Here is a 57,671-nt window from a genome sequence, read left to right on the forward strand (position 1 = left end):
CCGGAGGCTATGAAAAAATCGTTTATCGGTTACTTATAACTGCAATCCCATGTGTACGTTAAACTCTATGATAGATGCAGGGCCGGTAGCAAACATCAGCCTGTAAATGTTCTTCTCTTCTTTAGAAGCATCACTTATTATCGCGCATCCCTTTACACCCAGGTTCCAACGTATGAACAATACACCGTAGTTATACCTGCGGCCAAACCCTAAACCACCACCACCGTAGGCATTACCGCTCAGGTATTTCAGGTCTTTATCATAATTACCTATCAATATGCCACTCTGATCACCATAAATAGACAATTTACGGCTATCAAAACCAGCATCACCCAGCACACCTTTCAAGTACATGTAGTATTGGTGTTTACTTCTGGTTCTCATATAAAACTGCATCTCAGCACCTATCTGGTAACCAGGGTACGCACCGGTATATTTTGTATAAGAAAACACGTAAGATACGTTGCGGTTGCGCTCCTCAAACTGTCCGCCATACTTGGTGTACGCACTCAGCGGATTGGTAACGCCCAATGCTATCTTATAATGCCTGCGGCCGTACTCATCAACGCGCGCGCTGGCCACCTGGAACGAACATAAAACTATTAAACACAGTATATAGAGCTTTCTCATGAGATTTCCCGATTGAAACGTAAAACTGAATTAGATAAATGCGAAAATAAATTGGTTTAAAACTGGAAACCTAAACGCATGTTCAGATCTATGATCGCACCAGGGCCTGTAGAATAGAAGTACCTGAAACGCTCGTGATACTCATCCGGAAAATCGGGAGGAAGGAACACATACTTTGCACCAAGATTGAACATAAGGAAGAAATGTTTGTAGTTAAGCCTGCGGCCAATACCGGCACCACCGCCTACATAGTTCACCGGGCCTATTATCACCTTGGTCTTATCGTCAAGCAAGCTCAGTTTGCTGCCATCATAAGTAGCATCACCACCACATAACTTTACATAGAAAAAATTCTCGTGTTTCTTATATGTCTTAAAATACTTCTGATACTCAAACCTGAATTGCTTGCCTGCATAGATACCATTGTACTTAACGCTGCTTATCATCCAGGCACTCTGCCGTATACGTAACTCGGCACCACCACCATATTTGGTGTAGGCACCCAGCGGATTGGTAATATGCACAGCAAGTGTGTACTTACCGTCCTTAGCCATAACACCATTAAAGGTCATAAGGGCAATAAGTGTGACCAAAATAAATTTAGACATAATTGATATATTTACAGTAACTTAGTTACAATAATAATAGAACAAATATCTAAAAATTGTGTGAAATTTCAATGGTTTATAAAAATGAATTCTCATAGCTGAAATAATTCCGCTTTATATCCCTTAAATTCTGTGCAACACCACAAGGTTGCTTGCACAATTTGTTAGTAATTTTGTGCTGAGACGCTATCACAACTAAAATAAACTATTATGACAAAATTTACCCATTCCGCTTTAAAACTGTTTACAATCACATCATTGCTGTTTTCCTCACATGTTTATGCCCAGGAAAGTAACTGCAATACATTTATGATAGGCAACCATGTTGAAATGGGTGTCAACTGGAACGGTGCATTTGGAGCCAGCACTGCTCCACCGGTAGGCTCGCATGCCAATACTTCGGCATCATTGCACAACAGGGCCGTGTGCACCGGCGGATTATATACAGGCACATCGCTCGGCATAGTTGCCGACCCCGACCAGACAGGATGGGCTACCTACTACGGCGATTTTGTACTACCGGGCGGAGCCAAAGAAGGTTGGAGTATCATGTTCGACGGCAATCAGAAAAATGCATGGAACAGTGATGCTGCTACCCAGGACAGTATAAATAATGTGAGCAGTTATATATATTCCTACTCCGACACATTAGGGACTATTGAAACTAAAACACAGGCTGTATTTAACGGCATGTATATAACCCAGTGGATAGACCTCGACACATCTAAATTATTCTTTACGGTTAGTGTATTGATAGAGAACACCACACTTGGTACTATGGGCGACATGTACTACATGAGAAGCATAAACCCTCATAACGATCAGTCGATAACCGGCAACCCTAACACATGGAATAAGATAATGGCACAAAATCCCGATACCGGGAACAGGGCTATTGTGTCGGCTAAAGGAACAGTGCATAACAACGCCTTCCTGGCTATGGGTACTAAAGACGATAGAGCACTGGCATTCATTACTAAGCACAGTCAGTTACCGGATGCCAACACCCTTGACTATTTGTACGCTATAGATACTAATCTCAATTATACAGTCAATGACAGTGTGAATTCCAATGCCAGCATTGGCCTTATTTACCAGATCGGGCAATTGGTGTCAGGCGGATCATCTTACTTTACCTTCTTCTATGCCTTCCGCCCTGATGTCATAGATGACGCCATTTACAACAGCCACCTTGCTGTAAATAATGTAAAAATAACTGCCCCTCACTACCACGTTTACCCCAACCCTATTAACAACTCCTTTAAGCTGCTGGGCATAGAACAAGGAGACGTAGTAATGCTCTTCGATATGATAGGCAGGCAAATGGTATGCAATAAATTGGCGCCAAATGAATATGGTATCAGCGACATAGCAGCCGGCACCTACACCGTAATTATCAAAGACAAAAACGGCATGGTAAAAGGACGAGTGCCCGTTATGAAAAATTAACTTACGGCCGGTTGATTCTGGCATGCTTTTTACTACTGTATGTGTATTAAAAACCCACAACAATGATAGAGCAACAAGATCTTCCGGCATATATAGAACAATCGATACCCGAACTTTCGGGCATATGCAAAAGCGCACAATGCAAAAACCCTTACGACATAGCCCGGCAAATGATCCGCTACACCGGCGATCAACTAAAGGCTAAAAATGTAAATGCGGCTAAGAAATGTCTGGCACTGGCAGAAAACCTTTACACATCCGGTAGTAATGTGATAAGAAACGCTATAGAGAATGTTTTTGTGTATTCCTTCTCTCATGCATTCCTGCATGAAGAACAAAAGAGGCAAAACTTACTCTCCATGCTCCCCCAATCGTTATACACAGTGTATAGGAAGCAGGTAATAAACAGCCATTTGTGATCACTAACATTAAAACACAAAAATGGGAACCATAAATTTGGTTCCCATTTTGCTTTCCCGACTTTGAATAACGGACAAACCATTTAAAATATATCCCCATATATCTTTTTGCAGATCTGGTCTGACGGGGAACAGATCAACATCCGGCAGTTTATTTCAAAGCAGGAATAAGGTTACGGCATTAGTGCGCTGAGCGGTTCGGATATAACCAGCTGTGCGGTAAAACCATCTTTAAATGATGTCCAGCTGCCTTCTGTTGTAGTTACATACCCCAGCCTTACACCACTCTGCAGGTTATTGAGTAGTTTACCCTTGTCATCGCGCCCCTGTATAAAATAGAAAGGCACCTGGAAGTTGAGCAATTTGCGATCTATAGCTAACGTTACAGAGGGTGCAATAGCGAAGATGTTTTTGTCTTTTGCTCCATAGAAATTTTGCCTGTATTCTACCGCTACATTGTTAGTAGTACTTTTTTCCGGCTTGCCAAAAGAAAGGGTTTTCCCAAAGAAATTACCTGTTGTACCGAATGGCATGGTAAAATTAACATCATCTGCTGCACTATAGCTTTGGCTGTAGGTATATTTGAAAGATAGATAGCCCGTTAATTTAAAAGGATTTCCAAAAGTTTTTGTTAGAGATGCATTGATAGTGGGAGTGATGAAACTCTGTTTGATCTCTGCCAGCGCCACAGAATCTGTAGCATACGAGAACGAAGTCTTTGTAAAACTACCTGTCAGGGAAATGTACCATGGATTTCGTTTTGAAACCTTACTAAGTGCCTGTAAGATAGCCTTCTTATCATCGTCATCTCCATCACTAAATAGTTCCTGGATCGTCAAAGTCAATGTATCAATGTATTCTATCTTTTCACAACAACAGCTGTCATGTTTTTTATTCTTCAATTGTTTATTTTTCTTCTCTGCATAATCTCTCTTGACTTTGACAATAGCAATAGCATCAGCATCTGAAAATAAGTTGGGATTCCAAAAACAACGCTGTATACCAAAACCAACTGTCGTTCCCGGACTAACACCATTCAAATCGATAGGTGTAGCTTCCTTGGAATTTTTGCCTATTTTCTGATCTACAAACCCGCTCCACGTAAAATAATCTTTACCGGAGTGAACCAATTCAATTCTACCATTTGCACCTTCACTATAGGTCGATGACAAGTTGAAATTTGACAACATATTTGTTATTCCTCCACTGCCCCCCGGTGAAAAGGCTGCTCGTTTGGATTCAACTGACACAGCATTTTTCTCCTTATTCTCCTTTTTAGCCTTTTTCCCTTTTCCCTTTTTCGTTTCCTGCCCTATAGAGCTGACAACAGAAATAAGCAGTAACGACAACACAAATATTTTTCGTTTCATAAAAGTTGATTTTAAAGTGAAAAAATAAATACTCCGTCCGCACGCTCACCGGCTGCAAGATCTTTGTTTACTTTAAGTGGTGGAAAACCGGCATTCTCGGGGTCTACACTTGATTCTATATCATAATGGCCTCCACCACCGCCGGCAATAGCATGCCATTGATACACATAAGATACCCCCTGTAAGACATTGATCTCCCCTTGACCATTGTCCCGTAAACGCTGCAATAATGCGCCGTTTGTAGTGATAGTCACCACCAAATGGCAACCGTTTACGGATGTTTCTGTTTTCAGTTTCATAAAATAAAATATTAACGCCTACTCTATATACCCTTTTCGGCTTACGGGTGCGTGTTGTTTATGTCTTTATTTTCCTGTGTTTTTAAAGCCAGATAAGTGCTGGCACTCAGCCCGAGCAAGGCAAGGTTTTTAGGCTCTATCAGCGGCATAACGTGATCAATTACACTTTGGTCAACATCTGCCTTTACTTTTGCTATTGCCTTCCACACCTCATAGATAAACCATAACCCAAAGACGAAATTGAACAGTACAGCCTGTAACCTGTGTACGCTCACTCCTGTTTTGTCTGAGAGAATGTCTATGATAAAGCTCTCACCATTTTCATTTCGGCTGAGGTAATTAAGATTTTCGGTTGCAGCTGCAATATTACCATCAGATATATCGGTTATACGTGCCGCTACAGTAGTAAGCGACCCTATACCCAATAATATAAGAGTAGACTCCCACAGTGTAGGCACTTTGCCACCAGACAATACTGTGGCTACAAATGAGCTCATAACTATCCATGTCCACCATACCAGTTGTGTTCTGGCAAAACTATAGGGCTTCTTATCGGCAGTGCTGGCATCTTTAAGTAAGCCATACTTTACCTGCAGATATACAATTAAAGCCAAAATGCAAACCATTGTAATGATGAAAATAATCTGACCGTTCATAATTAAAGTTTTTCATTTGCCTACTCTTGGTCCCGTTTTCGGCTAACCGGTGTTGTTATTTTTTATATTTTTTCAGCTCGCTCCCTTATTCATTTTGTCAGTTCTGCCCAATAATAATTGTATGAATACCGCTGTATACTTTAGTGCACCCAGCACCTGCACAAAAGCTACCAAGTGATAGTGCCTGAGTAGCGCATAAGCACCTAACAGGCCATAGGAAAGCACACCAAGTAATAAAAAGGCAATCCTGCTTCGCCGGGTGCGCCCACCGGCATTTGCATTTTTCACTACAGCGGGAAAACTCACCGCTGTATACAATGCCATCAATATAGCCCCCGCAATACCTGCTAGTTCCGTTGTGTCAATATTCATAGGTATTACTATTGAGTCTTCATTGTAAAAGGCTAAACCCGATTACGATGTAAAGGTCTTCTTGATCAAAAAATTGCGCAACGGGAGTTTGTGCATAAAGACCCCGTGAGAAATCCCGTATTGCCAGGGTGGTTTTTCACGTACTTACTTATTATGATAATCAATTTTTTATGTGGAGTTTCGTACTTCATAAAACACACACAATTATGCTATACATCATTCAAGACAAACAGAAATCGCTTTCCCAGTTCAGCGAGTACATTGCAGGAAACAACAAAGCCCGGTCTTATTACAACAAGGGTATGATAGCAGATAGCTATGATGCCGCTGAACTCTTTAGCAGAGCAGCCACCCAACAACTGGAACTTAATCTAAAAATGTTTTATGGCTGCCTTGATACGTTCAGGCAACAGTACAATTCTTCGGCACACAACCCGGAATATAGTACAGCACTCACAGTAAACTGGGAAGATTTTGCAAGCGAGGTTGCAAAGCAGGTATATGGTATTATTGACTTAAAGGACACAGCATTAAAATTTATACACCGGTATAACAAAGCCAAGAACAGGTGGTTCCTGACGGTGCAGATATGTGAAATAACTACTACCGTGCCCGACGCGCAAAAGCCCAACGAGTATGAGCTGAACTGCATGGATATTTACTTCGACATAGCCGACACTAATTCGATCGAGATAACAGATACAAGGTTACTGGCCGGCAGCGTATATGATAGGTACTGCCCTAGTTACTTTAGTAACATATACTACAACAGGCAGCATGTTGATACTGCATTGAACGCCCATAGCGTAATAATGGCATGGATAGAGTTCGCTTATCTTTTTGACCATAACTGGTACGATAATAGCGACAGAACCAACACTTCACTATTCGAGATCTGCATTAACGCTGTTGCATCCCAACTGGATATGGATGATGACGACGATGCGCTCGTTCCTTACCCACATTGCATATCAGCACACCTTAAATACAATGGTGTTGACTGCCTGGACAATGATGATGTGGTAGCAGGCAATTTTTACAACCGGGCAGGCGACTTAAACACAATATGCCCGCCTCGTTGCGGCGTATATGCATGGCCAAGAAATCTTTCCCATGCATTGCCTACGCATCCTTAAGAGGGCGAATAATTGAAGATGACCTATTTTTTATATTTTTAATGACATTATAATCAAACTCCTTTGCAATTGTATGCAAAGGAGTTTATCTTTGAGAGACACTCTCTTCGCCATGTTATCGTATTATGTCATAATTCCTGTAATTAGTGCGTTACTGTGTATAGCATCGGGTATATTTTCATGGCACCATCTACCGGTATCTTTACGCCTGCTAATACTAGAGGCTTTTATCTCCATGACAGCCGATGCTGTGAACCCTTATTTAACCGGGTTAGGCTACCCCATTCATTATCCTTTTCTTCTTATAGATTTCCTGCTCATTATCTATGCGTCTTATTCATTGCTTCAGACAAAGATCAGGAGGTATATATATGCGACTTTACCCGCTGCTTTTGTTTTTATCTGGCTGATAACCGGCTATCATTTCGGCCTGAAAGAGTTGAACAGCTATGTGCTCACCGGCTTTTCATTACTGATAACGATCAACTACCTGGTAGTGCTATACAGCAGTGAGGTAGGGAGAGGATCAAACAAGCTTTCTGTGAGGCTTTTGTGCTTTTCATTCATTGTTTACCACTGTGGCACCTTCCCCTTATTTACATTGATAAAGCTGCTCATCAACTCCAGGATCAATATAACCATCATCGACATCAACACCGCTCTTGATACCACCAAATATCTCCTTATTGCCATTAGTTTATTGCTGTTAAAAGGCAATAATAGCTCAGTGTCATTAACACCTGAATATGAATGACAACTACATTATCACCGGCATCCTGCTAACCACTCTGCTGCTGCTATTATTGGTAGCGGGCATATTCATATCCATATATATAGCAGGGCGGCAGAAAATGGAGCAGGAAATAAAAATAACTCAATTGGAGCTTGGCTATGAGAAGGAACTGCGACAGGTAGAAACCGAAGTGAGCGAGCATATGATGGAGCATTTTGCACAAGAGCTGCATGACAATATAGGGCATACACTCACCTGCACGAGGCTGGCCATTGAAAACAAAAAACTGGATGAGCCGCAATTAGAAGACACTTTCAGCGCAATAGAAAATTATTTGGGTGAAGCACTGAACCAGGTAAAGCTTTTAAGCAGATCGTTAAATACAGATTACATAGCCAATATAGGTATAATAGCTGCCATACAGCTGGAAGTAAACAGAATAGAACAACTAAAAAAATGCACCATTCACTGGCAACCCAATGACCATGATGTAACCATGGACAAAAACAGGGAGCTGATGACATTCCGCATCTTTCAGGAGATCGTCAATAATGCACTGAAACATGCAAATGCCCGCAATCTTTTTATAACCCTTAACGGTGGTAACAGATTTGAATTAGAAGTAAAGGACGATGGAAAAGGATTTGACCGGGACCATATACTGGCAACACCTAAAGCATCGGGGTTGAAAAATGTGCTGAAGCGGGCAAAAATGGCAGGACTGGAATGCACTATTGAATCGGCACCGGGCCAGGGATGTCACTACAAACTGCGGGAAACCACTAAAATACCATCATGACGACAAACATAAAAGAGATAATACTTGTTGATGACCATGTGATCATACGCGAGGGTCTTAAAGAACTGATAGAAAAACTGGGGGCGTATAAGGTTACAAGACAATACAGCGACGGCTCAGAGCTAACAAATGACATACCGCTGATACCTGCGCCCGACCTGATAATTATGGATATATCTATGCCCGTAATGAACGGTGATGAGGTAGTGGCCACGCTGAGAGAGAAAGACATATTCATACCCATACTTATCCTCACACTTAGCCAGGACGAGAACAGAATAGTGCATTTATTTAGAAACGGGGTATGCGGCTATCTGAAAAAAGATTGCACAGCAGCTATGATGAAACAAGCTCTGGAAGAGATCTTCAGAGTTGGTTACTACCATAATGAACTGATGGTGTTTGCCCTGCAGACAGCAGAAAGAATGCCCAGGAAAACTCAGCAGGAACTAATACTGGAAAAACTATCTGTACGCGAAAAGGAATTTCTAAAGCTTATATGCCATGAGGACGAATATACGTACGACCAGATAGCGTCTTTGATGCATGTTCAACACCGTACAGTAGACGGCTACAGGCAATCGATATTTGAAAAATTCGGGATAAAGTCTAAAACAGGTCTTGTATTATTTATGCTCAGGCATCAGCTATATGAACAGCTGGGATAATGATGGCTGACAATAACATAATCATACGATTGAGTAAAAATCGACCACTTAACTGCACTCTGCCTAGTTATTCGGCGCACCTGCAGCTACCCACTTTCTTATTTGTGTTACCTGGCATGCAGAAAGTGAAGGCCCGCCTTTGGGCATATGGTTATAGCCTGCAGAATCTGCTACATCACCGATCAATCTGCCGGTAACTGCAGCGGTCATCACACTATTATAATCTACAAGACTACCACCCGATGCCGATGCTGAGTTGTGGCAACCAACACAGTAGAGCTGCATCATAGGGGCTATGCCGCCGCTGTAGGTAATATTGTTACTGTCGCAGTTGTTGGTACACGCACCACTATCTACCGCACCGGTCACTATCCAGCGTTTAATAACATCAAGCTGCGCTCCATTGAGCGCAGGTCCGTTTTGTGGCATCTTACCACCTTCGGTATTGCTGAGGGTCACAGACAACCAGATCTTGCTGGCAGCACTATTGCCGGGAACAATGCCCTTCTTCATAATATGGGCATAGTTATCCAGCACATAACCGCTCTCGTGAGATGCGGCATCATGGCACCCACTTTTGGCGCAGTTGGAGATAAAAATGGGTAATACATCCCGTTCAAAACAGATATTGGGATCATTGGTCCGCTGTGATTCCGGCATTACATAAGGCTGGTGCGTACATGAATATATTACTACCATTAAAACCAAAACAAATGCGGCAATCACACTTCCCTTATACATAGAACGATCAATTTTAAACAAGGTACGGATTATAACAACCATCCTAAAATGATTACTAATTGATTATCAATATTTTAACGTAAGGTGCAGCTTACCTGTTTTGGGTAAAAAAATGAGCGGCCCAATACGAGCCGCTCATTTTCAGAATTTAATTATAGATAGTGTTAATTGACAGTTACAGTGAGGCTAACAGTATTCTTTAACCCGTCTTTATTCACTACTGTAAAAGTGTAGTTTTCCGTACCAGCCTGGCTGCGGGTAGTAATAGAAACATCTTTAGAGTAGCTATCGCCATTAGAACCTGATAATGTTTCGCTGGTAAAACTGGCTGCTGCCGCACCATCGTAAGACCTTGAACCATCAAAGGTTTTCAGTACATCCTTATCTTCAGATTTAGATGCGTTGATACCTATCAAAACTGTTGTATCCTTGCTCAGGGTAACGTCTGAAGAAATATAAGTTGCGCCTGTCTTAAAAGCGATATTAGGCAGTTTACCTTCATCTTTATCGCATGAGGCAAACAACAGTACGGACATAACTATAGCTACAAAAGTGGTGAGTTTTTTCATTTTAATTTTGTTTAATGATTTGGAAATAAATAATTGTACACACATACCCACATCAGGTGGTCATGCAACATTTGTATCAAATAACAACAATTATTAACTCCACGGAGGGGGAATACTCACACCACTCACCCCATCTGCAAGCCTAGCATTGTGGTGTGTGAGAACAGTATTATCTACACGATTAAATACTATGTGGTTCCATAACACATGAGACTGATAAAATAAAAATACAAACGGCCATACCCTGTACTGCTCATTGCCTTGTATAGCGCCATGAGTAAGGTGTTGCACATCTGAATCTGAAAAAATACGCTCCCGGTCATCTCTCAATGCTGTAACTACTAAATGGTCATCCTCTGCTTTTATGGAAGCCACATCATAGTTAATACCATTGTACACCAGTTCATGCCCATCACGTATTCTCAGCTCTTCTTTGGCAATGATCAATTGCTCAAAAGCAGATGGATCCAGCTCCCTTTGCTGAATAATGTACGACTGGCTCTCCTTTACATACAGCTGGCATAGCGATAATATAAATGGCAGCATCACCTGCAGCACAGCTATACCTAATAATAAGGTCAGTGGTCGTATGTATGCTCTGTTTACCATTTAAAATCCTTCCTCAGCGACAACACTATGTTTCGGCCCTGGTTGTTCAGTCCGTAGTATTTGAGACGAGACAGATGATCGGCATATACTGTATTGGTAAGATTAGTGCCTGCTAATCCTATCTGCCAGTTGCCCGACACAGTGTTAATAGTGATACCCGAAGATAGGTTAAGCAAGGCATAGCTGCCGGTCATGGTCTCAAACTGCGCAGGCCTATCTTGTTTAAACACATACACCAACTCCGGCGCCACAAAAATCCTGGTTATTTTGCCGGTTCTGATCTTCTCATACCTTAGGGACGTGGTTGACTTGTATGCCGGTATAAACGGCAAGTAATTGCCATCGGCGAGTACACCGTTGGTAATAGCAAACACTTCTTTCAGTTGCCACTCCTTCTTACCCGCCGGAGTATAGGTGCCGAAGAATTCACCGCCGTATATGAGCGCGCCCTGCTGCTTGTACCTGTAAACAGGAAAGCCGTAGAACTTTTCAGTGGTGGGTGTGAGGTATACATAATTAAAGAATTGATTGTAGTAACCTGATGCCCCGGCAGCCCAGCTACCTTTATTTACCAACACATCAATATCAGTATTCAGGTTCTGTTCTATCTTCAGGTTAGGGTCGCCGATCTCATACCTGTATACTCCTTCGTGCAGCCCATTAGACGACAGTTCCGCAAGGTTGGGCGATCTGGAACCGGTAGATGCATTAAACTTTAGATTAACACCGTCGGCAGGCATATACACAGCGCCCACCATGCCATTGCCGGTAATGTTATTACGCGTAAATGGCTGTATAGCCTCACCCGGAATATTAAGGCTTCTGGTCGCTATAGTGTGTATGTATTTACTATTGATACCCCCACCCGCTTCTGCAATAAATTTATTGCGTGTCCATTTTAAATAACCGGCAAGATTCAACTCCATAAATGAGGCATCGGGGATAATGATGCGGCCACCGTAATTGGTATTATTCTCAAAGGTGAGTTGCTGATTGCCGGTAAAGGATAAATTCTTACGCAGCTGTTTTTCCCATTTAAGGTTTTGCAATGCCGAGAACAAATGCATGTTCAGGCTTATCTGCCCTGCGCCCTCATCTTCCATGCGTATATTAGACTGCACACCGGCATTTAGCTGCAGCCGGGAGCTTTTCAATTGAAAGGTATTCTGACTATTGAACAGGTTAAGCACCACAATGTGGTGCGGGCCATTCATACCCCGCTCCCACCTACCATCAGGTGCAAATGAGGAACTGAGGTCTTCCATAATAAAGCCAAACTTGTTGAGCGAAAAATTAAAGGTGTTCTCTTGTGTCCAGTTCTTTCGTTTAAAGCCCATACCGGCCTTCAGGTAATACCCCTGATTGCGCGAATTGAGCACCCTGGCGCCCTTGCCATCGCTATAATCGGCGTGATTCTCCAAACCCAGCCTTACCCGCCACCAGCTATCTTTATGCCGTTTACTGATACCCGCATCGGTAAGTGTGCCGCGTGTATTGGCAAACAGCTGTGTACCTATATCGGCCTTATAACCCTCTGCTACAGGTTTCTCCTCTATTACATTGATAACGCCACCCATAGCATCTGAGCCATATAGCAATGATGCGGGGCCTTTTATTATTTCTACCCTATCTAGACCTATCTGCGAAAGCCCCAACCCATGTTCATCCTGCCACTGCTGATTATCGAACCGCAGACCGGAATATAACACCAATATACGATTGCCATATAACCCACGTATAACAGGCTTGGATATAGAATTACCGGTGCTCATTTGTGAAATGCCAGGCATTTTAGCCAATGCATCAGACAGGTTAAAAGGAGCATTATCGCACATCTGCTGCCTGCTGTAGCCCTCTATATTCAATGATGTGGCCGCCTTATTATTGGATTGAAAGCCGCTGATCACCACATTCTGCAGTTGATGTGATGTATCTGGGGCAACAGTATTCTGTGCACAAACAGTATTAGCAACAAGTAACAAGAAGAGTAAACAATATTTCATAATAATATGTCGGGCCATTGCTGTTCCGAAAGCTAAGGTAGGAAAGGTTTTTAAGTAATGGGAGATCAACTAAGCTATGCCAAGAGTTTATTTACACCTTCGAAAAAACTCACCTGCCTTTTTGCTCCCATATCAAGGGGCTCCTACTAGTGTGGATCACTGCAAAAACCTCGACAACGCCCAACACTTCATCTAAAGTAAAATGAACAAGAAATGGAAACTTTTTGATTCTCGTGCAACGAACATTGGCGTAGCGAATTGAATAGCCGGGAGCATTTGATTTGAGACTGTTGATTTGTTGCCTTACTTGCTTGTGGAATCGTGTACCCAAACCTGAAGATTATGAATTATACCAATCTGTAGCATACTGAATATCATCCAGCGCAGAATCGTCTATTGCAACCTGGTAATTAACCATTTTAAGGTCTCAGTTTTTTAGACGCCGAATCCCAATTTTTAAGTCGACCAGGATCTTGCCGAGCCTTTTCAATCCGACTTAGTACCAAATCCTGATGTTCCTGTGGAATATCGATATCCCCATCCCATAAAGCATCGTTGATCTGTAGTTTCTCCTTGGGTGACAATTGTTTAATCGTCTCAACTAGTTGCTGAAAACTCATATTCACGTTAAGATGTACACTATTGCTCATAACACTGCTTCAACGGCAATTATATTATTTCCGCCTTTTACAAATATACAAAGTATTAAATCTACTACATAAACCCACCATTTTTTTAACTTTCATCCCCTTTTATAAAAACGTACCTTTGCCGCCTATATGCATTACGTTTCAGCAGAAAATATCAGTAAGAGTTACGGAATAAAACAATTATTTGAGAATATTACCTTTCACATAAGTGAGGGAGATAAGATAGCACTGGTGGCCAGAAATGGTACCGGCAAAAGTACCCTGCTGAAGATACTGGCAGGTAAGGACAACGTAGAAAGCGGTACGGTATGGATACATAAAGATGTGACCGTGGCCCTTTTCGACCAGGATCCTCAGTTCGAAGAAGACCTGACCGTACTCGATAATATATTCCACTACAAACACCCGGTATCTGAGGCCCTGCGTAAGTATGAGCGGGCTATGGACAGTGCCGAGCAAGACCCTACCGAAATAGGTGAAGCACTGGCACTTATAGACGAGCTGGGTGCCTGGGAGTTTGAAGGTAAGGTAAAGGAAATATTGGGCAAGCTCAATATCCACAACCTCGACCAGAAGGTAAAATCCCTATCGGGTGGTCAGCGCAAGCGTGTGGCATTGGCGCAGACACTTATAGATATAGGGTTTGAGCACAAGCACGTGCTGCTGATAATGGATGAACCTACCAACCACCTGGATGTAGAGATGGTAGAGTGGCTGGAACACTACCTGAACCAGGAAAAAGTGACCCTGCTGATGGTAACCCATGATCGCTACTTCCTGGAAGATGTGTGCGATGAAATATGGGAGCTGGACGACAACAAGATATACACTTATAAGGGCGATTATGCCAACTTCCTGGAGAAGAAAGCGGCCCGTATAGATAACCAGCTTGCCAATATTGATAAGGCTAAAAACCTTTACCGTAAGGAGTTGGAGTGGATGCGTAAGCAACCTAAAGCAAGAACTACCAAGTCTAAAAGCCGCCAGGATTCATTCTACGAAACAGAAGCTAAGGCTAAACAGAAAGTGGTAGACCTGCAGGTGAAGCTGGAAATGCAGATGAACCGCCTGGGGGGCAAGATAGCTGAGCTGAAGAAGGTTTATAAGAGCTATGGCGATAAGGTAATTCTGCGTGGGTTTGACTATACTTTTAAGAAGGGTGAACGTGTTGGTATCATTGGCAAAAATGGTGCGGGCAAGTCTACCTTCCTGCAAATGCTGCAGGGCCTTGAAATGCCCGACAGCGGCAAGATAAACATTGGTGACACCATTATCTTCGGTAACTTCTCTCAGCAGGGATTAGAGATAAAGGAAGATATGCGTGTAATAGAATACGTAAAGAATATTGCTGAGCATTTCCCGCTGGCGGGTGGTGGCTCAATAAGCGCATCGCAGTTCCTTACATTGTTCCTGTTTCCGCCTGAGCAGCAGTTTACCTATGTATCTAAGCTGAGTGGTGGTGAAAAGAAGCGCCTGCAGTTATTGGCCGTGTTGTTCCGCAATCCTAACTTCCTGATTCTGGATGAACCTACCAATGATCTTGATCTCCCTACCCTATCAGTTCTGGAAAATTTCCTGAGCGATTACCAGGGATGTTTACTCATTGTATCACATGACAGGTACTTTATGGACAGACTTGTAGACCACCTGTTTGTATTTGATGGTGAAGGTGTGGTGAATGACTTCCCGGGCAACTATTCTGAATACAGGTTATCATTGAAATCGAAGGAAAAGACCGGTACGCAGCTAAGCGGAGAAAGCAAGCCTGAAACTGCAGAACCTGAAGTAGCAACCAAACCTAAAGAAGCAGAAAAGAAGAAATTCTCATTTAAGGAAAAGCGTGAGTTTGAGATGTTGGAAAAGGATATGGCCACTCTTGAAACGGAGAAGACCACTATAACAGCTAAAATGGCCGATGCCAGTCTACCTTATGATGAGCTACTAAAACTGGGCAATCGCATCACCGAGATCACCGGCATACTGGAAGAAAAAGAATTGAGGTGGCTGGAATTGAGTGAGTATACAAGCTAAAAGACTCATTCAAAAAAAATAGTAAAGGTCGAAGCACTGCTTCGACCTTTTTTAGTGACCAAGAAGGAAGCGGTATACTATGAGGTGAAGCGAAACCTTCAACCAAAGCTGCAATTACGGGCGTTTCAAACGCCGACGAGCAGAGCAGAGTGAGTATACCAGTTGATCAATTATTTAAGAAATGATAAAAACTAACCAGGCCGATCATTAATGACCGACCTGATTTATGTTAGTCTTACATAGACTTTCTAGTCTGTTGTCGGGAACATTTATCTGCCTCCGCCTATTCGGGCGATCAGGAAGATAATGAGTCCTATTATGGCGACCACGATAAAGACACCGACACCAACGCCTGCTTTAAATATGTCTCCTACTATCTGGCAACTGCTCAGGCCAAGTATTATTGCAGCGAGCAAAAAAATCTGTAGCTTTTTCATGGTTATTTTTTTAAATAATGGGTTGTTATCTGATTTTGTGTACATCTGATAATAAAAAAACTTCGTGCCAATAAAAGAAAAAGCGAGTGAGTAGATTCAGTGTAGTGACTCTGCGTATATTTCCCTACATGATTTTCTACAACTACATTTGCAGAACTATATGATAACCATAGATTTTACACAACTAGAATTAAAACTGAAACAAGCCAATGGCAAAACGTCAGTTTTTGACCCCGTGCGTAAGAAGTGGATCATACTAACACCGGAAGAACATGTGCGCCAATATATTGTGCAATACATGCTACAGGTGCTGCGCTATCCTCTTGCGCTGATAGCGGTGGAAAAAGCGATACTGGTTGGGAAAATGAGTAAGCGGTTTGATATAGTGGTTTACAACCGAGATCATAAACCGTGGCTACTTGCAGAATGTAAAGCACCTGAAGTACCTGTGACAGAGCAGACATTGCATCAACTATTGAACTACCAGCAAACCATACAATGCAGATACTGGTTGCTTACCAACGGCCACCAGACCTTTTGCGCTGACTCTGGAAACGGCGGTATAGAATGGCTACTCGCTCTTCCCGCTTATAATATCTGAGTACTCCCCTTCGTCTAGCAGCTCAAGTGCTCTATTAATGACATTGTCATCTTCTGCCAGTACCGCATAGTACCCGTTGTCTTTAAACAAGAAGCGGGCTATCTGCGCTCTTATGTGGGTTTGGAAATACTTTCTGTTAGCCGGCCTGCTGAGTTCTTTTCCCACTTTGCGGCGAATCAGGGGATTAACTGATGCGAGGTAACCATCAATTATTTTATCCTCGTCATCGAATGAGTTGAGGAAAGTCTGGATATTCCTGTATTTGAGCTTAGATCTATGCGTAAGGAAATAATCCCAGATGGCTGTTTTTAGTCCGGCGCTTGCTATACGATTGCGCATATCTGCGGAAATATGCATGGTATCATAGGGCACGTAAACGTCGGGTTTTATGCCGCCGCCGCTATATACGACCCTGTGATTAGCTGTGTAGTATTTCGTGGTATCTACCAATACAAAAAGATCTTTCCCCGTTAATTCACCCGATTCAAAACGCTTCTCATAATCGGCCTGGTAAGCGGCACGGCCTTTTGCAAATGAGCGCTGAATAGAGCGACCGGAAGGAGTGTAATATTTGGCAACTGTTAACCTGAGTTCGGAACCATCACCCATCTCATATGGTTCTTGTACCAGTCCCTTTCCGAATGACCTGCGACCAACTATAAGTCCCCTATCCCAATCCTGCACCGCACCGGCCAATATTTCGCTGGCAGAGGCAGAGCTTTCATCCATCAGAATGATGACCTTACCCTTTTCAAATAAACCTTTGAGGTTAGCTGTGTATTCTGTTTTAGCAGCATGAGTGCCCTGGGTATAGACAATGAGTTTATTGCCGTCTATAAGCTCATCGGCAATCTGTGTGGCCTGATCCAGGTATCCACCCGGGTTATCGCGCAGATCAATAATGAGCTGCTTAGCACCATCATTCTTTAACCTCTTCAGCGCATCGGCAAACTCTTTGTGGGTGGTAGCACTAAAGCGGTTGATCTTGATCATGCCCGTAAATCTATCGAGCATAATGCCGGCATCGACGCTATACAAAGGAATAAGGTCCCGCGTAATGGAAACCTGTTTAAGCGCAGGTGAGAAGAAGTGCTTTATGGTAAGAGAAACATTGCTTTTTTGCTTGCCTTTGAGCATATTGATGATGCGGGACGAAGTGATATTGACGCCTGCCACCACGCTATCGCCCACCTTGATCAACTGGTCGCCCAATTCAATACCCACCTGACTGGCGGGCCCTTTATCAATTACAGAAGTAACTTCAATGGTATCACGAACAATGGAAAATTCGACGCCGATACCTGAGAAACCACCCTCCATATCGTCGTTAATATCCTGCATATCTTCTGCCGGTATGTATACTGTATGGGGGTCGAGGGATTTTAGGATACCTGAAATTGCGTCTTTGTACAGGTGGTCTCCGTTTATGGAATCGACATATTTTTCATTTATCAGGTCAATCACCTGCTCCAGACGGTCGTTGCGCTCCACAACAGTATTGATATCACGTTTTCCACGCAACGAATCGCGCAGATTGAAACCTAATACCATACCTAAAATTAAAATGAGGGAAAAAAGGAGTGGCATCCAAGCCTTACCCTTTCCCCTTTCAGTTCCTTCCATCTAATGAATCCTTATGCAAAAGTAAACCATAGTTAAATAGAAAAATAAACGATTAATCCACAAGTGTGCTATGGATTGTTAATAAAGTAATGCCACGAAATAGTTGTCTGAACCAGGATTTATAGGATTAAAGGAAATACAGGATGCCAGTTGTAAGGCATAAACCCATTTCCTGTAAATTTGATGGATATATTATGATAAGCGTACAGGAAGCAGAAGAAATTATACTATCGCAGGTAAGAGATTATGGTGTTGAGGAAATACCATTTGAAGCAGCATTCGGACGTGTACTAGCACAGGACATAAGGTGCGACCGCGACCTCCCAGCATATAACCGCGTTACGATGGATGGTATAGCCGTAAGTTACGCTTCCATAGAACAAGGTGTTACTGCATTCCGCATAAGGGCTACACAAGCGGCGGGAGATGAGCCTATAGAAATTGACGAACTTACTGACTGTATAGAAATAATGACCGGCGCAGCTCAGCCGATAACTGCTGATACTGTAATTCCGTATGAGCAGATAACCATTGACAATGGTATAGCCACACTTGCAACGTCGACCATTAAGATGGGGCAAAATATACACTTTAAGGGCAGAGACCGCAAGCAAAATGACATCGTAACACCCTTCAATTCGCTGATAGATGCCGCTGTAATAAATATAGCAGCGACAGTGGGCAAAGTAACCATGGCAGTACGAACCAGACCACGTATATTGATCGTATCTACTGGCGATGAACTGGTGGAGGTGGATGAGACGCCTGCTGATTATCAACTGAGAAGATCAAATAGCTTTTCCATACAGGCAGTGCTGCAACAACATGCACTTGAGGCCGATATGCTGCACTTACCCGATGAACCGTTCACCATAGAAAACGAAATAACAGAAGCACTGAACGAGTATGATGTGCTGATATTCAGTGGTGGTGTTTCCGCGGGAAAATACGACCACGTACCAAAAGTGCTCGAAGAAGTGGGTGTTCATCAACTATTCCATAAAATAAAACAGCGCCCAGGCAAGCCCTTCTGGTTTGGCGCGCATGATGACGGGCAGTTGGTATTCGCATTTCCCGGCAACCCTGTTTCTGCCTTTATGTGCCTGCACAGATATTTTGTACCATGGTATAAGCGTACAATGGGAATGGCGGACGACCGTAAAATTTATGGTGTACTTAACGACGATGTGACCTTTACACCGGCGTTACAATACTATATGCAAGTGAGCCTTGACTTTAATGAGCAAGGACAAATAGTGGCAACACCACTGCAAGGAAATGGATCGGGGGACCTGGCCAACCTATTGGAATCAGATGCATTTATGGAGTTACCTGCCGATAAGAGCGAGTTTAAAAAAGGGGAAGTATATAGGATTTGGGTGTTTAAGAACGTTTTGCAATGAGCAAGAAACTAAAAGGCGTTCTGATAATATTATCGGTAGGGATAGCGTCGTTCCTTTTCATGTATTTTGCAATAGCCTATAGACCACCTGTCCAAAAAACGGCTGGATATCTGTATGATGTGAGAGATTCCATAATGCAAGCGGCTGTTTGGAAAGTCATAAAAAATGATTCAAATATTAGCGTTCCGCCAAAAGAGATGCTTATGGCGAAGTAAATTACTACAATGACTCGACCCACTTTATCAGCATGACGATGAAAGTAGGAGCAAACAAGGAATATCAATATACATTGATGTATTATGGAGATAGTGCTTTTCGAAGGACAAGCACAGTATCAGAACTGTTTATTCATGATAGTCATGACCCAACAAGACCAACTAAGGAGAACCACAATTTGCTCTTTACGCCCAAAGAAGATACTATACTCATTAACGCATTTGAGCGGCATTTTATAGGTAAGCTGGATAAAGAATTGGAGATGGGGCATACGAAGGAGATAAAGTGATGTGGTGAAGTGGTGAAGTGGTTGTCTGAATCAGAATGGGCGCTTGATTTTGAAAGGTGTATTTAAAAAGAACTAGCGTGATGGCTGTTGTTCATAAGACACAATAGTGGAAGATAGAGGTGCGGCAAATGTGTTATTTACTTACTAATTTTGGATAACAATATGAGTGATCTTACCCACATAGATAATAAAGGCAGGGCTAACATGGTAGATGTTAGCGAGAAAGCTGTTACGAAACGTACTGCTACTGCACGCAGCATTGTGTACCTGCCTGATGTGATCATGCAGCAATTGACTGGCGGGGATATACAGACCAAGAAAGGTGCCGTATTTCAGACGGCGATAATTGCCGGTATAATGGCAGCCAAGAAAACGGGGGAATTAATACCACTTTGTCATCCGCTGGGGTTGGATAATTGCAACATAGATATACAGGTAAATGATGAAGATGAGGTGGTGATACTTTGCACGACAACTATTACGGCTAAGACGGGAATAGAAATGGAAGCATTGGTAGGTGCCAGTGTGGCTGCATTGACCATATACGACATGTGCAAGGCTATGAGCCACGACATAGTAATAAAGGAAACCAAACTGATAGAAAAAACAGGAGGCAAGAGTGATTTCAGGAGAGACTACCAGGATTAAGGGCCTTGTATTGGCAGGCGGCAAAAGCGTGCGCATGGGGCAGGACAAGGGGATGATGCTGTGGCATGGTGTACCTCAGCGATACTACATGGCTGACATGCTCAATAGCATCTGTGACGAGGTGTTTATATCATGCAGAGCGGACCAGGTGTCAGAGATGGATCATAATTATTCAACCCTTACAGACAATCCTGAATATGTAGGTTCGGGGCCAACAGCTGCTATACTGAGCGCATTTGAAAAATACCCCGATGCCACATGGCTGATAGTGGCCTGCGATCTGCCACTACTTAATACTGCTACTCTTCAATACCTTATAGAAAACAGGAATGCTAATTCTATCGCTACTACTTTTGAAAGCCCACATGACAGACTGCCGGAGCCATTGATAACCATATGGGAGCCCGCGAGTTATAAGATCCTCAAAGCCAAGCTGGCCGAAGGTTTTAAGTGTCCCAGGAAAGTGTTGATCAATAATCCGTCTACGATATTAAAACCACCCTACCCTGCTGCATTGACCAACTCCAACACTCCCGAAGACGTAGAAAAAGTAAATACTATTTTAGGCAGCCAAACTACATCTATATAATGCAACAGGATCTTTCGCGCTATAGTTGCCAGATAAACTTGCCGGGGTTTGGAGCAACTACGCAGCAATTGCTGCAGAAAGCAAGGGTGCTTATTGTAGGTGCAGGTGGACTGGGTTGCCCTGCTGCACAATACATTGTAGCTGCCGGCGTAGGCACTGTGGGCATCGCGGACTATGATGTAATATCAGCAGGCAACCTGCACAGGCAGATATTGTACAAAAGTAATGAGGTGGGTTTGAAAAAGGCTGAAATAGCCTGTCAATCACTGAGGCAACAAAACCCTGGCATTAATGTAGTTATGCACGATATCAGGATAACCGATGAAAATGTAATGGAGGTTATCAGGAGATACGATCTTGTACTGGACGGCACCGACAATTTTGAGACCCGCTACCTGCTTAATGACGCCTGTGTACTATGGGGCATACCGCTGATACAAGGCGCTATCTACCAGTATGAAGGCCACGTAGCCATATGGAATGCACCTAATGCTGACGGAACACGCAGCCCACACTATAGAGATATTTTTCCGCAAGTAAATGCTGCGCAGGTACCGAACTGCACTGAAGGCGGCGTATTCCCTACCCTTGCTGGAATAATAGGCTCTATGATGGCCAATGAAACATTGAAATGCATAACTCAAGCAGGTGAAACACTTATTGGCAAGATGCTGGTATTTGATGCGCTGACTCTGCAAAGCAGGATAGTGAAAACAGGTACAGTAAGTAAGTTTGTAATCAACGGCTTAGCAGCAGCAACAAAGGTCAACACCTTATCTCATGAGCAACTTAGGGCCAATGGCTCCAGCTACTTGCTGGTAGACGTTCGCGGCAAAGACGAACATAATGCATTTAACATAGGCGGCATAAACATTCCTGTTGAGCACATCGCCGCTATAAAGGAACACCTGTTAGGCAATAAACGAATAGTACTCTATTGTGCATCGGGCAGGCGCAGTGCAGAAGGCGCAAAAGCCATAAAGACTCTGTTTAATGCAGAAGTGTATTCGCTGGAGGGCGGAATAAAGGATTTGCAGAAATAAACATAGCTAATTTACTTCGACAACTTGGCTTGCTTTTAAATTGGATAATGTTATTAATCCACCAGTGGCAATAATAGCACCGCCAACAAAAGGAAAACCAGCGCCAACCAAATCAGATACATTGGAAGAAAACAAAAAAGGCAAACAATAAAGCATACTTGCTATTCCGGCAATAATAGCAGTATAAGAACTGGCCTTTAAAAATGATGTCATAAAATGTGCTTTAGTAGTAGAAGGAACATAATTAAAAACTAAATTTCTAAGCGCTGTAATGTCGCAGTGTGCGTATTCTTCAATGCTCCAGGAGCTAATTGGCATGCATTTGCTGCCCCTTAAAAAATCTCTATAAAATGTAACCGACAGCTCAGGTAGGAGGAATGCACCAAATAAAAAAATTACAAAACTGGGAATAGAGTAATTGCCATTGCCGATCATAAATGCCTGCATTCTTATTTCGTCAACAGGTGTCATTTTAAAATTGAGTAGGACATGTTTAAGATCGTGGCTTTCATATTTCGGCACCAGGCTGAGCTTATTATCTTCAAGACAATCTGCAATATCTTTACCCAAAGTACCTTCGGGTAAACCTCGTAACCTGGCAACCTTCAGGGTGCATAGTTTTGTATCGCTAAACTGTTCGATCATCCATACCGACAGTCGAAATGATCTCTTTATGATAAAACGGGCGGTATGCTGCAGAGCATTCATAATAATATCGTGAGTCTACCAGCTAAGTTAATCATAATGTTATTAGATATCACCACTGTCAGACATAAAGAAAAAAGGATGGATCAATGACCCATCCTTTAATTCTTCCTGCATCAATCTATATACTGCTCATTATTTCATAGAGCATATATACGTCTTCGAATGTATTGTACAATGGTACAGGAGCTACACGAATAACGTTAGGCTCTCTCCAGTCTGCGATCACGCCGTTGGCAGTGAGTGTATCAAATATTTCGCGGCCTCTATCAGCAAACAACATAGATAATTGGCAGCCTCTTTGTTCGGGATCTGAAGGGGTGATGATCTCGAAAGACAAGTTGGTCAATTTCTTCAACAGGAATTCGAGATAGCCGGTAAGCCTTCTGCTCTTTTCCTGCAATTCCTTCATTCCTGCTTTATCAAAAATATCGAGCGATGCATTGTGTGCAACCATGTTGAATACAGGCGCATTGCTCATCTGCCAGCTGGCAGCACCCTTTTGAGGAATGAAGCCCTTCTGCATTTTAAAGCGAGTCTTTTCTTCATTGCCCCACCAGCCGGCAAGACGGAAGAAGTAAGGGTCGTTGCCATACTTTTCGTGTACATAAACACCGCCTACACCACCGGGACCTGAATTAAGATATTTGTAAGAGCACCAGCAGGCAAAATCTACATGCCAGTCGTGCAAATGCAATGGAATATTACCCACAGCGTGAGCCAGGTCGAAACCTGCATAAGCACCTACTGCATGGGCTGCCGCTGTGATCTTATTGATATCGAAATACTGTCCTGTGTAGTAGTTCACTCCGCCCATTATCACTACAGCAAGCGAATCTCCTGCGTGGGCAATGGCATCGAGAATATCTGACTCCTCTATTGTATGCGCACCTTCTCTCGGAGCGATCTCTATTATGGCATCATATGGATCAAAACCATGCATTCTTACCTGCGTTTCCATAGCGTACTGATCTGATGGAAATGCGCCTGCTTCCATTAATATTTTATACCTGCCATTCTGGGGACGGTAAAATGAAAGTAATAGTAAATGCAGGTTGACAGTAAGTGTATTCATTGCTACTACTTCATCCTTGACAGCACCAACGATCTTTGCCAGGCGTTCGGCGAAGAATTTGTGGTAAGACAACCAAGGCATCGCGGCATTAAAATGCCCTTCTACCCCGTGCTTAGCCCAGTCTTCCAACTCTTTCTGCATAAGGTAGCTGACCATCTTGGGCTGCAAACCAAGTGAATTTCCACAGAAGTAATAGACATCCCTGCCCTCGTGCTGCGGAAAATGAAAACGCTCCCTGAAAGGGAACAATATATCTGTCTGATCCAGTCCTTGTGCGTACTCTAAAGAAGCTTCAAAAGAAGACATGAGCGAAAATATTTTTGCAAAAGTAACATCTTGGGAGATATAATAGTAACTGTATAACAACAAGCACAAAAAAAGGACACCTGCTGGCGCAGGTGTCCTTTTTGAACAACTCAAAACACTAATTATCAATCCATTTTCACCAGACGTTCTGTTTTGAGTAACGTATCATTCAGATCATAGATCATGATAATATATACACCGCTTGACAGATTGTCAACTGAAAGTTCATGAGCATCAGATTGTGTCATCACTAACTTACCGTCAGGTGTGAACAATTTCACATTAACAGGAACTAACGCTTTAATGCTGATCCTATTGGTAGCAGGATTAGGGAAAACAGTTACATTACTATTGTCAGCACCCAATTCTACACCATTACCAGTCGGATCTTCCTTAGCACCGCAGTTATTGACAGTTATTGCTTTCGTAGCAGAGCAACTACCTATTGAGTAGGTGACATTTACCGTACCGGCAGACAGACCCGTAACCGTAGCCGCCGTTCCCGACCCACTTATCGTAGCCCTGATAGGATTACTCACTGTCCACGTTCCGCCTGAATAACCATCTGCAACAACTATAGTAGCACCTGTACATACGCTTCCCGCCCCTGAAACTGCCGTCGGCGTTGGACTAACTGTAAATGGCACTGAAACAATACACGACCCTATCGAATATTTGATAGTAGTAGTACCTGCACCCATTCCAGTAAGTACACCTGACGGAGATATTGTACTGCTTGTGTATACCGTACTGCTCCATACTCCGCCCGGCACAGCATTCGAAAGGGTAAGTACTGTACCCGCACATACCGGACCAATGGCCGCAAGCGGAGCCGGATTTACATTCACTGTGATCGCCTTAGTGCTGTAACAGCTGCCAAGTGCATAGGTAATGACAGCGCTACCAGCGCCTGTACCTGTAACCACACCACTATAAACAGACCCTGAAACTGATGCCACTACACCATCAGATATGGTCCATGTTCCACCACCTTGACTATTTGAAAGGGTTACTGACGAACCCTGGCACAACACTCCGTTGCCAGTTATAGGACCCGGTGTAGGTAAAACCGTAAACATAGTAGATGCGATACAACTACCAATACCATACCTAATGATTGATGAACCCGCAGCCAGTGCTGTAATAACACCTGATGATGATATTGTACTGCTGGTGTAGGTAGAGCTACTCCAGGTACCACCTGCAACTGTGTTAGACAACGAAACTACTGTACCCGCACATACAGGCGGCAATACCGGCAACGGATCAGGAGCTACAGATACTGTGACACTTTTGATACTGTAACAACTACCAATTGCATAGGTGATATTAGCGGTGCCGGCAGATGCACCTTGAAGGACTGTTGATATACCAGTGCCTGCCAGAGTAGCTACACCAGGGTTACTACTAGTCCATACACCGCCAGTCGTACCATTATAAATAGTCACTGCTGCACCAATACATATTGAACCAGATCCGTTTATAGCACCCGGGGTGGTATTTACGTTAAACGTTGCTGAAGATGCACAACTGCCCAGTGTATAACTGATTGTCACCCCTCCATATGGAGAAAGACTGGTCAAAACACCTGCAGATGTTATTGTAGCCCTTGTTGGCTGAGAAGTGCTCCATACGCCGCCAGCAACAGCATTAGAAAGGCTTACAGTTGTACCAACACACATATTAGGTATTGATGCAAGTGGCCCGGGAGCTGTGTTGACTGTCACAGGCTTAGTTACAGCACAACTACCTATTGCATAGGTAACAGTTGTAGTACCGGCAGAAATACCGGAAACCATAATTGGTGCTGTAGAAGTAACGCTTGCTATTGTAGCATCAGCAGTACTCCAGGTACCACCTGCAGTAGCATCAGCAAATGTTGTGGCTGAACCTGCGCAAATTGCCGCACTTGTGCCGGTTATAGCCACAGGTGTAGGGCTAACAGTAAACAAAACAGTAGAGCGGCATGAACCTATTGAGTAGCTTATAGTTGCAACCCCTGCACTTAAAGCACGTACACTACCATTTGTAGATACTGTAGCTTTTGTTGGAGCAGAGCTAGACCATACACCACCATCTACGGTATTTGTAAGTGTAATGATTGTACCAACACAAACCGGAGCAGGCGTTGACATTGCAGCAGGTGCAGCGTTAACGACAACCGGACGGGTTACGAAGCAACCATTGGCAATTGTGTAAGTAACTGTAGCAGTACCCGCAGCAATACCAGTCACTACACGTGTAGCAGGATTAATAGTTGCGAAGCCGCTTCCGTTATCGCTCCATGTACCGCCTGTAGTAGCATCAGCAAGAGTTGTTATTGCACCCTGGCATATTGTATTAATACCAGTAATAGCAGCAGGCGAACTCAACACTGTAAGTGGATAAGTTCTTGTGCCACTGCAATTAGTAAATGTAATTGTGACAGTACCTGCAGTAACGCCGGTAACAACGCCGTTAGAGGCGTTAACACTCACCTTAGTATTACTTGCGCTCCACACACCGCTTGTAGCGGTATTAGATAGCGCAATTGCAGCACCAACGCAAAGAGTAGTAGGGCCACTGATTGCTGAAGGAATAGTGTTTACACTCATATTCTTCGTTGCAGTAAAACTTCCACAACCATTTGTAAGTGTGTAAGAAATAACAGCACTACCGTCAGACAGGCCTGTAACAGTGCCTGCAGTAACAATAGCTACAGCATCATTGCTCGTTGCCCACACACCACCACCAGCAGCTACAGACAATGAAACAGGTGAGCCGCAAATTGAAGACGCGCCTGTGATCACTGTAGTATCTAATGCTGTGTTAACTGTTATATCGTGCACTGCATTACCTACACCACAACCACCGGTAAGTGAGTAAGAAATAGTAGCAGAACCGCCTGTAACACCGTAAACAATGCCTGATGCATCAACAGTAGCTACAGCTTCGTTGCTGCTGCTCCATGTACCACCTGCAAATGTTGCGCTCAAATTTACTGAACCGCCAACGCAGGTAGCCAAAGGACCTTCTATACCTACACCGCCATTATATATCTGCGAGATCTCACCACTGGTAAGTGCGCGATTATAAACAGCAATGTCATCAATTAGGCCGTTGAATGAATGTGAAAATGCCACGTCACTTGCAAACACAGCGCCTACGGTAAACTGGGTAGGTACTGTATTAAGACCCGGCAAATTGTAATACGGATTAAGTGTATCATTAGCAAGATTACCATTCTTGTATATAAATAACTTGTTGCCTTTATTTACAACTACAACATTTGTCCAGGTACTTAGCGCATTACTATTTGCACTACCCTTGTCATAACACTTAGCCCAGAGATAGTATCCTGTAGGATCTGTAAACAATGAGAAATTCTGGTTACAAGTACTTGAATAACTGTTATCAGTAGAGAACAAGACTGAGTTACTGGCTGAAGAGGCATTATTGTACCATACAGAATATGTTCTGTCGCTATTGCCGGCAGGGAAAGAAGGATAATCCTTTCTCATTGTCTGACCTGAACCATTAAAGCTGGCTGCACCATTAGACATACCAAACCTGTCGGTAGAGAAAGTGACACCACCCACATTTGTAAGGTCATTACCATTACCGGAGATATCCTGTCCGCTATTTTCGAACGGATACCATGCCACAAGACCTGAAGCAGGCATATAGCAAGGCACACCCGCAGGTGCATTCACCGTGAATGACAACGTTGTATTGGAAACAGCGCAATAATTAGAAACATAGTAAGCGATAGTAGCACTACCCGGTGCAATTGCTGTAACAACACCGGAAGCATCAACGTCTGCAACAGCAGTATTGTCGCTGCTCCATGTACCACCCGCAACTGATGCAGTCAATGTAACGCTGGCACCAGTTACCGCAGAAGTGGAACCAGATATAGACCCTGCATCAGGCAGGCCTGTTACAGTAACCGTTTTGGTAGCATAAGTGTTACCGCAAGAGTTACTTACTGAGTAGGTAATAGTTGCTGTACCAGCTGTAACTGCTTCTAAATATCCAAAGTCTATAAAACCATTATTTGTAGACCAGGTGAAGCCAGAGTTATCACCGTCTGACGAATAATAGGTATATAGCGCACTTGCACAAATGGAATCAGGACCAGAAATAGTGCCTGCATTTGGTGAAGGATTAACAGTAACATCACGGCCATCTCCTGCTGAACCGCAGGCATTGGTAGTATTATAAGATATAGTTACCGTTCCTGCACTTACCCCAAGTACGTTACCATAAGCATCAACAGCTGCTATAGATGAGTTAGTAGAACTCCAGCTACCAGTGCCTGGAGCATAAAGGCTAACAGATGCATATTCACTGCTACCAGGACAAAGGTCTAACATACCACCAACTGTAACGTGAGGCAATGACAGAATAGTAAGATCGTACGTTGCAGTAGAAGAGGTACCGCAAGCATTAGTTACGGTATAAGAGATCGTTGCAGGTCCTTCTGCATGACCACCTACAAGGCCTGTGTTTACATCTACAGTAGCTACTGATGTATTAGAGCTAACCCACATACCCATCATGTCACCTGTTGATGCAAAATTGGTTGTTGTACCCTCACACAGTTCATTGCCACCAAACACTGGAGCTATTGTACCAGCATTTGCTGCCGGATTGATAGTAACCGAATGAGTAGCCGTTGCAGCACCGCAACCAGTTGTAACTGCGTAAGAAATTGTAGCACTACCTGATGATACAGGAGTTACAACACCTGCATCGTCCACTAAAGCAACACTTGTATTGTCGCTGCTCCATGTACCACCAACGGCACTAGCTGTTAAACTTATTGTATTGCCAACACAGGCATCTGAAGATCCAGTAACAACCAGAGTTCCCGCTGAATACATCTGTGCTATCTCGTCAGCAGTAAGCGGACGGTTATAAATTGATATATCATCAATTTGTCCATTTGCATACCAGCCATTATAATCAGACCATTTACCAATGTGCAGGTGATCTAAAACTACCCTGCTGAAGCCGGTAAGGTCTGTAGATTGCAATACACCATTTATATACAATTTCTTTGTGTTAGTAGCAGTATCTAGCGTAGTCACAATATTGTACCATGCACCGGCTATAGCACCATCGTAAATACCGGCATCAGCCAGAAATTGGCTATAATAATCTGAATACATACCAGAGCCTTCGCCTGTGCCTGAGTTATACAATAATGACAAACCGTACAATCCTGACAGATCGGTCATTTTGCACCATGTAGACATAGTTAATCCTGCAACTGTATTTAGATCAATAGGTGTAGCGATAGCGGCATCAACAAAGTGCCATGTACCATCAAAATCATAGGCACTATTCGTATTGCCAAATCTGTCGGTAGCATCAGTAGCACCATAGTTAACACCACTATTACCATTGCCGCTATAGTCATAAGCGTTACCTGCAAAAGGATACCATGCCACAAGGCCCGAAGCAGGCATATAGCAAGGTACAGAAGCAGGAACTGCAACCGTTAAAGCCATTGTATCGGTTGAAGTGCCACAACCAGTTGTTACTGTGTAAGAAATAGTTGCATGCCCCGGGACAACAGTTGTAACGACACCTGATGCATTTACATTTGCAACAGCAACGTTATCGCTGTTCCATGTACCACCATTAACGTTAGTTGACAAAATTGCTGAGTCACCTATATTAACAGACGAAGAACCTGAGATAGCAAGTGGTGTATTCGATGCAAACATCTGTGCGATCTCATCAGCATTAAGCGCACGGTTATAAATTGATATATCATCAATTTGTCCATTTGCGAACCAGCCATTGTAATCAGACCATTTACCAATGTGAATATGATCTAAAACTACCCTGCTGAAGCCGGTAAGGTCTGTAGCTTGTAACACACCATTTATATACAATTTCTTCGAGTTAGTAGCAGTATCGAGTGTAGTCACAATATTGTACCATGTACCCGCTGTTGCACCATCATAGATACCCGCATCAGCAAGGAAACGGCCATAATAATCGGAATACATACCAGTACCTTCGCCTGTACCTGAGTTATACAACAATGATAAACCATACAAACCTGACAGGTCGGTCATCTTACACCATGTAGACAGTGTTAATCCTGCAACTGCATTTAGATCTACAGGTGTAGCAATAGACACATCAACAAAGTGCCATGTACCATCAAAATCATAGGCGCTATTTGCATTGCCAAATCTATCAGTAGCATCAGTCGCACCATAGTTAACACCATGATTGCCGTTGCCGCTATAATCATTTGCATTACCTGAAAAAGGATACCAGGCAACCAGACCTGAAGCCGGCATATAACAAGGAACAGAAGCTACGATCGTGTCGCCACCGGTTACGGTAAACGCCATAGTAGCTACAGCCGTACCACAACCATTAGTAACGCTATAGCTTATAGTTGTGCTACCTGCAGCAACTGCAGCAACGACACCTGACGCATCAACTGTTGCAATAGAAGGATCACTGCTGCTCCATGTGCCATCGATCGCATAATCAATCAAAGATACCGAGGTACCGGCAACAGCAGTATTAGTACCACTTATTGAAGCTGCGTCGGGTAATGGATTAACTGTGATAAATTTCGTAGCACTAGAAATGCCGCAAATGTTATTTACTGTATAAGTAACCGTAGTAGTACCCACTTCAACACCGTAAATAGTTCCTGAATAATCAGTAGATATTGCCGATCCAGAAAAATACCAAAGTGGACCTTCTCCTGTACTTCCTTCCGGTGTCAAATAAATAGAACTACCTACACAAACATTATCAGATCCTGTAAGCGTTCCTGCATTAGCAGGGATCACAACGTCTATGTTAGTAGTAGCACTTGCTGTTCCACAATCATTGGAAACAGTATAAGTAATAGTAGATGCGCCAGAAGAACCAATATTGCCGGCTATAAGACCTGATGCATCGGTAGTTACGAGACCGTTTGAAGCAGTCCATGTACCGCCTGTAACTGTTGATGACAAGGTTATTGAAGACCCTGTGCACACAGTAGTAGGACCTGATATTGTTCCTGCGTCTGGGGCAGGATTAACAGTAATAGATTGAGTAGCAACCGAAGCGGCACCCGATACTGAGTAAGAGATAGTAACACCACCAGAAGCAACACTGGTAACTGTACCTGATGCATCTACAGTAGCTATGCTATTGTCGCTACTGCTCCATGTACCACCCGGCACTGAGGCTGTAAAGGAAGTTGTAGCTGACAGGCAAACAGAAGTAGCACCTGAGATCGTAACATCAACAGTTGCCGGTACAATATTAACCATATAATCTTTGGCGTTACCGTACTGGTAAGTACCACAAGGGCTTAAATCAGGATAATACCCGATATCAAAACCCGTAAGCACTCTCATTTTATGAGTGCCGGGAGTAGCGCCAGAAGGTATTGATAATGAAATATTGAAATTGCCTAACTGATCGTTTAAACCACCCACTGTTTCAGAACCCTCAAACAATCCATTGTCGTTAAAATCGATCCATACCTGTGTACTTGTTTGAAAGCCGGTACCAACTGTAATATTACTGACAACAGTGGTACCTGCTGCGAGGGTGGCAGAAAGTGACGTATGATCTTCGTACCCTGCCCGTGAGCAACCTGAATTATCATCTATGGATGCACCACCAACACCTGGCACGCCAAAATGCAGAATAGCAATCTCGGCTAGGCACGCATCATCGCCATGGATAAAAAGAGGGGTACACCCAACGGTACCTTCAAGTCCGGTAACAGCAACGGTCTTATAGGCATATGACACTCCACCGCATGAATTAGAGAGAGCGTACGTAAATGTAACAGTGCCGTGTGAAACGCCATGTATATTGCCATAAACGTCAATAGTGGCTATAGCATCGTTGCTGCTGGAATAGGTTCCGCCCGGATTAAGTCCATAAATTCCGTTCCATTCTCCGACAAAAAGCGTGCTCGGCCCCGAAATATAAGTTGGATATGGGAAGCCGACAACGGTAATAGTTTGAACTGCCGCAGGGCTGCCCGCAACTACGTAAGAAATTATTGCTGTACCAGACACCAAACCAGTAACATTACCAGAAGCATCCACCGTTGCTACGCTATTATCACTGCTGCTCCATGATCCCCCGGTTGCGCTGGGGGTAAAGGCTGTAGGGGAAAGTACACATACAGTTGAAGGTCCGCTAATAGACAAATCACCCGATTGTGCCCGGGCTCCAAAACTGAATAATAATGAGAGCAGGCATACCCCCAGATACCCTACGCTTCTTGAAAATAACCTTTTGTTCATACGTATTTGTTTTTATAAACTGATTAATAATGATGACTGTATTGTACTACTTATCTGATTCAAAAGAATTGTTCTTACCTGCGGTCGCCTTATCTATGATTCGCTTATAAACCTCAACTAAAACATGCACAAAGCCTATAATAATCATAAGTATACATTGTATAGGCCTGAGCCTGAACTGCTCAATTGCCCTGAAAAAAGTCCTTTTATTCATGGAAATAGCAATCAGGTAATAAATTTAGCTTGCAGAAAAGCCGATATTGAAGGAATGACACAAACTAGTAGTTCGTTGGGTATGAACCAGTGAGTTTACGACACGTATGTAATATATTAATGGATAATATCCATTAACAATCAATTAAAAACAGTAAGAATCCGCAGAATGGAAATGATGGTTAGCTGATAAGTTTACGGCCAAGAAGATCTGTGAAATTAATAATGAACATGTTTTGAGCATGATCATATGTAAAAGTGCCACCTACCTGCCTGGCAAGGCTGAGCATAATGGTCATACCCATAGTAGTAGCTTTTTTAGGATCGTAACCAATTGGGAGACCACTACCACTATCTTTATAAGTGAGGTTATAACCACCATCTGATGCCGACATAGTTATTGAAATATTGCCGTCTGTGGTAGGAAATGCGTATTTGAAGGAGTTAATGAGCAATTCATTCAGAATAAGCCCCATGGGTACGGCCGTGTCAATGTCTAGGATCGTTTCAGGGACCTGTTCATCAAGGGTTATCGTTTGTCCCGGTGTTTTAAATACAGTTACTACCTGTGTAAAGAGCTCTCTAATAAAATGTGCATACTCAATACCGGTTACATCCTCATGCTGGTATAGGAAACGATGGATAAGAGAAATGGACTTGACCCTGGCTGCGCTTTCGGTCATTGTTCGCTTTGCTACCTTATCTTCAGTATTCGCTGTTTGCAGATCGAGCAATGAAACAACCACCTGTAGATTATTCTTCACCCGGTGATGTATCTCTTTGATAAGTATATCCTTTTCCTGCAACAATACTTCTTTCTGATTGGCCAGCTTTGTTTTTTGTGCAGTAAGTTTTCGTTGGCGATAAAAGTTCCAACCAACTATTGACAAGATAACGATCAATAGACCGGTAACTGAGAAGAAGAACTTGCGTTCCAAAGATTTTCTGTTGTCAGCCTCAATTTGCTTTTCTTTAACCAGTAGAGCTCGCTCGGTTTCAATATTAGCAATCTTTTCCAGGTTATTTACTTTATCCATAGAGTCTTTGAGATCATTGTGTTTAATGATCATTTCATAGGCATTCTTGTAGTTTCCCTGCAAAGCATAGGCACCGCCAAGATTTCCCAGAACATGTGAAGCCACTTCCAGGTTTCCTATGGCCATAAATATTGCCAGTGCCTGTTGGCTGTTGTCAATGCTTAGTGCCAGAGCTTCCTCTTTACTACTGACGCCATAGTTATTCTTTGGCCCTTGTAAAATTGAATCTTTCGCCAACCGGTAATATGCCTCGCCAAGGCCAGCAAGGACCAGCGCATAACTATTTCCCGTGCTACCACCTTGCCGGTATATTTTTATAGCTTCTGTATTACAAAAAATAGCCGAATCGTATTTTTTTAACGCTATGTAAATAGACCCTGTATTACCCAGTACCCTGGCCTGCCCTGCAGAATCGCCCAAAATTTTGTTTAACAGAAATGCTCTTCTGTTGTAGTCTAATGCTCTCTGCTCATTGCCTGCCGAATCCCATAAATGATAGCAGTTGGCAATATTGGCAAACAAACGCGCTACTTCAAGGCTATCTTTGAGCTCGAGGGCAATCTTCAGAGACCGATCATTATAATCTATGGCTTCGCCATACTTCTCCATCTCTTTATAGACAATGCCTATGTTGCCAAGATCTATTTGTATGGCCCCTTTCTCACCCATACGTTCGGCGATATCCAAGGCTTTAAAATCGAACTCAAGCGCTCTGCCGTAATTGCCCAACTCATCGTACATGTTACCGGCATTGGCATATGCTATCTGTACATTAAACGAATCGCCTGTGGGCTCAAATACCTTTGCCGATAGTTCATAATTTTGTGCAGCGGCTTTAAAGTCAGACAATTTTTCATAATTATACGCAAGCGAACTATGTGCCAAACCAATACCACGTGCATATCTGATCTGAGTAGCCAGCCCCATCATATACTTTGCATATGGCAAACCCTTGTAAGGATTGGAGAGGGAATACAAATGACACATCTTATATAGCATCAGCACTTTGTCCGTGTCATTTTTCTTTCGTGGCAACTCTTTGAGCATAGAGTCTATCTGCCCTTTAGTATTTAACACAGCACCGGCAATACCAACATAAAGTACCGATATGGCGAAGCATAATACAAATAAAATTTTCCTCATATTGTAACCTTATTTGCATTATTGTAAAGTGATTGAAAGTGTATGTTAACCCAACCTGAGAGAATTAAGCAACTCCTCTCTATAAGCCTTGCCAATAGGCACTTCGTGCCCACCCACAATAAGCGTATCGGTATTGATAGACTGAATATGATTGAGATTAATGGCAAAGCTGCGATGCACGCGCATTATATGTTTGGACCCAATTATATCCACATAATTCTGCATTGTTTCTCTCACCAACAGTTTTTTACCCTCTATATGTATGTATACATACTTCTTATCACTCTCTATAAAAATAATCTCATCGAGCCTAACTTTTATAAAATTCTGACCCTGCTTTATAAAAAGGGAATCATTAATAAAGTAGTTACCTTTTTCTATACTTGGCACCTTTGCAGTAATGGTGGAAAAATTGTGCAGGCATATTTCAATAGAGGTGTACAGCTCATCTTTATTAAATGGCTTTACCAAATAGGCGGGTGGGCTTACTTTTTTTGCCCGCTCTACGGTTGCGGCATCAGAATTGGCCGTAAGAAATATAAACGGAATGTTGTAATTCTCTTTTATCTTCCATGCCAGATCGATGCCATCATTACTACCACTCAGTACAATATCGAGCAATAATATATCCGGCTTTTCTCTTTCTATCATAGCAAGAGCTTCAGTATAATTGATAGCCGGGTCTGTAGTATCGTACCCAAGTTCTGTTAATGCTTTGCGGATACTTAATGCTATCAGCATCTCATCTTCTACAATACCAACTTTGACAGGTTTCATAATATGAATTTGAATCCAACTATTAATTATCCCTCCAAATATATAGTTTTCAAAGACTAATTCAATAAGAAGTTTTTATACTTTAGACAAATACTTATATACAATTTGTAATAAACCAGAAAATTAAGCGCGGTGTTGCATTTTGGAATGAATATAATATAGGAATTAGAAATGACCAATAAAAACAGCCTATTGCTTAACAAAAGGATCTATAAACCGGCGATCGTGCAGGAATGTTTTGTCGGTAAGGGTAAGCAAGAACGCAACGATATCTGTTTTGTCTTTGTCAGATAGTGCGGGTATCTTTTTTACGTCTTCATCTACACCACTTACCGTCTTTGCTGTGCCTGAGTAGTGATTGAGTATATCCCGAAGCCGCTTGTAACGGCCATCGTGCATATATGGATAGGTCATTTCTATATTCCTCAGGCTGGGTACTTTAAACTTATGCTCGTCCTCAATACTTCCTGATATGCCTGCCCTACCCTTATCCCTTAGCGAAGTATCTTCTGCAAGACCGTTGTTGCGGTAGGTGTTATCGGTAAATAATGGCTCTTTATGGCAAGATGCACAGTTGGCACGGAACAAAGCCAGTCCACGCTTTTCCTGTATAGAAAATGTATCCTTACCATTTATAAATCTATCGTAACGAGCATCAGCTGAGATCATCAATCCAACAAATTGTGTCAATGACTTTAAGACCATATCTTTTGAGATATCGGCGTTGCCATATGCTTCATGAAACAGGCGCACATACCCTATATTCCGCTTCAATTTCATCACAATATGGTCTATAGACTCATCCATCTCTATGGGGTTAGAAATTGGCCCGAGCGACTGCTGTTCAAGATGAGTGATACTGCCATCCCACATGTATGCGTCCTTCCATATCAGGTTTTGCAATGCGGGCACATTTCTCTTGCCTATCATCCCATAAATGCCATGACTTAAGGTATGGTCAATATGCCCGAATGCAGCTATGCGCTGATGGCAGCTGGCACAACTGGTGCTGCTGTCTTTCGATAGAATAGGATCATTGAACAACATTCTACCCAACACAAATTTCTGCGGAGTAAGCTCGTTGCTTTTGAATTTATAAACGGGCTTAGGAAACCCTTTGGGAAGGTGCAACTTAACATCGGCTTCCGAAATAGAAAAGTAACCGCTATCAGCAAAACTGAGTGACAATACACTAACCAATATTCCGAGCAACACAACTGTTTGTTTCTTCTGCATCAGTTAATGGATATGATCGAAAACATGTCTTTATAATTATCAGCAATCATGGTGGCGTTATGCGCATCTGTTACAGAAGAGAGTATTGAAAAATCAATAGCAACAGGCGTTTTCAAGACCTCTGCCGCATCAGCCTTTAGCTGAATGATATGATCTGCGCCGGGTGTTATTATTAATGGCACTGAGAAGTTGAGCCGAACAGTTCTTATACTATTTACCGGTTCTCTGAAGCCACCAATATGATACTCAAATATTCTACCCGGCGACTTAGAGGCCGGGGCCTTTCCTTCCAGTTTCAGAAAAATATAACCGGTGTTCCAGGTCCAGAACATAGCATTAATGGGATCTAATGCGCCCTCTTGCAGACCCGTACAATTATGTGCACTATCTACACCTATTATAAACGACAAACCGGTATACTCACCTGCCGGAATACTATGCCAGATTATCTGCTTGCTCAACGGCTCTTCTTCGTTGATCAGGAAGTAAGATACCTGTTGATATTGTGTTCCATCCTTTCTAAGTAATGAAACATTGCCAACGTAGTATTTGAACTTGGTTACAGTAAAAGCCTGGTGTACATCATTTGTATAGTTGACAGTATCCAATTCCAGCAAGTGACTATCAACATAATGATTGAATTGGATGGTCAGCTTCCCATTATCTGCAGGCGCAGAAAACGACATAGCCAGACCTGTAGCTAGTATCACAATAATGGCAAAATATATTCTTCTCAATTTGACAATTTAAAACAAAGATAAAGATAGCGATACCACTTCAGGTAAGTATGCTTATTAGACGACCACTCTCATTAAAACCTTCGGTCAGCCATTAGCGATAGCGCTCCTTAGCAATGCACGAACGATAGTGTCTACTTCGATGTTGTGATTAACTAATTCCGTCTTTTTCAGATGCGCCTCTACTTTGGTAAACTTAACTGATAACTGATCTTGAAGCGACCATAGCTGTTTAACGAGGTCAACATTTTGAATCTCATTGCCGGCGTTGGTCTTATACGCGACCTTAGTTAATTTTTCCCTTCTACCTTCTAATCCTACTACGTATTGGCTGTCGGTATAGATATGAACGGTAAGGCCAGAATATTTGTCAGCCGAATATTTCAATGCTTCTATTACTGACTGTAACTCCATACGATTATGGGTGGTATGATGGGCGACACCGGATAAAACAATGCGATCACTACCCTTAAATATAATTGCCGCCCATGCGCCTACAAGCAATTGTGTATGGCAGCTGCCATCTGTATAAACTACTATTTCCTCCACAGCTGTAAAGTTCTATTAAAAACAACTCCAACAGTGCCATTAACAAATAGATATACTAAAAACATTATGAAAAATTTCAGTTCAATAAGCAGAAAGAATATCTTTGGTCAATGAATTTGATGAAGGAAATTGTCAATTTTGTCGCCGGACAATATTTTCAGCATAAGGAATTACTTATTACTTTGGGTATTGGAGGTGCATGTGGGCTTATAGCGCAGATGATAGCACCGGGCAAAGGGTTAGGCATTGTTCCTACAATAGTAATAGGTATTATAGGGTGCTATGCAGGTAAGTTTTTTCTAGTAGAATATATTACGTTTGTAGACAACAAGATGCTAAAGGAGTTTATTGCCGGTATTGGCGCAACAACAGTGCTAATGGTGGTGCTGAATGTACTACGGCTTGCTGAACCCAAACACAAGGACAAGACCAAATGGCGGAATAATGCATAGCTAGTAGATGGTAGAAAGTCGAAAGCTATTTTGAGTGAAGGATGGTTTATAAAATTAGTTGTGGTTATTGGCAGTTGCCGGTAACCATTTTTTATTACCGGCACATGTAATTGCAATAAACAAAAATGGCCGCCTCGAGGGCAGCCATTTTGCTTTTTAGTAACTAATAATATTAAGCTGTTTCTTCAGTAGATTCAGCAGCAGTATCAGTTGTTGTTTCTTCTGTAGTAGTTGCATCAGCTGCTTCGGTCTTAGACGCACCTGCACCACGACGGCTACGGCGAGTTTTCTTAGCAGCACCAGTTTCTACATTCTTACCATAGATCTCGTTGAAATCAACCAGCTCGATCATAGCCATATCAGCAGCATCACCCGCACGGCGAGGAAGCTTAATGATACGAGTATAACCACCCGGACGATCACCGATCTTATCGCTGATAACACCAAACAGTTCCTTGATAGCTTCCTTATCCTGCAGATAGCTGAACACAACGCGACGATTGTTCATAGTATCTACTTTGCAACGAGTGATCAACGGCTCAGCAAAACCACGCAAAGCTTTCGCCTTAGCTAAAGTAGTGTTGATACGCTTGTGCTGGATCAGCTGGCTTGTAAGGTTGCACATCAAGGCTACTCTGTGTGCCTTCTTACGACCTAAATTGTTTAATTTGTCTCCGTGACGCATGACATTTGTGTTTTAAATCCTTATACCGTGTCAGGAATTATAAGGAAAGTGAAAAGTCAGAAAATGAAAACAAGTGTATTCACCAATGACCGTAAAAAATGAAAATCTGTAAAATGAAAAGGTCAAAAGTAAAAACTTTTGGGTTTTCACTTTTGACCTTTAATTCAATTAAATATCGTCTCCTCTGCGGAATTTATTGATATCCATTCCGAAATGTAAGCCACGCTCGTGAAGAACCTGCTCAATTTCAGAAAGTGATTTCTGACCGAAGTTACGGAACTTCATCAGTTCTTCCTGAGTGTACTGTACCAACTCACTCAGTGAATTGATCTTAGCTGCTTTCAGGCAGTTGAATGCACGTACAGAAAGTTCAAGATCTTCAAGCGGCGTGTTCAATACTTTACGAACGAGTAAAGTTTCTTCGTCAACGATGCTTTCTTTTTCTTCCTTGCGTGTATCCAGAGATATATTCTCATCAGTGATGATCATCAGGTGCTGGATAAGGATGCGAGATGCATCTTTAACAGCCTCTTCAGGATGAATAGTACCATCTGTAACTACTTCCATGATCAACTTTTCGAAGTCAGTACGCTGCTCAACACGAGTGTTTTCGATAGTGTACTTAACATTCTTGATAGGCGTGTAGATAGAATCGATAGCTATGAAACCCAAAGGAGCATCCAACGGACGATTTTCTTCGGAAGGAACATAACCGCGGCCTTTACCAACGTGGATCTCGATATTGAAGATAGTACCAGGGTGAAGATTACAAATGATAAGGTCTGGATTCATTACCTGGAAATTAGGTAAAGCTTCACCGATCATACCTGCTGTAAACACTTCAGTGCCTTTCACATTAAGATCAATTTTTTCAGACTGAAAGTCGTTGAATTCGCCAACTGCTTTCAGGCGTACTTGCTTCAGGTTCAGGATGATCTCAGTAACATCTTCCAGTACACCCTTCAATGTAGCAAACTCGTGGTCTGCACCAGGGATCCTGATAGCTGTGATAGCAAAACCTTCAAGAGAAGAAAGTAACACACGACGCAAAGCATTACCGATGGTAACACCATAGCCCGGTTCAAGGGGACGGAATTCGAATTGCGCTTCGAAATCAGTTGTTTTCTGAAGTGCTATTTTATCCGGTTTCTGAAAATTCAATATGGCCATATTGACTTATTATTTGTGAATTGTTTATTTAAGATTATGATTGTTAGCTTTCAAATATATTTACACTGCTCGTTTACACCGTTCTTACTCCTTTGCTTATCTGCATTATAGCTGAAAAGCGGGGCAATATACTAAAAAACTTATTAATTTTTTGCAAAATAACTGCAAAATAATTTGTATCACTATTATTTAGAATACAATTCGACGATCAGCTGCTCCTTAATGTTCTCAGGAACTGCATCACGCTCAGGGTGAGAAAGGTAAGTACCCTTCATGTCCTTTTCATTCCACTCCACCCAGTTGATACGTGGGTTCTTACCGCGGATGAAGCTAACAACTGTTTCGTTAACCTTGCTCTTAGGCTTCAATTCGATAACATCACCTGGTTTCAGGAAGTAAGAAGGAATGTTCACTACTTCACCATTAACCATGATGTGTTTGTGAGAAACCAACTGACGAGCAGCCGGGCGAGTAGGAGAAATACCTAAGCGGTAAACTGTGTTATCCAGACGAGATTCCAAAAGCTTGATCAAGTTCTCACCGGTTGCACCCTTCAAACGAGCTGCTTCTACGTAAGTATTAGCGAACTGCTTTTCCAAAAGGCCGTAAGTGTACTTTGCTTTTTGTTTTTCTTTCAGCTGTACCGCGTACTCACTTGGTGCTTTACGCTTACGAGTACCACCGTGTTGACCCGGAGGGTTGCTGTTTTTTCCGAGGCTTTTTCCTGAACCCAAGATTGGTTCACCGAAGATCCTGCAAATTCTGTTTTTTGGTCCTGTGTAACGTGCCATGACGATTTTTGTTTTAGTTGCCGCGTCTCATTTAAAAATCGTAAAAGCCGATCCGAGACAACAATTTGTAATTAAAAATGAAAAATAAATGATCTTTTATGGTATTCCTAAACTGTAAAATTGCCAACTGCGATAAGCGAGTTGGCAACTGTACAATATTGTTAACTATACTCTACGTTTCTTTGGAGGGCGGCAACCGTTGTGCGGCAAAGGAGTTACGTCCTTTATCGAAACGATCTCTATACCAGAATTACTCAACGCACGGATAGCACCTTCACGGCCTGAACCCGGACCTTTCACAAATACGTCAGCTTTCTTCATACCTGCATCAGTTGCCACCTTAGCGCAATCCTGAGAAGCAGTCTGAGCTGCATATGGAGTATTCTTCTTAGAGCCGCGGAAGCCCATCTTACCAGCAGAAGACCAAGAAATAACCTGGCCACTCTTATTGGTGATACTGATGATAATGTTGTTGAATGTAGCACTGATGTGCACATCTCCGTATACGTCGACCTTTACTATACGCTTTTTAGCGACGGTCTTAGCGGATGCCTGAGCTTTTGCCATTTTGTCTTATAAATAAGGTAATCAATTAATAAATAAACCAGCATGAGCTGATTGCGCACCACTCCTACCCTGCGCAGCAGGCAGTATCCGGCAGTGGCACTAAGACTATTTCTTCGCTGCCTTCTTCTTACCTGCAACGGTCTTGCGCTTACCTTTACGGGTACGGCTGTTGGTACGTGTACGCTGTCCACGCAAAGGCAAACCTTTACGATGACGAAGACCACGGTAACAAGCAATATCCATAAGACGCTTGATATTCATCTGCACTTCAGAGCGCAGCTGACCTTCTACTTTAAACTCTCCGTTGATAATATTACGGATTGCAGTTTGTTCATCATCATTCCATTCAACAGCTTTCTTATCATAAGAAATACCTGCTTTGTCAAGGATGTGCTGAGCAGTGCTGCGGCCAATGCCGTAAATGTATGTGAGTGCTATCTCACCACGTTTGTTTTTAGGAAGATCTATACCAGCTATACGAGCCATTAAGATTGAGATTTTTTATTTGAAAATTAATTTTAATTATCCTTGTCTTTGTTTAAAACGAGGATTCTTCTTGTTGATTATATACAGTCTTCCTTTACGGCGAACTATCTTACAATCAGCGCTACGCTTTTTAATGGATGCTCTAACTTTCATAACAGTAAGTATTCTAAATAAAAATGAATAAACTTTATTTGTAGCGATAAATTATGCGTCCGCGACTTAAATCGTAAGGACTCATTTCAACTCCTACCTTATCACCCGGCAAAATACGTATGTAGTGCATGCGCATTTTTCCTGAGATCGTGGCAAGAATTTCGTGCCCATTCTCCAACCTTACTCGGAACATTGCATTGGATAATGCTTCAATAATCGTTCCATCTTGCTTAATAAGAGACTGTTTAGCCATAATTTTTCGGACTGCAAAGGTAGGTAAAAGAATTTAAATAAATACGCAAATAAAAATAATTATTCACTTTTTTGACATTTTTTCTTCATTTTTTGACTTTTTAGCCAAACAATAAATAAAAATATCTCATAGATGAATGAAATGGGATGCAAATATACGCTACTGTAACAACTATTTAAAAAATTTCATCAACCAAATGTGTGTAACCAGCAAAATTTAATGTGGAACACAATGTAGTGATGTCCTTACGTCCTGGAAGCAGGTTATATAGACATGCGATAGCGCCTGCATCGTTCCCTTGCAATTGACTGTTTTCTATAAACGTATGATGCCTTCAGCATTGTAAAATGGACACATTTCCTGTGACAATAGGTATTGGTAAACGACATTTACACTACCCTACTCCAATACAATATTATACATTTGCGCTACAGACATGTTCTGTATCATTTATCCAATTTCTGCTTATGCGCTTCAATTATATTCTTCTTTTCAGCCTTATTGTTTTCTCATTGAGTAGCTGCCATGATAAAATACTGGTAGATGTGGTGGTTCATCATGGCAAAATATATACTGTTGATAGCCTGTCAACTATGGCTGAAGCTTTTGCGGTTAAAGACGGCAAGATCATTGCCATTGGCAAAAATGAGGAAATATTGATGAAGTATAAGGGAATTGATGTAGTCAATGCCAAGGGATATCCTGTGTATCCGGGGTTTATAGATGCACATGCGCACTTTGTGGGCTATGGTCGTTCATTGTTTGAAGTGAACTTATATGATTGTAAGAGCTGGGACGAGGTAATAACCAGGGTACAAACCTTTGTACTGGCCAATCCTAATGAAAAATGGATTCGTGGCCGAGGCTGGGACCAGAATAAATTTCCGGGACAGGCATATCCTGATAATGCAAAGCTGAGTGCGACATTCCCAGGGAAGCCCATATTATTGGAAAGAGTTGACGGCCATGCAGCTATAGCCAGTAATACTGCACTAGAACTAGGTAAGGTAACCACAACCAGTACTATACAAGGTGGCACCATAGAAGTAAAAGATGGAAAAGTAACCGGCCTTTTGATAGATAATGCAGTAGGCCTGGTATCGAGGATAGTGCCAAGGCCTGTAAAGGCGGACTATAGAAAATGGCTGGACGCTGCACAGAACAGGTGCTTTGAGCAGGGCCTGACCACTATAACCGACTGCGGACTGATGTACTATGAAGCAGAAATGATAGACACATTGCAGCGCGACAGTGTGCTGAAAATGCGTGTGTATGTAATGCTCACCGATTCTGCATCCAATTTTCTGCGTTACCTGGGCAAAAAGCCATACAAAACTGACAAGCTATATATAAAAGGTGTAAAAGCATATGCCGATGGTGCACTGGGTAGCAGGGGCGCATGCCTCTTACAACCTTACACTGACAAGCCGGGCTGGATGGGCTTTCTTCTGAATCCGATAAGCCACTATGATTCTCTGGCGGCCATGTTGGTGAATACTGATTTCCAAATGTGCACACATGCTATTGGCGATAGTGGCAACCGAATGGTGCTGCGCATATATAATAAGTACCTGAAAGGAAAGAATGACAAACGCTGGAGAATAGAACATGCGCAGATCGTTAATAAAGAAGATTTCAACCTGTTTGGCAGCGCATCTGTAATTCCATCGGTGCAGCCTACCCATGCTACCAGTGATATGTATTGGGCGGCAGACAGGCTTGGAGCAGAAAGATTAAAAGGCGGTTACGCCTACAAACAACTGCTGGAACAGAACGGTTGGATAGCACTGGGAACGGATTTTCCCGTGGAGGATATATCCCCAATTAAAACATTCTATGCAGCGGTTGCCAGGATGGACGCCAAAGGCTCACCAAAAGGAGGTTTCCAACCAGAGAACAAGCTGACGCGCGAGCAAGCCTTGAAGGGCATGACCATATGGGCAGCCAAAGCAAATTGCATGGAACATGAGACTGGCAGCCTGGAGATCGGCAAGAAAGCGGACTTTATCATCGTCAACAATGACCTTATGCTGGCCCCAGAAAATGAGTTATTGGATACAAAGGTATTTACTACGTTTGTGGGTGGCGACAGAGTTTATGGGAAGTAATTATAATATCCTCTTTCCCTCTTTACTCGCCTCTATCAACTTCTCCAATCGGGAGATCTGTGTCTTTTCTTGTTTGGCATCCATGATGCGGTGTATCATCTGTTTTTTATATCCGGGTGGTTGTTTGGAAAAGAAAGCCCATGCGTCCTCATCTTTCTTAAATTCAATTTCATATGCTGCGGCAAGAGGCGTGGCGTCTTTCTCGTAGCTATATATTGATGTCTTGTGGTCCTTACGTAGCTCGAACGCGGCTATACCTTCAGGCATCATCAAGCCTTGCCCGGTCAATTTTGCTACCTTATTTATATTTATCGTGCTCCATATGCTGGTTGGCTTACGCGGAGTAAACCTGATGGTGTAACTTACTTCATCACGTCCCCTGCGCACCCCATCTATCCAGCCAAAGCAGAGTGCCTGGTCTACCGATTCGGGCCAGGACAAGGATGGCATTCCTGAATCGGTTTTATAAAACCCTACAAGCAGTTCTTTTTCTTTTTTGTGGTGTTTTTTCAACCATGCCCTGAAGTCATCCTGGGTGGGGAAAAATGTTGGTTCCATATTATGGGGTGATATTGAAGCTAAAGTAGGGAATTCTTATGTTATTGATTAAAGAACAGTTAATGAAAACAACTGATGCTTTCAGCATCGTTTTCTAAAAAGATCAAACGTTACTACAGATATCTGAACGCTTCCACATCACTATATGCATCTCAGATACTTAGATCTGCAAACGAACTAAAAATGGTGGCACAGTATTTTTAAGTAACTCAATAACTAAAAAAAACACAACACCATGAGATCGCTACTGTATATCATCGCAATTATTCTTGTTATAGGATGGCTTCTCGGATCTTTCGCATGGCATGCGGGAAATCTGATACACATACTACTTGTACTGGCTGTAATATCATTGCTATTAGGTGTTATCCGAAAGGGCAACGTATAACAGCGATCGTCCAATACACTGCAAGCAAAAAAAGACAGGCTGACCTTTGCAGATCAGCCTGTCTTTTTTATTAATATTGAATGTGTTATTATTTCTTCATCAGGCTACCTGTATAGGTAGCTTCATTGCCTACCACACGGTAGTAATACATACCTACAGGCAGGTTTTCTGCGTTAACTGTGTTAGTAGTAGTTGTTTGTAATGCCTGCGTGTGAACTATCTTACCATCTGCAGAGAATATCTGCATGGTCATTTCATTGCTAGTGCTACCTGTTATTGACACAAACCAATTGTTATCAGTAGGATTAGGATATACAAATACGTTGGCATTACCGGCTGTTACATTTTCAACACCTGTAACGGCACCTGAAGGGTAGAAGCCAGAACCGCCACCTACTAAGGTTTTAGTCAATATATGTGCGAAACAAGTATCAGCACTTCTTGTAAGTGACCAGTTTGCTGTAGAAGCAGTAGCACCATATTTGTACACAGAGAAGATAGCAGAGCTTCCGCCTGTAAACGCAGCTGAAGGATCTGCACTAACCGTAGTACTATTGACTTTATACATTCTAAAGTTGGTTAAAGCCAGCGGTGTGCCGGTAACACTACCATCAACATCTGCACTATCTTTTACTACAAATGGGAAAACAACTTCAACTGCAAGAGCAAGCGCCGCTGAAGACGGAGTTGCAACTGTCCAGTACCTGTTCATAGACACATTTGTTGTTCCTACACCTATAGTACCTGTAGGGAAAGTAGTTGCTGTGCCTACATTTGTACCAAACGCAGCCAATGTGTTTTGCTTAACAGAGAACCCTGTGGTGTTGAGGTTACCAATATTATTGCCGTTTTTCTTGATCATCAATACCAAAGTATCATCGGCATGGCTTGCAGTAAGATTATCTTTCCAATAGTAAGTATAACCTGTGCTCATATCGGTACATTCTCTGTTAGCCGACAATGTTTTACCAGCCAGATTAAGCGCATAACCGGGGTGGTAAGCTGCGCCACATGTTGATGAGAATGTGTTAGCAATTTCATATCTAACAGTATCACCAGGCTGGGTTCCAAAACCGTTGACAAACTTAATACCTGAACTGGTAAGATGGCAATAACTCATGATGGTGCCACCAACAGCGGTTGTGGGATTACCCGGATCGGCACAAGTACCTTCAATTGTGTAACATCCATCTATAGCAGTAGTGCGGGTAGCCCCCCAGCAGCAACGGTGTGTGTGCGGAGAACCAAGATTGTGTCCCATTTCATGTGCAGCAACTTCAATATTCCAGCTGAAAGTAGCAAAAGGAGATACCGTAAGCGACGTTGTATTATCAATGTTACAAAATGCATAAGGACCTGCGAAGCTCGATGCCTGATATGGCATACACATAGTGCCCAACCATGCAACACCGCCCATAGAACCACCCTTGGTAGTAAATAAAGTAGCCTGGTCGCAGCCATGCATGGTATTCTGAGTGATTTTACCAAAAGTATCTAACCAAACTCCTGATGCACCCGCAGCCGTAGTGCCTAGTGGAGCGAACCTGTCTGTAATAGTATTTACCTGTACATACTTAAGTACTATCGGAATACCTTCGTTTCTGTAGATAGTATTCTTTACATTAAACATAGAATTAAGGTAATTGGTCACAGTTGTTACGTTTGACCCTTTCTTTACATACATTGTATAGTCAACTACTTCAAAACACCTTACTTCAGTACAGTTATTGTATACGTTATTATTTATGGTTGTAGTTGTTTTGTGAGCCGGCCTTACATCCTGCAACAAATCAGAACCACATTTAGGGGCTTTATCTTTAAAGAGGATGTCCTGATCGTTGTAACAAAGATAATTCTGGTTGTAGTTGTAGCTCTCACCAACCATTGTATTTGGCTCTACAACAAAATTACCTTCCGGCGTAGAGAATATGCCGTATACTTCATTCTTAAAGAAAGAAAAAGAAGCTAATGATCCGGGAATACCCTTAACAACACCGCTATAATGTAAGCCTGGAGTATATTCAACCTTGGTATCAACACCATTTGCCCCCATAGCATGTACTTCAAAATCGTTGCTGGTGAAATCGTAACGGGCCAGTTCGATGGTGTATGTTGTACCATCGGGACCAGGGATAACCAGATTGATGGCAGTCATCTTTTTCTGCAGGAAGTCTGCAACCTTGGTGTAGTCTATAGTCAAAGGCTGAGCCTTCTCTACATTTTTAAGTAACTCTTTTTTATCAAAAGCCTGATTTGTCTGCCACAGGTCATTAACGGTAACAAATGAATGAGATTCCTTTACGTGCCTGATAAATGCATCCAGTGGTTTTTCCTCACGTGCTATGGCCGAGATACTCGTGACGCATGACAGTGCTAGCAGGCAAGCAGTTATAAATTTCGTCTTCATAAAAGTTTAAAAGATTTTTTAATTTTCTCAAAGATATTAGTTTGCAGATTATTAACGAAATTTTAATAAAGCGAATTAGCATAATGTATATTCGTATTGCCATAGAATTAGTTCTACTCAAACAAATAAGCCTCAAAACGCTTTAAATGCTTAATAGAAAGCCCAAGGCATTTTTAAAATAATTTACATTATATAATATAAATGAGTAAATTCATATTTCAATACAAGCATATGAAGCAAAAACTGTTACTTATTTCTTCATTGATACTATCGGCACTAGCCACACAGGCTGCACCGGTATGGAGCACTGATGTGGCGCCAATACTTTATAACCACTGTACTTCATGCCACCATTCCGGAGGTATCGCTCCGTTTGCACTGATGACCTACAGCGATGCGGTGGCCAATGCGGGTATGATGCTTACCGATGTAACAAGTGGTAAAATGCCTCCGTGGCCACCTGAAAAAAATTATTCACATTTTGCACATGAGCGCATTCTTTCTGCGGTAGAGATCAATACAATAGCCAGCTGGGCTAGTGGCGGCACGCCGGCAGGTACGCTCTCTGCCGCTCCACCAATGCCCGTATACGGTTCGGTAGGTGAACTGCCCGGCACTCCAGATCTTATCGTTAAAATACCCACCTATACTTCTACCGCTGCAAGTGGAGACCTTTACCAGTGCTTTACTATACCCAGCGGGCTGCTGGCCGATAAATATGTTACGGCTTTTGAAGCTATACCCGGCAACCCCGCTATAGTACATCATGTATTGGTATTCTGGGATACAACCGGTGCATGTTCGGCACTTGATGCTGCAAGCCCCGGCCCCGGTTATACCAACTTTGGTGGTGTAGGTAGCAGTGACGCTGTAATGGTGGGCGCATGGGTACCCGGCAGTGCCGCTATGGTATACCCAAATGGATTTGGGCTAAGGATACCGCAAAATGCAGACATAGCATTACAAATACACTACCCTGCCGGCACCTCGGGTTTAGTAGATAGTACCGAAGTACATTTCTTCTTCTCATCTGCACCAACCATAAGGAATGTGCGTATAGATCCGATCCTGAACCACGAAAGCAACATAAATACGCCGCTGAACATTCCGGCAAACGCTATACAAACTTACCATGAACACCAGGTATCTCCAGTCGATGTTACATTGCTGGGCCTTGCACCGCACATGCATTTGATAGGTACAAGCATAAAAAGCTATGGTGTATTGCCAACCGGCGATACAGACAGGTATATTAATATACCTGCATGGGATTTTCACTGGCAAGGATTTTACGCCTTCCCGCGCCTGAAACATGTACCACCGCTGAGTACTATTTATGCTGATGCAGAATATAATAACACCAGCTCAAACCCGGAAAATCCGAGTTCACCACCCCAACTTGTAACAGCCGGAGAAAATACTACCGATGAAATGATGATCGTCTATTTTATTTACACAGCCTATCAGGCAGGAGATGAAAATATCATTGTTGATTCGGCAGTTGCACTGAATACACCTACTACATTATCCAACTATTACCATGGTCAGCAACTGCTTGGGGTATCTCCCAACCCCGCTGTGAATAACATCATGATCAAGTGTTTCCTAGAGAATGCCAATGCCTGCACTATAGAATTGATAGACATGCAAGGCAAAGTGGCAAAACAGCTTGCGGAACACGAACTGGTAAGCAAAGGCTACAACGCGCTAACCTACTCCATTGCAGGGGTGCCATCAGGAACATACAGTGTGCGAATGCGGACACAGGAACGGATATTATCTCAAAAACTGGTCATTTTACCATAAATCTTCTTTCGTGAACTGCCCCGCACCTGCGGGGCAGTTTTTTTATATGCGTTCTTTAGCAACACATTAACCATCACGTTATTATCTTTACACCGCTTACAAGAAGCGTTTCAGCGCATGAACAAAACAATATTGATAACCGGGGCAACCTCCGGATTTGGAAAGGCCATAGCGATAAAATTTGCTCAAAACGGATACACTGTCTGTATAACAGGCCGCAGAGAAGAACGATTAGCCGATCTAAAACAACAACTGGAAGACGAGTATAAAGTAAAAGTGATCACGCTGAACTTTGACGTACGCGATAAGCAGCAGGTAGCCGCAGCCATTGCTCACCTGAAAACGCAGGTAGATCGTATAGATATACTGGTGAATAACGCAGGACTAGCATCGGGCCTTAGCAGTATAGAAGACGGAGACACCGATGACTGGGATGTAATGATAGATACCAACCTGAAAGGACTACTTTATGTGACGCGCCAGGTGGCACCAATAATGACCAGCCAGGCATCGGGCCACATCATTAACATTGGTTCTACCGCATCTAAAATGGTGTACAAGAATGGCAATGTTTACTGCGCTACCAAATTTGCCGTAGATGCGCTGAACCAGGCCATGAGAATAGACCTGCTGAGCTACGGTATAAAGGTAACCGGCATTCACCCCGGCATGGCAGAAACAGAGTTTTCTGTGGTGAGATTCAAAGGAGACGAAGAAAGAGCCAAAAATGTATACGCAGAGATCAACCCGCTAAGGGCTGAAGATATAGCTGACATAGCATGGTATTGTGCTAATCTGCCTGCACATGTATGTATCAATGACCTTACCGTTACCTGCCTGAACCAGGCAACGAGTGTAAATACAATAAAGGAAGCAGACAGAATAAAAAGTAAAAAGTAAAAGCCTGCCTACCGGTAGGCAGGTAAAAAGTGGTTTATGCGGCAATAGTTGTACTCACAACTCTATACTAACTACAATCCTAAAAAGACATGTTCATTTCCACTACACAGATAAGAGTAAGATATGGAGAAACCGACCAGATGGGGTATCTATATTACGGAAACTATGCGCTCTATTATGAGGTAGGCAGGGCTGAAGCAATACGCGAATTAGGGTTTACTTACCGGGAACTGGAAGAAAAGGGAATTATGATGCCGGTAGCCGAATTGAATGTGCAGTATTACAGGCCGGCGGTTTATGATGATCTCATTACCGTCAAGACCATACTGAAAGAATTACCCACTTCAAGTAAGATCCAGTTCCATAGTGAGCTGTATAATGAAGCAGGAGTATTTTTGAATAAGGGGGTGACCACACTGGTATTCTTTGACCCTAAAGAAAAGAAGAAAGTAAACATGCCTGAAGAATTACATAGCCGACTGGCTCCATTCTTTACTCAGGCTGATCTCTGATATTTTTAAACACCGCTACAAAATTATCCATGAGTAACATACATGCAGTAATAATAACCATAGGTGACGAATTGCTGATCGGTCAGACTATTGATACCAATTCAGCCTGGATAGCGCAGCAGTTAAATAAGCTGGGTATTGATGTCGTAAGGCGTGTGGCAGTTGGCGACACCAAGGATGCCATAACTAACGCGCTTGATGAAGAATTACAAAAGGCATCATTACTTATACTTACCGGTGGCCTTGGCCCTACCAGCGATGATATTACCAAACCATTACTTTGCGATTATTTTGGTGGCAAACTGATCGTAAATGAAAAGGTGCTCACTCACCTGAAGGAAATGTTTGCCAAACGCAACCGGCCAATACTGGAGCGAAATATGAAGCAGGCTGAAGTACCGGACGTATGCACTGTACTGTTTAATGATATGGGCACAGCTCCGGGTATGTGGTTTGAAAAGGATGGGAAGATCATCATTTCGCTGCCCGGCGTACCATTTGAGATGCAGCATATAATGACCAATGTAGCACTGCCGCGCATTAAAGATCATTTCCCCGGCGATGCTATTGTGCACCGAAGTGTATTTACAGCGGGGGAAGGAGAAAGCTTTATTGCGGAGAAACTGCTGGACATAGAGGCGTCGTTACCAAACCACATAAAACTGGCATTTCTACCAGACAGTGGTTTTGTGAAACTAAGACTGACAGGAAAAAGTACAAACATAGAACAGTTAACAGCGGAAATAGAAGCGAAGCAGCAGGAGATTGCCACCAGGTTGGGCAGCATAGTAATAGCTATGGATGATATGCCGGTTGAAAAGATACTGGGCAATACCATGAAAGCAAATGGTAAAACTATTGGCATAGCGGAAAGCTGCACCGGTGGGTATATAGGGCATTACATTACACAGGTAGCGGGCGCCTCTGCATACTTTATGGGTAGCATCGTTTCTTACGACAACTCTATTAAACAGAATGTGCTGGGTGTAAAGGAAGAAACACTCACCACCTACGGAGCCGTGAGTGAAGAAACCGTAATAGAAATGGCTAAGGGTGCAATGAAAGTACTTAATGTGGACTACACCCTATCTGTAAGCGGTGTACTGGGCCCTGATGGCGGAACGGGAAGAGTAAAAGTAGGGACAGTGTGGATGGCAGTCGCATCGAAAGATGAGGTGAAGACGAAAGAATTCAGATTCTTCTACGACAGGGAACGTAATAAAGAGATGGCTGCTAAAAATGGCATGCTTTTCCTCTGGAAATTCATTAATAATAAGTTATCAGCATGATCTTTTTGATAGGAATGCCCGGAACCGGGAAAACATATTGGGGCAAAAAACTGGCCGACGCCTATGACCAGGAGTTTATAGACATGGATGCCTACATAGCCAAAAAGGAAAAGGCTGAAATTGCCACTTTGTTTGAAATAGAAGGGGAAGAGGGTTTCCGTAAAATGGAAAATGTGTACCTGGAACGTATCATTGCTACTGCCCCGGAAAATACGGTTATTGCCTGTGGCGGAGGCACGCCTTGTTTCTTTAAAAATATGGAGATGATGCTGGACGCTGGCGAGGTAATTTACCTGCAGTCGACTACCGCACACCTGGTAAATAATTTGAAGAACGACACTACACAAAGGCCTTTACTAAAAGGCAAGAGTAATCTGGATGAATACCTGGATAAACTACTCACAGAGCGCAAGGAAGACTACGAGCTGGCGCAGCACATTTTACAAACAGAAGACATTTCGCTCACTACCTTTGAAAAAATTATGCCTCATGTATAAACCCGCAATAGTAGCAGGTATAGTGCTGGCAGGCCTTGCCGTAGTACTGGGCGCCTTTGCTGCCCACGGACTGAAAAGCATGTTGCCGCCTGAAAAGATCGATGTTTTTCAGAAGGGAGTAACCTATCAATTTTACCACAGCTTTGCATTGTTGATACTAGGGGTAGTATACGCATCTTTCCCTAATAAACAACTGGAAGTGGCTATGCCTCTGTTCATAGGTGGCATCATATGCTTCAGTGGCACACTGTATCTATATCCTCTGCTGGAGGTTAAGAATGTGAACATCCCTGTGATAGGCAGATTGATCACACCGGTGGGTGGATTACTGTTTATTTCAGGTTGGGTCATGTTCTTATTGGGTGTGTTGAAAAAAGCCTGATTTGTCTATATTTAGATCATTAGAATAATTGTTATGAAAGTAATTGCTTTAATACCGGCCCGCCTTGGCGCTACCCGTTTCCCATCAAAATTGCTCGCTCCAATAAAAGGTAAGAGTGTAATACATCGTACTTATGAGTCGGCAGTAAACACCGGCTTGTTTGATGAGGTGATCGTTGTTACGGATAGTGACGAGATAATGGATGAGATAATCAAAAACGGCGGAAAGGCAGTAAAGAGCAAGGGCACTTATGAAAGTGGTACAGACCGTATAGCCGAGATTGCGGAACATATGGATGCCGATGTATTCGTAAACGTACAGGGCGATGAACCATTTGTACAGAAACAACCTCTGGAGCAACTACTGAACCTGTTTACCGGAGCAGACGGGAATACCGTGCAGGTGGCTTCGCTAGTGCAGCGTCTTACTAATCCTGCATTGATACAAGACCATAATTATGTGAAGGTGGCATTGGCACTCAACAATGATGCACTCTTCTTCTCGCGTAGTGTACTGCCCTACCCGCGCAACAAAGAGATAGAGATACCCTACTACGAACATATTGGAGTATATGCATTCCGCAAGGAGGCTTTAATGAACTTTACCAATTGGCCAATGACCCCACTGGAAGCCGCTGAAAAAGTAGAATGTCTGCGCTTCCTGGAACATGGCGTGCCTATGCGCATGGCCATCACCCAGTACATGGGCGTAGAGATAGATACTCCTGAAGATATCACCAGAGCTGAGAAGCTGATGGAACAGAATGGATGGTTATAATTTGACAATTCGGCAATGAGGATATTTGACAATGACCGATCTGCGGAAATACTGCGTTAAACAAAATCGCCGCTTCAACTATTAGCTGAAGCGGCGATTCTATTTCTGTTGTCTCCTTATTAAAACAAGTTATTAGCATCCTTAAGCAATGGTTGCTTCTGATCTTTTTCAGAGACAATTGCTTTGCTGATGTCTATCTTCCAGTCAATGTTTATAGCGGGATCGGCATAGTATAAACCACCTTCACAATCTTTGCTGTAGTAGTTATCGCATTTGTAGAATACCTCAGCAGTATCGCTCAAAACAGCATAGCCATGAGCAAAACCATGAGGTATAAGAAACTGCACCTTGTTCTCTGCCGACAGTTCTATACCATACCACTGGCCGTAGGTCTTGCTACCCTTGCGGATATCAACAGCTACATCCCATATACTGCCTTCCAATACACGCAACAACTTACATTGCGGAACCGGATTATTTTGGTAGTGCAGTCCGCGTAGTACGTTCTTTATAGACCGCGCCTGATTGTCTTGTATGAAATTAACGGCATTGCCCTCGTCTTCGAAAGTGCTCTTGCGATAGCTTTCAAAGAAGTAGCCTCTTTCGTCTCCATGAACTTTCGGTTCGAGGATCAGCAGTCCGTCTATGTGCGTTTTAGTTACTTTCATTAGAATAGATTTATCCTATTATTTCAATCAGGTTGTTAGTAATAAATGCCAGTTCCTCTTCCGTCAATTCTGTATGCATTGGTAATGATATCACGCAGTCCTGCAGCATATCTGTAACCGGCAATATCGTGTTCTCAACACCATATTCCTTCAGCATGTTCTGTTTATGACTAGGCACGGGATAGTAGATCATTGACGGAATATTGCGCTCAGCCAGTTTCTGCTGCAAAGTATCTCGGTCGAAACCGCTTATCTGCAATGTATACTGATGGAATACGTGGTAAGAATATGGTGCACGATATGGCGTAGTGATCTTTGGATGATTTTTGAACGCCTTATCATAGTAATCAGCTGCCTGCCGACGGGAGTAGCAATACTCATCCAGCTTTCTCAGCTTTATGCGCAATACCGCTGCCTGTATCGTATCGAGGCGGCTGTTACAACCTACCATCTCATGATAGTATCTTGTTTGCTGACCATGGTTGGCGATCATCTTCAACTTCTGTGCCAGTTCATCATCATTGGTAAACATGGCACCACCGTCTCCGTATCCACCAAGATTCTTAGATGGGAAGAATGATGTGCAACCTATTATACCCATGGCACCTGTCTTAACAGTAGTGCCATTGGAAAAAGTATAGGTACTGCCTATTGCCTGTGCATTATCTTCTACAACAGCTATATTATGTTCTTTAGCTATTGCCAGTAGTGGCTCCATATTCACGCTTTGTCCATAAAGGTGAACAGGTATGATCGCTTTTGTTTTTGAAGTGATGGCTTTCTTCACGCTTTCCATATTCATGGTAAAGGTGTCTGGGTCAACATCAACAAATACGGGAGTCAATTTTAAAAGCGCAACCACTTCTACAGTAGCTATGTAGGTATAACTTGGAGTGATCACCTCATCGCCGGGCTGAAGGCCCAATGCCATAAGGGCTATCTGTAGTGCATCAGTACCATTAGCGCATGGTATTACATGCTTCACACCCAGATACTGAGCCAGCTCAGTAGCAAAACTATGAACATCAGGACCACCTATGAAAGCGGCGTTCTCAATAACATGATTAATAGCGGTATCTACTTCTGCCTTTATTTTTTGATATTGCCTTTTCAGGTCAACCATTTGTAACTGCTGCATACTCATTTTTTAACGGCGCAAACCTACGATTTTATCTGCGTACAAGGAAATAAGAAAATCATTATATAATTCATTCGTCGGGTAATTACTCCCACGTATTCAATCGCTTTCCAGAAAACTAAGGTAACCATGCAGTACCAGGTCTTGCTTGTCCCTTATATAAATACTCTTTCCGTCTTTCATGAGGTAAAGGCTGTTACTTATTTCGAGTAGATGCCTGTACATATGATCGGTGATAATTATCCCTTTATCTACCTTTTTTATGGAAATCAGTTCTTTTAACCGCTCTATGTGAATGGGCATGATATGGGTAAACGGCTCGTCGAGGAGGGTAAAACGGGTATTGGCCAACAACAGTATCAGTACAGACCACAGGCGCTCCCTTCCTCCGGATAATTCATTTATCCTCTTTTCAAGATCTTCTTCCACCTCGGGAAACCATAACAGTATGTATGCTACATCCGAACCAAACTGTTTTAATGCGTCAGCCACTTTAAGGCGTCCAGGCAAGTATGGTTTTCGAGGAAGATAATTGACTAGTCCTGCTTTGCCATATGCATTTTTGACCATCTGGCCATTCACAAATACATTGCACTCTTGTACCGACAATGTTCCAAACATGGCCTGCAACATAGTAGACTTACCCGAGCCATTGCGCCCCAGCAAACCTGTAACCTTACCCTTATCTGCACGGATGGTTACGCCCTTCAGAATGTCGCGCTGCATCACCGAGAAAAATATATTCTCGGCAACAAGGTTATCTATCATTATTTCAACAGGCTTATGAGACATAACATGACGATTAGTAAAGCAAGATCAAAAAGAAAATAGCTACCCCACAGCAGAGTGCGTGACATGTGCTGATTGTAATAGTAAAATAGCTTGTTGGACTGCAACAAGATGATAAAGTACCTAACTCCTATACCGGTTATCAATTTGATCATCAGCACGGCAAACAACGAACCATCTATAAAAAAGAGATAGCAGCACAGCATACTTAGCAGCACCGGTAAGACACAGTAATACCTGTAGAACGCGACAA

57 protein-coding genes (1 of these 57 only partly in view) are annotated in these 57,671 nt (G+C 42.7%); 24 read left to right on the forward strand and 33 right to left on the reverse strand.

Annotated features, from left to right (window positions below):
* Nucleotides 1-33: 33 nt before the first annotated feature.
* The gene (locus CJD36_RS18655) at nucleotides 34-630 is read right to left on the reverse strand and encodes a hypothetical protein (RefSeq protein WP_105040721.1); all 597 of its coding nucleotides are present in this window, start codon (nucleotides 628-630) and stop codon (nucleotides 34-36) included.
* 56 nt (nucleotides 631-686) lie between these two features.
* Nucleotides 687-1,238 carry a hypothetical protein gene (locus tag CJD36_RS18660; protein ID WP_133162710.1) on the reverse strand — a complete coding sequence of 184 codons (552 nt, stop codon included), beginning with the start codon at nucleotides 1,236-1,238 and terminating at the stop codon, nucleotides 687-689.
* Nucleotides 1,239-1,448: 210 nt separating this feature from the next.
* Between CJD36_RS18660 and CJD36_RS18665 the strand changes: the two genes are divergently transcribed.
* A complete protein-coding gene (locus CJD36_RS18665; protein WP_105040723.1) occupies nucleotides 1,449-2,687 on the forward strand; it encodes a T9SS type A sorting domain-containing protein in 1,239 nt (412 codons plus the stop codon).
* A gap of 62 nt (nucleotides 2,688-2,749) precedes the next feature.
* Nucleotides 2,750-3,106, forward strand: coding sequence for a DUF7674 family protein (locus CJD36_RS18670; protein ID WP_105040724.1), 357 nt, complete (start codon nucleotides 2,750-2,752; stop codon nucleotides 3,104-3,106).
* A 173-nt stretch (nucleotides 3,107-3,279) separates the two neighbouring features.
* On the opposite strand, the gene CJD36_RS18675 is transcribed toward CJD36_RS18670, so the two are convergent.
* The 4 genes from CJD36_RS18675 to CJD36_RS18690 all read right to left on the reverse strand — a co-directional run bounded on the left by CJD36_RS18675 (nucleotide 3,280) and on the right by CJD36_RS18690 (nucleotide 5,803).
* Nucleotides 3,280-4,476: a hypothetical protein gene (locus CJD36_RS18675; protein WP_105040725.1), complete on the reverse strand. Its 1,197-nt coding sequence runs from the start codon at nucleotides 4,474-4,476 to the stop codon at nucleotides 3,280-3,282.
* Nucleotides 4,477-4,487: 11 nt separating this feature from the next.
* Nucleotides 4,488-4,775, reverse strand: a complete 288-nt coding sequence (locus CJD36_RS18680) for a hypothetical protein (RefSeq protein ID WP_105040726.1) — start codon at nucleotides 4,773-4,775, stop codon at nucleotides 4,488-4,490.
* A gap of 41 nt (nucleotides 4,776-4,816) precedes the next feature.
* Nucleotides 4,817-5,431, reverse strand: coding sequence for a hypothetical protein (locus CJD36_RS18685; RefSeq protein ID WP_105040727.1), 615 nt, complete (start codon nucleotides 5,429-5,431; stop codon nucleotides 4,817-4,819).
* A 72-nt stretch (nucleotides 5,432-5,503) separates the two neighbouring features.
* Nucleotides 5,504-5,803, reverse strand: coding sequence for a hypothetical protein (locus CJD36_RS18690; protein WP_105040728.1), 300 nt, complete (start codon nucleotides 5,801-5,803; stop codon nucleotides 5,504-5,506).
* Nucleotides 5,804-6,009: 206 nt separating this feature from the next.
* Here CJD36_RS18690 and CJD36_RS18695 point away from each other — a divergent pair, with 206 nt between their 5' ends.
* From CJD36_RS18695 to CJD36_RS18710, 4 genes are all read left to right on the forward strand, one after another.
* Entirely contained in the window at nucleotides 6,010-6,939 is a 930-nt protein-coding gene (locus CJD36_RS18695; RefSeq protein ID WP_105040729.1) for a hypothetical protein, read from the forward strand.
* A 112-nt stretch (nucleotides 6,940-7,051) separates the two neighbouring features.
* The gene (locus CJD36_RS18700) at nucleotides 7,052-7,693 is read left to right on the forward strand and encodes a hypothetical protein (RefSeq protein ID WP_145959416.1); all 642 of its coding nucleotides are present in this window, start codon (nucleotides 7,052-7,054) and stop codon (nucleotides 7,691-7,693) included.
* Complete coding sequence (locus tag CJD36_RS18705; RefSeq protein ID WP_105040731.1) at nucleotides 7,686-8,471, forward strand: sensor histidine kinase; 786 nt, start codon at nucleotides 7,686-7,688, stop codon at nucleotides 8,469-8,471. The genes CJD36_RS18700 and CJD36_RS18705 overlap by 8 nt, the downstream gene beginning before the upstream one ends.
* Entirely contained in the window at nucleotides 8,468-9,139 is a 672-nt protein-coding gene (locus CJD36_RS18710) for a response regulator transcription factor (protein ID WP_105040732.1), read from the forward strand. Before CJD36_RS18705 ends, CJD36_RS18710 begins: the two co-directional genes overlap by 4 nt.
* Nucleotides 9,140-9,202: 63 nt before the next feature.
* Here CJD36_RS18710 and CJD36_RS18715 read toward each other — a convergent pair whose 3' ends face one another.
* The 4 genes from CJD36_RS18715 to CJD36_RS18730 all read right to left on the reverse strand — a co-directional run bounded on the left by CJD36_RS18715 (nucleotide 9,203) and on the right by CJD36_RS18730 (nucleotide 13,061).
* Entirely contained in the window at nucleotides 9,203-9,880 is a 678-nt protein-coding gene (locus CJD36_RS18715; RefSeq protein WP_161499379.1) for a c-type cytochrome domain-containing protein, read from the reverse strand.
* Between the two features lie 164 nt (nucleotides 9,881-10,044).
* Nucleotides 10,045-10,449 (reverse strand): hypothetical protein, encoded by a 405-nt coding sequence (locus CJD36_RS18720; protein WP_105040734.1) that lies wholly within the window; start codon nucleotides 10,447-10,449, stop codon nucleotides 10,045-10,047.
* A gap of 93 nt (nucleotides 10,450-10,542) precedes the next feature.
* Nucleotides 10,543-11,058 carry a hypothetical protein gene (locus tag CJD36_RS18725; RefSeq protein ID WP_105040735.1) on the reverse strand — a complete coding sequence of 172 codons (516 nt, stop codon included), beginning with the start codon at nucleotides 11,056-11,058 and terminating at the stop codon, nucleotides 10,543-10,545.
* Nucleotides 11,052-13,061, reverse strand: a complete 2,010-nt coding sequence (locus CJD36_RS18730) for a TonB-dependent receptor (protein ID WP_161499380.1) — start codon at nucleotides 13,059-13,061, stop codon at nucleotides 11,052-11,054. The genes CJD36_RS18725 and CJD36_RS18730 overlap by 7 nt, the downstream gene beginning before the upstream one ends.
* 779 nt (nucleotides 13,062-13,840) lie before the next feature.
* On the opposite strand from CJD36_RS18730, the gene CJD36_RS18740 reads away from it, so the two are divergent.
* Nucleotides 13,841-15,742: an ABC-F family ATP-binding cassette domain-containing protein gene (locus tag CJD36_RS18740; protein WP_105040738.1), complete on the forward strand. Its 1,902-nt coding sequence runs from the start codon at nucleotides 13,841-13,843 to the stop codon at nucleotides 15,740-15,742.
* A 269-nt stretch (nucleotides 15,743-16,011) separates the two neighbouring features.
* Here the strand turns inward: CJD36_RS18740 and CJD36_RS18745 are convergent, their stop codons facing one another.
* A complete protein-coding gene (locus CJD36_RS18745; RefSeq protein ID WP_105041000.1) occupies nucleotides 16,012-16,179 on the reverse strand; it encodes a phosphatidate cytidylyltransferase in 168 nt (55 codons plus the stop codon).
* A gap of 160 nt (nucleotides 16,180-16,339) precedes the next feature.
* Between CJD36_RS18745 and CJD36_RS18750 the strand changes: the two genes are divergently transcribed.
* Entirely contained in the window at nucleotides 16,340-16,780 is a 441-nt protein-coding gene (locus CJD36_RS18750) for a type I restriction enzyme HsdR N-terminal domain-containing protein (RefSeq protein WP_105040739.1), read from the forward strand.
* Here the strand turns inward: CJD36_RS18750 and CJD36_RS18755 are convergent.
* Nucleotides 16,751-18,331, reverse strand: coding sequence for a S41 family peptidase (locus CJD36_RS18755; protein ID WP_161499381.1), 1,581 nt, complete (start codon nucleotides 18,329-18,331; stop codon nucleotides 16,751-16,753). The genes CJD36_RS18750 and CJD36_RS18755 overlap by 30 nt on opposite strands.
* Nucleotides 18,332-18,597: 266 nt before the next feature.
* Here CJD36_RS18755 and CJD36_RS18760 point away from each other — a divergent pair, with 266 nt between their 5' ends.
* The 6 genes from CJD36_RS18760 to CJD36_RS18785 all read left to right on the forward strand — a co-directional run bounded on the left by CJD36_RS18760 (nucleotide 18,598) and on the right by CJD36_RS18785 (nucleotide 22,591).
* A complete protein-coding gene (locus CJD36_RS18760; RefSeq protein WP_105041001.1) occupies nucleotides 18,598-19,806 on the forward strand; it encodes a molybdopterin molybdotransferase MoeA in 1,209 nt (402 codons plus the stop codon).
* The gene (locus CJD36_RS18765) at nucleotides 19,803-20,021 is read left to right on the forward strand and encodes a hypothetical protein (RefSeq protein ID WP_105040741.1); all 219 of its coding nucleotides are present in this window, start codon (nucleotides 19,803-19,805) and stop codon (nucleotides 20,019-20,021) included. The genes CJD36_RS18760 and CJD36_RS18765 overlap by 4 nt, the downstream gene beginning before the upstream one ends.
* A gap of 38 nt (nucleotides 20,022-20,059) precedes the next feature.
* A complete protein-coding gene (locus CJD36_RS18770) occupies nucleotides 20,060-20,311 on the forward strand; it encodes a hypothetical protein (RefSeq protein ID WP_133162712.1) in 252 nt (83 codons plus the stop codon).
* A gap of 162 nt (nucleotides 20,312-20,473) precedes the next feature.
* A complete protein-coding gene (gene moaC / locus CJD36_RS18775) occupies nucleotides 20,474-20,959 on the forward strand; it encodes a cyclic pyranopterin monophosphate synthase MoaC (RefSeq protein WP_105040743.1) in 486 nt (161 codons plus the stop codon).
* Nucleotides 20,931-21,548 carry an NTP transferase domain-containing protein gene (locus CJD36_RS18780; protein ID WP_105040744.1) on the forward strand — a complete coding sequence of 206 codons (618 nt, stop codon included), beginning with the start codon at nucleotides 20,931-20,933 and terminating at the stop codon, nucleotides 21,546-21,548. The genes moaC and CJD36_RS18780 overlap by 29 nt, the downstream gene beginning before the upstream one ends.
* Nucleotides 21,548-22,591 (forward strand): HesA/MoeB/ThiF family protein, encoded by a 1,044-nt coding sequence (locus CJD36_RS18785; RefSeq protein ID WP_105040745.1) that lies wholly within the window; start codon nucleotides 21,548-21,550, stop codon nucleotides 22,589-22,591. The genes CJD36_RS18780 and CJD36_RS18785 overlap by 1 nt, the downstream gene beginning before the upstream one ends.
* A 6-nt stretch (nucleotides 22,592-22,597) precedes the next feature.
* Here the strand turns inward: CJD36_RS18785 and CJD36_RS18790 are convergent, their stop codons facing one another.
* The 8 genes from CJD36_RS18790 to CJD36_RS18825 all read right to left on the reverse strand — a co-directional run bounded on the left by CJD36_RS18790 (nucleotide 22,598) and on the right by CJD36_RS18825 (nucleotide 38,642).
* A complete protein-coding gene (locus CJD36_RS18790) occupies nucleotides 22,598-23,299 on the reverse strand; it encodes a hypothetical protein (RefSeq protein ID WP_105040746.1) in 702 nt (233 codons plus the stop codon).
* A gap of 118 nt (nucleotides 23,300-23,417) precedes the next feature.
* Entirely contained in the window at nucleotides 23,418-24,677 is a 1,260-nt protein-coding gene (gene kynU / locus CJD36_RS18795) for a kynureninase (protein WP_105040747.1), read from the reverse strand.
* Between the two features lie 125 nt (nucleotides 24,678-24,802).
* Nucleotides 24,803-32,950: a beta strand repeat-containing protein gene (locus CJD36_RS18800; RefSeq protein WP_105040748.1), complete on the reverse strand. Its 8,148-nt coding sequence runs from the start codon at nucleotides 32,948-32,950 to the stop codon at nucleotides 24,803-24,805.
* Nucleotides 32,951-33,345: 395 nt separating this feature from the next.
* The gene (locus tag CJD36_RS18805) at nucleotides 33,346-35,343 is read right to left on the reverse strand and encodes a tetratricopeptide repeat-containing sensor histidine kinase (protein ID WP_105040749.1); all 1,998 of its coding nucleotides are present in this window, start codon (nucleotides 35,341-35,343) and stop codon (nucleotides 33,346-33,348) included.
* Nucleotides 35,344-35,388: 45 nt separating this feature from the next.
* On the reverse strand, nucleotides 35,389-36,120 hold the full coding sequence (locus CJD36_RS18810) for a LytR/AlgR family response regulator transcription factor (RefSeq protein ID WP_105040750.1): 732 nt from the start codon (nucleotides 36,118-36,120) through the stop codon (nucleotides 35,389-35,391).
* Nucleotides 36,121-36,309: 189 nt separating this feature from the next.
* Entirely contained in the window at nucleotides 36,310-37,356 is a 1,047-nt protein-coding gene (locus CJD36_RS18815; protein ID WP_105040751.1) for a cytochrome-c peroxidase, read from the reverse strand.
* Nucleotides 37,356-38,093, reverse strand: a complete 738-nt coding sequence (locus tag CJD36_RS18820) for an MbnP family protein (RefSeq protein WP_133162713.1) — start codon at nucleotides 38,091-38,093, stop codon at nucleotides 37,356-37,358. Before CJD36_RS18820 ends, CJD36_RS18815 begins: the two co-directional genes overlap by 1 nt.
* 87 nt (nucleotides 38,094-38,180) lie before the next feature.
* The gene (locus CJD36_RS18825; protein WP_105040753.1) at nucleotides 38,181-38,642 is read right to left on the reverse strand and encodes an RNase H family protein; all 462 of its coding nucleotides are present in this window, start codon (nucleotides 38,640-38,642) and stop codon (nucleotides 38,181-38,183) included.
* A 110-nt stretch (nucleotides 38,643-38,752) separates the two neighbouring features.
* On the opposite strand from CJD36_RS18825, the gene CJD36_RS18830 reads away from it, so the two are divergent.
* On the forward strand, nucleotides 38,753-39,094 hold the full coding sequence (locus CJD36_RS18830; protein ID WP_105040754.1) for a GlsB/YeaQ/YmgE family stress response membrane protein: 342 nt from the start codon (nucleotides 38,753-38,755) through the stop codon (nucleotides 39,092-39,094).
* Nucleotides 39,095-39,266: 172 nt separating this feature from the next.
* Here CJD36_RS18830 and rplQ read toward each other — a convergent pair whose 3' ends face one another.
* The 7 genes from rplQ to infA form a co-directional block, all read right to left on the reverse strand.
* Entirely contained in the window at nucleotides 39,267-39,779 is a 513-nt protein-coding gene (gene rplQ / locus CJD36_RS18835; protein WP_105040755.1) for a 50S ribosomal protein L17, read from the reverse strand.
* 168 nt (nucleotides 39,780-39,947) lie between these two features.
* The gene (locus CJD36_RS18840; protein WP_105040756.1) at nucleotides 39,948-40,949 is read right to left on the reverse strand and encodes a DNA-directed RNA polymerase subunit alpha; all 1,002 of its coding nucleotides are present in this window, start codon (nucleotides 40,947-40,949) and stop codon (nucleotides 39,948-39,950) included.
* A gap of 185 nt (nucleotides 40,950-41,134) precedes the next feature.
* On the reverse strand, nucleotides 41,135-41,740 hold the full coding sequence (gene rpsD / locus CJD36_RS18845) for a 30S ribosomal protein S4 (protein WP_105040757.1): 606 nt from the start codon (nucleotides 41,738-41,740) through the stop codon (nucleotides 41,135-41,137).
* Nucleotides 41,741-41,905: 165 nt separating this feature from the next.
* Nucleotides 41,906-42,307 carry a 30S ribosomal protein S11 gene (gene rpsK, locus CJD36_RS18850; protein ID WP_105040758.1) on the reverse strand — a complete coding sequence of 134 codons (402 nt, stop codon included), beginning with the start codon at nucleotides 42,305-42,307 and terminating at the stop codon, nucleotides 41,906-41,908.
* Between the two features lie 105 nt (nucleotides 42,308-42,412).
* Nucleotides 42,413-42,793 carry a 30S ribosomal protein S13 gene (gene rpsM, locus CJD36_RS18855; RefSeq protein WP_105040759.1) on the reverse strand — a complete coding sequence of 127 codons (381 nt, stop codon included), beginning with the start codon at nucleotides 42,791-42,793 and terminating at the stop codon, nucleotides 42,413-42,415.
* A 36-nt stretch (nucleotides 42,794-42,829) separates the two neighbouring features.
* Nucleotides 42,830-42,946 carry a type B 50S ribosomal protein L36 gene (ykgO, locus tag CJD36_RS18860; protein WP_105040760.1) on the reverse strand — a complete coding sequence of 39 codons (117 nt, stop codon included), beginning with the start codon at nucleotides 42,944-42,946 and terminating at the stop codon, nucleotides 42,830-42,832.
* A 34-nt stretch (nucleotides 42,947-42,980) separates the two neighbouring features.
* Nucleotides 42,981-43,199: a translation initiation factor IF-1 gene (infA, locus tag CJD36_RS18865; protein WP_105040761.1), complete on the reverse strand. Its 219-nt coding sequence runs from the start codon at nucleotides 43,197-43,199 to the stop codon at nucleotides 42,981-42,983.
* A gap of 347 nt (nucleotides 43,200-43,546) precedes the next feature.
* Here infA and CJD36_RS18870 point away from each other — a divergent pair, with 347 nt between their 5' ends.
* Nucleotides 43,547-45,307: an amidohydrolase gene (locus tag CJD36_RS18870; RefSeq protein ID WP_240609385.1), complete on the forward strand. Its 1,761-nt coding sequence runs from the start codon at nucleotides 43,547-43,549 to the stop codon at nucleotides 45,305-45,307.
* Here CJD36_RS18870 and CJD36_RS18875 read toward each other — a convergent pair whose 3' ends face one another.
* Complete coding sequence (locus CJD36_RS18875; protein ID WP_105040762.1) at nucleotides 45,308-45,865, reverse strand: YdeI/OmpD-associated family protein; 558 nt, start codon at nucleotides 45,863-45,865, stop codon at nucleotides 45,308-45,310.
* A gap of 235 nt (nucleotides 45,866-46,100) precedes the next feature.
* Between CJD36_RS18875 and CJD36_RS18880 the strand changes: the two genes are divergently transcribed.
* Complete coding sequence (locus tag CJD36_RS18880) at nucleotides 46,101-46,253, forward strand: lmo0937 family membrane protein (RefSeq protein ID WP_105040763.1); 153 nt, start codon at nucleotides 46,101-46,103, stop codon at nucleotides 46,251-46,253.
* Nucleotides 46,254-46,341: 88 nt separating this feature from the next.
* Here CJD36_RS18880 and CJD36_RS18885 read toward each other — a convergent pair whose 3' ends face one another.
* Nucleotides 46,342-48,660: a zinc-dependent metalloprotease gene (locus CJD36_RS18885; protein ID WP_105040764.1), complete on the reverse strand. Its 2,319-nt coding sequence runs from the start codon at nucleotides 48,658-48,660 to the stop codon at nucleotides 46,342-46,344.
* A gap of 231 nt (nucleotides 48,661-48,891) precedes the next feature.
* Here CJD36_RS18885 and CJD36_RS18890 point away from each other — a divergent pair, with 231 nt between their 5' ends.
* The 7 genes from CJD36_RS18890 to kdsB all read left to right on the forward strand — a co-directional run bounded on the left by CJD36_RS18890 (nucleotide 48,892) and on the right by kdsB (nucleotide 54,823).
* Nucleotides 48,892-50,466 (forward strand): T9SS type A sorting domain-containing protein, encoded by a 1,575-nt coding sequence (locus CJD36_RS18890; RefSeq protein ID WP_161499382.1) that lies wholly within the window; start codon nucleotides 48,892-48,894, stop codon nucleotides 50,464-50,466.
* Between the two features lie 117 nt (nucleotides 50,467-50,583).
* Nucleotides 50,584-51,366 carry an SDR family NAD(P)-dependent oxidoreductase gene (locus tag CJD36_RS18895; RefSeq protein WP_105040766.1) on the forward strand — a complete coding sequence of 261 codons (783 nt, stop codon included), beginning with the start codon at nucleotides 50,584-50,586 and terminating at the stop codon, nucleotides 51,364-51,366.
* 89 nt (nucleotides 51,367-51,455) lie between these two features.
* Entirely contained in the window at nucleotides 51,456-51,878 is a 423-nt protein-coding gene (locus CJD36_RS18900) for an acyl-CoA thioesterase (protein WP_105040767.1), read from the forward strand.
* 29 nt (nucleotides 51,879-51,907) lie between these two features.
* Nucleotides 51,908-53,167, forward strand: coding sequence for a CinA family nicotinamide mononucleotide deamidase-related protein (locus CJD36_RS18905; protein ID WP_105040768.1), 1,260 nt, complete (start codon nucleotides 51,908-51,910; stop codon nucleotides 53,165-53,167).
* Nucleotides 53,164-53,664 carry a shikimate kinase gene (locus CJD36_RS18910; protein WP_105040769.1) on the forward strand — a complete coding sequence of 167 codons (501 nt, stop codon included), beginning with the start codon at nucleotides 53,164-53,166 and terminating at the stop codon, nucleotides 53,662-53,664. Before CJD36_RS18905 ends, CJD36_RS18910 begins: the two co-directional genes overlap by 4 nt.
* The gene (locus CJD36_RS18915; protein ID WP_105040770.1) at nucleotides 53,657-54,046 is read left to right on the forward strand and encodes a DUF423 domain-containing protein; all 390 of its coding nucleotides are present in this window, start codon (nucleotides 53,657-53,659) and stop codon (nucleotides 54,044-54,046) included. Before CJD36_RS18910 ends, CJD36_RS18915 begins: the two co-directional genes overlap by 8 nt.
* A 33-nt stretch (nucleotides 54,047-54,079) precedes the next feature.
* Nucleotides 54,080-54,823 carry a 3-deoxy-manno-octulosonate cytidylyltransferase gene (kdsB, locus tag CJD36_RS18920; protein WP_105040771.1) on the forward strand — a complete coding sequence of 248 codons (744 nt, stop codon included), beginning with the start codon at nucleotides 54,080-54,082 and terminating at the stop codon, nucleotides 54,821-54,823.
* Nucleotides 54,824-54,942: 119 nt separating this feature from the next.
* Here kdsB and rfbC read toward each other — a convergent pair whose 3' ends face one another.
* The 4 genes from rfbC to CJD36_RS23330 form a co-directional block, all read right to left on the reverse strand.
* Nucleotides 54,943-55,491, reverse strand: coding sequence for a dTDP-4-dehydrorhamnose 3,5-epimerase (gene rfbC, locus CJD36_RS18925; protein ID WP_105040772.1), 549 nt, complete (start codon nucleotides 55,489-55,491; stop codon nucleotides 54,943-54,945).
* 10 nt (nucleotides 55,492-55,501) lie between these two features.
* Nucleotides 55,502-56,629, reverse strand: a complete 1,128-nt coding sequence (locus CJD36_RS18930; RefSeq protein ID WP_105040773.1) for a DegT/DnrJ/EryC1/StrS family aminotransferase — start codon at nucleotides 56,627-56,629, stop codon at nucleotides 55,502-55,504.
* Between the two features lie 99 nt (nucleotides 56,630-56,728).
* On the reverse strand, nucleotides 56,729-57,421 hold the full coding sequence (locus CJD36_RS18935; RefSeq protein ID WP_105040774.1) for an ATP-binding cassette domain-containing protein: 693 nt from the start codon (nucleotides 57,419-57,421) through the stop codon (nucleotides 56,729-56,731).
* Nucleotides 57,397-57,671, reverse strand: partial view of a hypothetical protein gene (locus tag CJD36_RS23330; protein WP_161499383.1) — the 3' portion only. 25 nt of this gene lie beyond the right edge of the window; the window shows 275 of its 300 coding nt (coding positions 26-300); its start codon lies beyond the right edge, outside the window; its stop codon occupies nucleotides 57,397-57,399. The genes CJD36_RS18935 and CJD36_RS23330 overlap by 25 nt, the downstream gene beginning before the upstream one ends.

The sequence above is a fragment of the Flavipsychrobacter stenotrophus genome, assembly GCF_002954265.1.
Lineage (GTDB): Bacteria > Bacteroidota > Bacteroidia > Chitinophagales > Chitinophagaceae > Flavipsychrobacter > Flavipsychrobacter stenotrophus.

Bases quoted from the DNA above. Each gene is read 5' to 3' on its own strand.
- CJD36_RS18655 (WP_105040721.1), bottom strand. From the start codon at position 630: ATGAGAAAGCTCTATATACTGTGTTTAATAGTTTTATGTTCGTTCCAG.
- CJD36_RS18660 (WP_133162710.1), bottom strand. From the start codon at position 1,238: ATGTCTAAATTTATTTTGGTCACACTTATTGCCCTTATGACCTTTAAT.
- CJD36_RS18665 (WP_105040723.1), top strand. From the start codon at position 1,449: ATGACAAAATTTACCCATTCCGCTTTAAAACTGTTTACAATCACATCA.
- CJD36_RS18670 (WP_105040724.1), top strand. From the start codon at position 2,750: ATGATAGAGCAACAAGATCTTCCGGCATATATAGAACAATCGATACCC.
- CJD36_RS18675 (WP_105040725.1), bottom strand. From the start codon at position 4,476: ATGAAACGAAAAATATTTGTGTTGTCGTTACTGCTTATTTCTGTTGTC.
- CJD36_RS18680 (WP_105040726.1), bottom strand. From the start codon at position 4,775: ATGAAACTGAAAACAGAAACATCCGTAAACGGTTGCCATTTGGTGGTG.
- CJD36_RS18685 (WP_105040727.1), bottom strand. From the start codon at position 5,431: ATGAACGGTCAGATTATTTTCATCATTACAATGGTTTGCATTTTGGCT.
- CJD36_RS18690 (WP_105040728.1), bottom strand. From the start codon at position 5,803: ATGAATATTGACACAACGGAACTAGCAGGTATTGCGGGGGCTATATTG.
- CJD36_RS18695 (WP_105040729.1), top strand. From the start codon at position 6,010: ATGCTATACATCATTCAAGACAAACAGAAATCGCTTTCCCAGTTCAGC.
- CJD36_RS18700 (WP_145959416.1), top strand. From the start codon at position 7,052: ATGTTATCGTATTATGTCATAATTCCTGTAATTAGTGCGTTACTGTGT.
- CJD36_RS18705 (WP_105040731.1), top strand. From the start codon at position 7,686: ATGAATGACAACTACATTATCACCGGCATCCTGCTAACCACTCTGCTG.
- CJD36_RS18710 (WP_105040732.1), top strand. From the start codon at position 8,468: ATGACGACAAACATAAAAGAGATAATACTTGTTGATGACCATGTGATC.
- CJD36_RS18715 (WP_161499379.1), bottom strand. From the start codon at position 9,880: ATGTATAAGGGAAGTGTGATTGCCGCATTTGTTTTGGTTTTAATGGTA.
- CJD36_RS18720 (WP_105040734.1), bottom strand. From the start codon at position 10,449: ATGAAAAAACTCACCACTTTTGTAGCTATAGTTATGTCCGTACTGTTG.
- CJD36_RS18725 (WP_105040735.1), bottom strand. From the start codon at position 11,058: ATGGTAAACAGAGCATACATACGACCACTGACCTTATTATTAGGTATA.
- CJD36_RS18730 (WP_161499380.1), bottom strand. From the start codon at position 13,061: ATGAAATATTGTTTACTCTTCTTGTTACTTGTTGCTAATACTGTTTGT.
- CJD36_RS18740 (WP_105040738.1), top strand. From the start codon at position 13,841: ATGCATTACGTTTCAGCAGAAAATATCAGTAAGAGTTACGGAATAAAA.
- CJD36_RS18745 (WP_105041000.1), bottom strand. From the start codon at position 16,179: ATGAAAAAGCTACAGATTTTTTTGCTCGCTGCAATAATACTTGGCCTG.
- CJD36_RS18750 (WP_105040739.1), top strand. From the start codon at position 16,340: ATGATAACCATAGATTTTACACAACTAGAATTAAAACTGAAACAAGCC.
- CJD36_RS18755 (WP_161499381.1), bottom strand. From the start codon at position 18,331: ATGGTATTAGGTTTCAATCTGCGCGATTCGTTGCGTGGAAAACGTGAT.
- CJD36_RS18760 (WP_105041001.1), top strand. From the start codon at position 18,598: ATGATAAGCGTACAGGAAGCAGAAGAAATTATACTATCGCAGGTAAGA.
- CJD36_RS18765 (WP_105040741.1), top strand. From the start codon at position 19,803: ATGAGCAAGAAACTAAAAGGCGTTCTGATAATATTATCGGTAGGGATA.
- CJD36_RS18770 (WP_133162712.1), top strand. From the start codon at position 20,060: ATGAAAGTAGGAGCAAACAAGGAATATCAATATACATTGATGTATTAT.
- moaC (WP_105040743.1), top strand. From the start codon at position 20,474: ATGAGTGATCTTACCCACATAGATAATAAAGGCAGGGCTAACATGGTA.
- CJD36_RS18785 (WP_105040745.1), top strand. From the start codon at position 21,548: ATGCAACAGGATCTTTCGCGCTATAGTTGCCAGATAAACTTGCCGGGG.
- CJD36_RS18790 (WP_105040746.1), bottom strand. From the start codon at position 23,299: ATGAATGCTCTGCAGCATACCGCCCGTTTTATCATAAAGAGATCATTT.
- kynU (WP_105040747.1), bottom strand. From the start codon at position 24,677: ATGTCTTCTTTTGAAGCTTCTTTAGAGTACGCACAAGGACTGGATCAG.
- CJD36_RS18800 (WP_105040748.1), bottom strand. From the start codon at position 32,950: ATGAACAAAAGGTTATTTTCAAGAAGCGTAGGGTATCTGGGGGTATGC.
- CJD36_RS18805 (WP_105040749.1), bottom strand. From the start codon at position 35,343: ATGAGGAAAATTTTATTTGTATTATGCTTCGCCATATCGGTACTTTAT.
- CJD36_RS18810 (WP_105040750.1), bottom strand. From the start codon at position 36,120: ATGAAACCTGTCAAAGTTGGTATTGTAGAAGATGAGATGCTGATAGCA.
- CJD36_RS18815 (WP_105040751.1), bottom strand. From the start codon at position 37,356: ATGCAGAAGAAACAAACAGTTGTGTTGCTCGGAATATTGGTTAGTGTA.
- CJD36_RS18830 (WP_105040754.1), top strand. From the start codon at position 38,753: ATGAATTTGATGAAGGAAATTGTCAATTTTGTCGCCGGACAATATTTT.
- rplQ (WP_105040755.1), bottom strand. From the start codon at position 39,779: ATGCGTCACGGAGACAAATTAAACAATTTAGGTCGTAAGAAGGCACAC.
- CJD36_RS18840 (WP_105040756.1), bottom strand. From the start codon at position 40,949: ATGGCCATATTGAATTTTCAGAAACCGGATAAAATAGCACTTCAGAAA.
- rpsD (WP_105040757.1), bottom strand. From the start codon at position 41,740: ATGGCACGTTACACAGGACCAAAAAACAGAATTTGCAGGATCTTCGGT.
- rpsK (WP_105040758.1), bottom strand. From the start codon at position 42,307: ATGGCAAAAGCTCAGGCATCCGCTAAGACCGTCGCTAAAAAGCGTATA.
- rpsM (WP_105040759.1), bottom strand. From the start codon at position 42,793: ATGGCTCGTATAGCTGGTATAGATCTTCCTAAAAACAAACGTGGTGAG.
- ykgO (WP_105040760.1), bottom strand. From the start codon at position 42,946: ATGAAAGTTAGAGCATCCATTAAAAAGCGTAGCGCTGATTGTAAGATA.
- infA (WP_105040761.1), bottom strand. From the start codon at position 43,199: ATGGCTAAACAGTCTCTTATTAAGCAAGATGGAACGATTATTGAAGCA.
- CJD36_RS18870 (WP_240609385.1), top strand. From the start codon at position 43,547: ATGGACACATTTCCTGTGACAATAGGTATTGGTAAACGACATTTACAC.
- CJD36_RS18875 (WP_105040762.1), bottom strand. From the start codon at position 45,865: ATGGAACCAACATTTTTCCCCACCCAGGATGACTTCAGGGCATGGTTG.
- CJD36_RS18880 (WP_105040763.1), top strand. From the start codon at position 46,101: ATGAGATCGCTACTGTATATCATCGCAATTATTCTTGTTATAGGATGG.
- CJD36_RS18885 (WP_105040764.1), bottom strand. From the start codon at position 48,660: ATGAAGACGAAATTTATAACTGCTTGCCTGCTAGCACTGTCATGCGTC.
- CJD36_RS18890 (WP_161499382.1), top strand. From the start codon at position 48,892: ATGAAGCAAAAACTGTTACTTATTTCTTCATTGATACTATCGGCACTA.
- CJD36_RS18895 (WP_105040766.1), top strand. From the start codon at position 50,584: ATGAACAAAACAATATTGATAACCGGGGCAACCTCCGGATTTGGAAAG.
- CJD36_RS18900 (WP_105040767.1), top strand. From the start codon at position 51,456: ATGTTCATTTCCACTACACAGATAAGAGTAAGATATGGAGAAACCGAC.
- CJD36_RS18905 (WP_105040768.1), top strand. From the start codon at position 51,908: ATGAGTAACATACATGCAGTAATAATAACCATAGGTGACGAATTGCTG.
- CJD36_RS18910 (WP_105040769.1), top strand. From the start codon at position 53,164: ATGATCTTTTTGATAGGAATGCCCGGAACCGGGAAAACATATTGGGGC.
- CJD36_RS18915 (WP_105040770.1), top strand. From the start codon at position 53,657: ATGTATAAACCCGCAATAGTAGCAGGTATAGTGCTGGCAGGCCTTGCC.
- kdsB (WP_105040771.1), top strand. From the start codon at position 54,080: ATGAAAGTAATTGCTTTAATACCGGCCCGCCTTGGCGCTACCCGTTTC.
- rfbC (WP_105040772.1), bottom strand. From the start codon at position 55,491: ATGAAAGTAACTAAAACGCACATAGACGGACTGCTGATCCTCGAACCG.
- CJD36_RS18930 (WP_105040773.1), bottom strand. From the start codon at position 56,629: ATGCAGCAGTTACAAATGGTTGACCTGAAAAGGCAATATCAAAAAATA.
- CJD36_RS18935 (WP_105040774.1), bottom strand. From the start codon at position 57,421: ATGTCTCATAAGCCTGTTGAAATAATGATAGATAACCTTGTTGCCGAG.